General features: G+C 66.5%; 50 protein-coding genes. 36 read left to right on the top strand and 14 right to left on the bottom strand.

All coding sequences use genetic code 11. From position 1 onward, the window contains the following. Positions 1-159 precede the first annotated feature (159 nt). From ABU113_RS13900 to ABU113_RS13860, 9 genes are all read left to right on the top strand, one after another. Positions 160-348 carry a hypothetical protein gene (locus ABU113_RS13900; RefSeq protein ID WP_454560098.1) on the top strand — a complete coding sequence of 63 codons (189 nt, stop codon included), beginning with the start codon at positions 160-162 and terminating at the stop codon, positions 346-348. Continuing rightward, positions 338-1,336, top strand: coding sequence for a PD-(D/E)XK motif protein (locus tag ABU113_RS13895; RefSeq protein ID WP_454560097.1), 999 nt, complete (start codon positions 338-340; stop codon positions 1,334-1,336). The genes ABU113_RS13900 and ABU113_RS13895 overlap by 11 nt, the downstream gene beginning before the upstream one ends. Continuing rightward, positions 1,333-3,411, top strand: a complete 2,079-nt coding sequence (locus ABU113_RS13890; protein ID WP_454560096.1) for an AIPR family protein — start codon at positions 1,333-1,335, stop codon at positions 3,409-3,411. The genes ABU113_RS13895 and ABU113_RS13890 overlap by 4 nt, the downstream gene beginning before the upstream one ends. 379 nt (positions 3,412-3,790) lie before the next feature. Beyond that, complete coding sequence (locus ABU113_RS13885) at positions 3,791-4,099, top strand: hypothetical protein (protein WP_147160965.1); 309 nt, start codon at positions 3,791-3,793, stop codon at positions 4,097-4,099. Beyond that, complete coding sequence (locus ABU113_RS13880; protein WP_454560095.1) at positions 4,096-4,377, top strand: helix-turn-helix domain-containing protein; 282 nt, start codon at positions 4,096-4,098, stop codon at positions 4,375-4,377. The genes ABU113_RS13885 and ABU113_RS13880 overlap by 4 nt, the downstream gene beginning before the upstream one ends. A 330-nt stretch (positions 4,378-4,707) precedes the next feature. Beyond that, positions 4,708-5,244 carry a sigma-70 family RNA polymerase sigma factor gene (locus tag ABU113_RS13875; RefSeq protein WP_454560094.1) on the top strand — a complete coding sequence of 179 codons (537 nt, stop codon included), beginning with the start codon at positions 4,708-4,710 and terminating at the stop codon, positions 5,242-5,244. Between the two features lie 10 nt (positions 5,245-5,254). Further along, positions 5,255-6,007, top strand: a complete 753-nt coding sequence (locus tag ABU113_RS13870; protein ID WP_454560093.1) for an anti-sigma factor family protein — start codon at positions 5,255-5,257, stop codon at positions 6,005-6,007. 19 nt (positions 6,008-6,026) lie between these two features. Further along, the gene (locus tag ABU113_RS13865; RefSeq protein ID WP_454560092.1) at positions 6,027-7,703 is read left to right on the top strand and encodes an FAD-dependent oxidoreductase; all 1,677 of its coding nucleotides are present in this window, start codon (positions 6,027-6,029) and stop codon (positions 7,701-7,703) included. Positions 7,704-7,728: 25 nt separating this feature from the next. Next, complete coding sequence (locus ABU113_RS13860; RefSeq protein ID WP_454560091.1) at positions 7,729-8,439, top strand: exopolysaccharide biosynthesis protein; 711 nt, start codon at positions 7,729-7,731, stop codon at positions 8,437-8,439. 16 nt (positions 8,440-8,455) lie between these two features. On the opposite strand, the gene ABU113_RS13855 is transcribed toward ABU113_RS13860, so the two are convergent. After that, positions 8,456-9,154, bottom strand: coding sequence for a pirin family protein (locus ABU113_RS13855; RefSeq protein WP_454560090.1), 699 nt, complete (start codon positions 9,152-9,154; stop codon positions 8,456-8,458). 271 nt (positions 9,155-9,425) lie between these two features. On the opposite strand from ABU113_RS13855, the gene groES reads away from it, so the two are divergent. From groES to ABU113_RS13830, 5 genes are all read left to right on the top strand, one after another. Next, a complete protein-coding gene (gene groES / locus ABU113_RS13850; protein WP_454560089.1) occupies positions 9,426-9,743 on the top strand; it encodes a co-chaperone GroES in 318 nt (105 codons plus the stop codon). A 43-nt stretch (positions 9,744-9,786) separates the two neighbouring features. Then, positions 9,787-11,424 (top strand): chaperonin GroEL, encoded by a 1,638-nt coding sequence (gene groL / locus ABU113_RS13845; RefSeq protein WP_454560088.1) that lies wholly within the window; start codon positions 9,787-9,789, stop codon positions 11,422-11,424. 139 nt (positions 11,425-11,563) lie between these two features. Then, a complete protein-coding gene (locus ABU113_RS13840) occupies positions 11,564-12,994 on the top strand; it encodes a M16 family metallopeptidase (RefSeq protein ID WP_454560087.1) in 1,431 nt (476 codons plus the stop codon). Beyond that, positions 12,991-14,442, top strand: coding sequence for a M16 family metallopeptidase (locus ABU113_RS13835; RefSeq protein WP_454560086.1), 1,452 nt, complete (start codon positions 12,991-12,993; stop codon positions 14,440-14,442). The genes ABU113_RS13840 and ABU113_RS13835 overlap by 4 nt, the downstream gene beginning before the upstream one ends. After that, positions 14,439-14,819, top strand: a complete 381-nt coding sequence (locus ABU113_RS13830) for a DUF4870 family protein (protein ID WP_454560085.1) — start codon at positions 14,439-14,441, stop codon at positions 14,817-14,819. Before ABU113_RS13835 ends, ABU113_RS13830 begins: the two co-directional genes overlap by 4 nt. Here ABU113_RS13830 and ABU113_RS13825 read toward each other — a convergent pair. Then, positions 14,755-16,071 (bottom strand): MFS transporter, encoded by a 1,317-nt coding sequence (locus ABU113_RS13825; protein WP_454560084.1) that lies wholly within the window; start codon positions 16,069-16,071, stop codon positions 14,755-14,757. The two genes, ABU113_RS13830 and ABU113_RS13825, sit on opposite strands and share 65 nt — an antisense overlap. An 80-nt stretch (positions 16,072-16,151) precedes the next feature. Here ABU113_RS13825 and ABU113_RS13820 point away from each other — a divergent pair, with 80 nt between their 5' ends. Then, positions 16,152-16,646: a DinB family protein gene (locus tag ABU113_RS13820; RefSeq protein WP_454560083.1), complete on the top strand. Its 495-nt coding sequence runs from the start codon at positions 16,152-16,154 to the stop codon at positions 16,644-16,646. Positions 16,647-16,759: 113 nt separating this feature from the next. Here ABU113_RS13820 and aceB read toward each other — a convergent pair whose 3' ends face one another. Beyond that, positions 16,760-18,343 carry a malate synthase A gene (gene aceB / locus ABU113_RS13815; RefSeq protein WP_454560082.1) on the bottom strand — a complete coding sequence of 528 codons (1,584 nt, stop codon included), beginning with the start codon at positions 18,341-18,343 and terminating at the stop codon, positions 16,760-16,762. 35 nt (positions 18,344-18,378) lie between these two features. Next, complete coding sequence (locus ABU113_RS13810; protein WP_454560081.1) at positions 18,379-19,824, bottom strand: helix-turn-helix domain-containing protein; 1,446 nt, start codon at positions 19,822-19,824, stop codon at positions 18,379-18,381. Between the two features lie 238 nt (positions 19,825-20,062). On the opposite strand from ABU113_RS13810, the gene aceA reads away from it, so the two are divergent. From aceA to ABU113_RS13790, 4 genes are all read left to right on the top strand, one after another. Continuing rightward, positions 20,063-21,352 carry an isocitrate lyase gene (gene aceA, locus ABU113_RS13805; RefSeq protein ID WP_454560080.1) on the top strand — a complete coding sequence of 430 codons (1,290 nt, stop codon included), beginning with the start codon at positions 20,063-20,065 and terminating at the stop codon, positions 21,350-21,352. 109 nt (positions 21,353-21,461) lie between these two features. Next, entirely contained in the window at positions 21,462-21,947 is a 486-nt protein-coding gene (gene rraA / locus ABU113_RS13800) for a ribonuclease E activity regulator RraA (RefSeq protein WP_454560079.1), read from the top strand. Between the two features lie 80 nt (positions 21,948-22,027). Continuing rightward, a complete protein-coding gene (locus tag ABU113_RS13795; protein ID WP_454560078.1) occupies positions 22,028-23,026 on the top strand; it encodes a proline iminopeptidase-family hydrolase in 999 nt (332 codons plus the stop codon). A gap of 128 nt (positions 23,027-23,154) precedes the next feature. Continuing rightward, complete coding sequence (locus tag ABU113_RS13790; RefSeq protein ID WP_454560077.1) at positions 23,155-23,532, top strand: Rieske (2Fe-2S) protein; 378 nt, start codon at positions 23,155-23,157, stop codon at positions 23,530-23,532. Here the strand turns inward: ABU113_RS13790 and ABU113_RS13785 are convergent. Further along, positions 23,480-24,370 carry a DMT family transporter gene (locus tag ABU113_RS13785; protein WP_454560076.1) on the bottom strand — a complete coding sequence of 297 codons (891 nt, stop codon included), beginning with the start codon at positions 24,368-24,370 and terminating at the stop codon, positions 23,480-23,482. The two genes, ABU113_RS13790 and ABU113_RS13785, sit on opposite strands and share 53 nt — an antisense overlap. Before the next feature lie 260 nt (positions 24,371-24,630). Between ABU113_RS13785 and acs the strand changes: the two genes are divergently transcribed. After that, positions 24,631-26,568 (top strand): acetate--CoA ligase, encoded by a 1,938-nt coding sequence (gene acs, locus ABU113_RS13780; RefSeq protein WP_454560075.1) that lies wholly within the window; start codon positions 24,631-24,633, stop codon positions 26,566-26,568. A gap of 290 nt (positions 26,569-26,858) precedes the next feature. After that, positions 26,859-28,055, top strand: coding sequence for a trypsin-like serine protease (locus ABU113_RS13775; RefSeq protein WP_454560074.1), 1,197 nt, complete (start codon positions 26,859-26,861; stop codon positions 28,053-28,055). Positions 28,056-28,181: 126 nt separating this feature from the next. Here the strand turns inward: ABU113_RS13775 and ABU113_RS13770 are convergent, their stop codons facing one another. Further along, positions 28,182-28,376, bottom strand: a complete 195-nt coding sequence (locus ABU113_RS13770) for a DUF1674 domain-containing protein (RefSeq protein WP_454560073.1) — start codon at positions 28,374-28,376, stop codon at positions 28,182-28,184. A 67-nt stretch (positions 28,377-28,443) separates the two neighbouring features. Between ABU113_RS13770 and ABU113_RS13765 the strand changes: the two genes are divergently transcribed. Then, the gene (locus ABU113_RS13765) at positions 28,444-29,265 is read left to right on the top strand and encodes an SDR family NAD(P)-dependent oxidoreductase (protein ID WP_454560072.1); all 822 of its coding nucleotides are present in this window, start codon (positions 28,444-28,446) and stop codon (positions 29,263-29,265) included. Positions 29,266-29,331: 66 nt separating this feature from the next. On the opposite strand, the gene nadB is transcribed toward ABU113_RS13765, so the two are convergent. Both nadB and ABU113_RS13755 read right to left on the bottom strand, forming a co-directional pair. Next, complete coding sequence (gene nadB, locus ABU113_RS13760) at positions 29,332-30,936, bottom strand: L-aspartate oxidase (RefSeq protein WP_454560071.1); 1,605 nt, start codon at positions 30,934-30,936, stop codon at positions 29,332-29,334. After that, a complete protein-coding gene (locus ABU113_RS13755) occupies positions 30,923-31,900 on the bottom strand; it encodes an ABC transporter ATP-binding protein (protein WP_454560070.1) in 978 nt (325 codons plus the stop codon). The genes nadB and ABU113_RS13755 overlap by 14 nt, the downstream gene beginning before the upstream one ends. A 143-nt stretch (positions 31,901-32,043) precedes the next feature. Here ABU113_RS13755 and ABU113_RS13750 point away from each other — a divergent pair, with 143 nt between their 5' ends. From ABU113_RS13750 to ABU113_RS13720, 7 genes are all read left to right on the top strand, one after another. Beyond that, complete coding sequence (locus ABU113_RS13750) at positions 32,044-32,445, top strand: VOC family protein (protein WP_454560069.1); 402 nt, start codon at positions 32,044-32,046, stop codon at positions 32,443-32,445. 35 nt (positions 32,446-32,480) lie between these two features. Further along, positions 32,481-32,693 carry a zinc-finger domain-containing protein gene (locus tag ABU113_RS13745; RefSeq protein WP_454560068.1) on the top strand — a complete coding sequence of 71 codons (213 nt, stop codon included), beginning with the start codon at positions 32,481-32,483 and terminating at the stop codon, positions 32,691-32,693. A 1-nt stretch (position 32,694) separates the two neighbouring features. Further along, a complete protein-coding gene (gene tldD / locus ABU113_RS13740; RefSeq protein WP_454560067.1) occupies positions 32,695-34,131 on the top strand; it encodes a metalloprotease TldD in 1,437 nt (478 codons plus the stop codon). 89 nt (positions 34,132-34,220) lie between these two features. Beyond that, a complete protein-coding gene (locus tag ABU113_RS13735) occupies positions 34,221-34,655 on the top strand; it encodes a GNAT family N-acetyltransferase (RefSeq protein WP_454560066.1) in 435 nt (144 codons plus the stop codon). Between the two features lie 7 nt (positions 34,656-34,662). After that, positions 34,663-35,514 carry a patatin-like phospholipase family protein gene (locus ABU113_RS13730; protein WP_454560065.1) on the top strand — a complete coding sequence of 284 codons (852 nt, stop codon included), beginning with the start codon at positions 34,663-34,665 and terminating at the stop codon, positions 35,512-35,514. A 181-nt stretch (positions 35,515-35,695) separates the two neighbouring features. Beyond that, complete coding sequence (locus ABU113_RS13725; RefSeq protein WP_454560064.1) at positions 35,696-36,034, top strand: P-II family nitrogen regulator; 339 nt, start codon at positions 35,696-35,698, stop codon at positions 36,032-36,034. 14 nt (positions 36,035-36,048) lie between these two features. Further along, a complete protein-coding gene (locus ABU113_RS13720; RefSeq protein WP_454560063.1) occupies positions 36,049-37,371 on the top strand; it encodes an ammonium transporter in 1,323 nt (440 codons plus the stop codon). 95 nt (positions 37,372-37,466) lie between these two features. Here the strand turns inward: ABU113_RS13720 and ABU113_RS13715 are convergent, their stop codons facing one another. Both ABU113_RS13715 and ABU113_RS13710 read right to left on the bottom strand, forming a co-directional pair. Further along, on the bottom strand, positions 37,467-42,266 hold the full coding sequence (locus ABU113_RS13715; protein WP_454560062.1) for an NAD-glutamate dehydrogenase: 4,800 nt from the start codon (positions 42,264-42,266) through the stop codon (positions 37,467-37,469). Positions 42,267-42,354: 88 nt separating this feature from the next. Then, positions 42,355-43,905: a hypothetical protein gene (locus ABU113_RS13710; protein ID WP_454560061.1), complete on the bottom strand. Its 1,551-nt coding sequence runs from the start codon at positions 43,903-43,905 to the stop codon at positions 42,355-42,357. Between the two features lie 335 nt (positions 43,906-44,240). Between ABU113_RS13710 and ABU113_RS13705 the strand changes: the two genes are divergently transcribed. Beyond that, on the top strand, positions 44,241-44,681 hold the full coding sequence (locus ABU113_RS13705; protein WP_454560060.1) for a MarR family winged helix-turn-helix transcriptional regulator: 441 nt from the start codon (positions 44,241-44,243) through the stop codon (positions 44,679-44,681). Between the two features lie 91 nt (positions 44,682-44,772). Further along, a complete protein-coding gene (locus ABU113_RS13700) occupies positions 44,773-45,141 on the top strand; it encodes a response regulator (RefSeq protein WP_454560059.1) in 369 nt (122 codons plus the stop codon). Positions 45,142-45,174: 33 nt separating this feature from the next. Here the strand turns inward: ABU113_RS13700 and ABU113_RS13695 are convergent, their stop codons facing one another. From ABU113_RS13695 to ABU113_RS13685, 3 genes are read right to left on the bottom strand one after another with little or no spacing between them, the layout of a single operon-like run. Beyond that, a complete protein-coding gene (locus tag ABU113_RS13695) occupies positions 45,175-46,665 on the bottom strand; it encodes a Do family serine endopeptidase (RefSeq protein ID WP_454560058.1) in 1,491 nt (496 codons plus the stop codon). Between the two features lie 17 nt (positions 46,666-46,682). Next, complete coding sequence (gmk, locus tag ABU113_RS13690) at positions 46,683-47,324, bottom strand: guanylate kinase (RefSeq protein ID WP_454560057.1); 642 nt, start codon at positions 47,322-47,324, stop codon at positions 46,683-46,685. 3 nt (positions 47,325-47,327) lie between these two features. After that, positions 47,328-48,239, bottom strand: coding sequence for a YicC/YloC family endoribonuclease (locus ABU113_RS13685; RefSeq protein ID WP_454560056.1), 912 nt, complete (start codon positions 48,237-48,239; stop codon positions 47,328-47,330). Between the two features lie 279 nt (positions 48,240-48,518). Between ABU113_RS13685 and ABU113_RS13680 the strand changes: the two genes are divergently transcribed. The 5 genes from ABU113_RS13680 (at position 48,519) to ABU113_RS13660 (ending at position 52,675) form a co-directional block, all read left to right on the top strand. Further along, positions 48,519-49,913, top strand: a complete 1,395-nt coding sequence (locus tag ABU113_RS13680; protein ID WP_454560055.1) for a hypothetical protein — start codon at positions 48,519-48,521, stop codon at positions 49,911-49,913. A gap of 208 nt (positions 49,914-50,121) precedes the next feature. Continuing rightward, positions 50,122-51,417 carry a tyrosine-type recombinase/integrase gene (locus ABU113_RS13675; RefSeq protein ID WP_287902865.1) on the top strand — a complete coding sequence of 432 codons (1,296 nt, stop codon included), beginning with the start codon at positions 50,122-50,124 and terminating at the stop codon, positions 51,415-51,417. 537 nt (positions 51,418-51,954) lie between these two features. Continuing rightward, a complete protein-coding gene (locus tag ABU113_RS13670) occupies positions 51,955-52,170 on the top strand; it encodes a hypothetical protein (RefSeq protein WP_287902862.1) in 216 nt (71 codons plus the stop codon). Next, positions 52,167-52,352 (top strand): hypothetical protein, encoded by a 186-nt coding sequence (locus ABU113_RS13665; protein ID WP_015458418.1) that lies wholly within the window; start codon positions 52,167-52,169, stop codon positions 52,350-52,352. The genes ABU113_RS13670 and ABU113_RS13665 overlap by 4 nt, the downstream gene beginning before the upstream one ends. Then, on the top strand, positions 52,349-52,675 hold the full coding sequence (locus ABU113_RS13660; RefSeq protein WP_287902857.1) for a hypothetical protein: 327 nt from the start codon (positions 52,349-52,351) through the stop codon (positions 52,673-52,675). The genes ABU113_RS13665 and ABU113_RS13660 overlap by 4 nt, the downstream gene beginning before the upstream one ends. Before the next feature lie 12 nt (positions 52,676-52,687). On the opposite strand, the gene ABU113_RS13655 is transcribed toward ABU113_RS13660, so the two are convergent. Then, on the bottom strand, positions 52,688-55,360 hold the full coding sequence (locus tag ABU113_RS13655; protein ID WP_454560054.1) for a TrlF family AAA-like ATPase: 2,673 nt from the start codon (positions 55,358-55,360) through the stop codon (positions 52,688-52,690). Positions 55,361-55,388: the final 28 nt, after the last annotated feature.

Raw genomic sequence — 55,388 nt, 5'->3', positions numbered from 1 at the left:
TGCAAACTCCACCATAACGATGAACCCGGTGGCCACCAGCGACGCCGCATTCCGGGGTGGGGCATGCCCCACCCCGGAATACACCATCGCCTACACCGGAAATTACACCACGAGCGCGGACGCTAACCGAAGCGCGAACGGCCCCTTCTTATTGTCCACATGCTCGCCATCGGCAAAGAGGACGATGATCTGCGGCAGGCAGAACCGGTTGTCGCATGGAGCATCAGCTTCCCCGCTACGGCGCTGGAAGAAAAGAAGGTTACCTATGTCGTGAACACGACCTGGGTCCGGGAGAACTTCAGCGAGGACCTCGAGGAGGAGGAAATGGGAGGCGACGATGATCGCTGACGATCCCTGGACCGGCCTCGAACCGCCCGCATCGGCCGAAATCATCAATGCGAAACGTGTCGACGGGAAGCATCCGTGGAACTTTTTCTGGGCACGCAGCGTCGACAGGAAATGCCTGCTCATCCTGCAGTGCAGTGCTGCTTCCGCACCGAAAGGAAAGCTGCCGAAGCTAAAGGGCATAGAAGTCGCGCTTTCGGAGCCCGAGACCGGCGGCAGCGTGATGGTCTCGCTCAAACTGACCGACAACCAGCATCGGGACATTTTCCACCGCCTCTGCCTCGACATTGTGCAGGCTGCCTCGGCAGCACGTTCGGAGAACGAGGCAGGGGAGACCTTCCTTGCACGCACCTGGCGGTGGCATCACCTGCTCCGGGGCGGCAGTGACAGCCGTCTGTCCGCTGAGGAGCAGAAGGGTCTGATCGGCGAGCTTCTGGTGCTCGAGCGTTACCTCATTCCTCTTTTCGGTCCGGCGGATGCAACAGGCGCGTGGGTGGGGCCGACAGGATCGCCCAAGGACTTCGAATGCGGCCGGACAGCGATCGAAGCGAAGGCAAGGCGAGGCGCGGCTCGCCCCTACGTAGCGATCTCGTCCGAACATCAGCTGGATGCCAGTGGCTGCGATGTCCTGTTCCTGTACGTCGTCGAACTGGACGCGGCTCCGGAGGACGCAGCTTCCGCATTCACCCTTACGGATGTGGCATGCCGGATCGCGGACAGGATTGCAGCGGAAGCACCGGCGGTTCTGGAACGCTTCGAAGGCCAGCTCGTGGCCGCAGGTTTTTCCCGGGACGACGACTATTCTTCATTCCGCTGGATATCCGGCCCGCACCGGTTCCTGCACGTAGTGGAAGATTTTCCCCGCATCACGCCCGCGATGTTCAATTCCGGCGTCGAACGCGTCCGCTATGATCTCTCACTGGTGGAGTGCGAGCAATTCAGGGTCGATGACGACTTCGTTCGCGACATATTGAAGGGTGGCGGGCAATGACGATTAGCCTCGAGGAATTTCACCATGACTTCTTTCAGGAGGTCATGTCATCCGCGGACGTCGACGGCCTGTATGCAGAAGACGCATTCTTCGAGCTATTCTGCGATTACCTGGCCGAGGCAGGCGAGTTCGACGCGGCTGACCGGGCATCCTATTGTCCGCCGACGGGGGGAATCCGGGTTGACGGCTACGCTGGTGATCCAGCGCAGAGCGGCGGAACCCTGAGCCTCATCATTCTGGATTTCAATCAGGCTCCGGATTTAGCGCGGCTGACCCAGACGGATATGAATGCAATATTCAAGCGCCTGGAGAACTTCCTGACCAAGTCGCTGGATTCCAGGTTCAGGAACGGCCTCGAAGAGAGCAGCGCGGCATTCGGCCTTGCAGACCTGATTGCAGCGCGATGGCCTTCGACCTCGAAGATCCGCCTTTTCCTTGTCAGTAATCGACAGCTTAGCGCCAAGGTTGACGGTCGCGAAGCAGGCGACGTGGATGGACGCCATGTGTCCTATTCGGTTTGGGACATAGAGCGCCTTCACCGCTTTGCTGCAGCCGGGTTCGGACGGGAGGAGATCGTCATCGACCTCGAAGCCGACTACGGCGGCCCAATCCCGCTTTTGCCGGCCCACATGGGAGAGGCAGATTACAAAGCCTATCTGGCAGTCGTTCCCGGAACCCAGCTTGCTGCGATCTACGACCGCTGGGGTTCACGTCTGCTCGAACAGAACGTGCGCGTGTTTCTCCAGGCCAGGGGGGGCGTGAACAAGGGGATCCGCAATACTATCGACAACGATCCGGACATGTTCTTTGCCTACAACAACGGCATCACGGCTACGGCCGAAGGCATAACGACGCGCGTGTCCGAAGGCGGCCTGCTGCTGACTGGTTTGCGAAATCTCCAGATCGTGAACGGTGGCCAGACTACGGCATCGATCCACGCGGCGAAGCGGCGGAACGCCGATCTTTCGAAGGTCTTCGTCCAGATGAAGCTCTCGATCGTGCCGCCGGAGAAGGCGATAGATATCGTTCCGAAGATCTCGGAATTTGCCAACAGTCAGAACCGCGTGAATGCCGCAGATTTCTTTGCAAACCATCCCTTCCATGTGCGGCTCGAAGAATTCTCCCGAAGAATATTCGCGCCATCGCCGGACGGCACGTTCCGCGAGTCAAAATGGTACTACGAACGGGCGAGAGGACAGTATCAGGATGCCCGCGGGCTCCTGACGCCCGCCCAGCGCAAGAAGTTCGATCTGGAGTATCCCAAATCGCAGCTGATATCGAAAACCGACCTTGCCAAGTACCTCAACGTCTGGCGCGGTCATCCCGATATTGTCAGCAAAGGTGCCCAGAAAAACTTCGCGCATTTCGCCGGGACAATCGGCATTGAATGGAAGAAGCAGCCTGACGCATTCAATGAAGATTTCTATCGTCAGGCTGTCGCGAAGGCGCTGATCTTCCGGGCAACCGAAGAGATTGTCACCGAGCAGTCGTGGTATCAGGGAGGCTATCGGGCAAATGTCGTCGCCTATGCCATCGCGAAGATGAGCCATGACTGCGAGCAACGCGAGGAATTCGTCGACTTCGACGTCATCTGGCGAGCGCAGGGGATTTCGGAGGAAATGGGAGCGGCGCTCGCACTGGTGGCGGAAGCCGTGCACGAAGTGCTTGTGTCCCCGCCGACTGGCATCAGCAACGTGACGGAATGGGCGAAGCAGCAAGCCTGCTGGGCGAGGGTCAAGGCCTTGGAGATTGACTGGCCGGAGGCGTGGCTAGGCGAACTGATCGGGAAGGACAGAATCAAGGAAGGAAAGCGGGCGGGCATCAAGGACCAAAAGCTGCTCAACGGAATTGAAGCTCAGTCAGTAGTGGTTTCAGCTGGTGGGCAATTGTGGGAGCAGCTGAGTGCATGGGGACAATCCCGAAAGCTCCTCTCCCCGACCGAGCTCGGCATATTGCGGGTGGCGGCATCGGTACCGATGAAGATTCCGACCGAAAAGCAATGCCTGAAGGTCATCGAGTCGCTGCGGAAGCTCCGAGCGGAAGGTTGCCCGATTGGCTCCGAGATCGCGCTTTGATTGCCTATGCCATGCCCTCATGCGCCGGGAGCTTGCAAGTCTACGCTGCACCCTCACATGGTTCGCAGTAAGATCCGGAAACTAAGCCGGTTTCCGATCCCAAAGCTGGGTACAGTGTAGAGCACACCGTACGCGACAAATCGCAGGTGAAACCCGGATAAAAACGTCAATATATCAATGCTATGATCAGATTCTGAGAAATTGGCAGCTTCTCCGTCAAATCTGACTTGCCATCAGTCTCCGGCATTCCCGCAAATCACATCATGCCGAAAGGCGAGGAAATGCGCCAGTTCCAGCGGGCTTGACTGCGGAAAAGAACACAAGTAGAACATACTTGCCTTTCGCAGTGTGTTCCAGGCTCCACCAACATGGAGTCAGCATGACACGCAATGTTTCCATCCAGACCTACCTGCCCAAGCACGTCGCCGCGTGGGTGCAGGATGAAGCCACCCGCGCTAAGCAGAGCCGCAGCCAGTGGATCGGGGCCATCGTCACAGACCTGTTCCAGGGGCAAGAGCTGCGCGAAGAGGCAAGGCAGAACGCAGAGTTCATCAAGCGTCGGCTGATCTTCATCATGTGCGCTCTCGATGGCCTGCTACTGGCCCATCCCGATGCGACCCTCCGGGCGAAAGTGCATGAAGCGCATAAGCGGCAGCTCGACAAGCTTGCGCAGGAGCAAGGAGAATGAAGCGCCGGGAAGCCAAGTCGCCTGCCAGCGACGAACAGCTCGCTCTCCCGTTCGATCGTCGCCCCAAGGCAACCAGGAGCAACGGCGCAGAGCCGCTCGCCGTCCGGATTCCGGATGCCGTGCGGATGACCGGAATAGGCCGGTCGAAGCTCTACGAGTTAATCGCCTCGGGCGATCTGGAAACGATCAAGATCGGCAGGTGCACCTTGGTGACGGTCGATGCGCTCAAAGCCCTTCTCGCCAAGGCACGGTCCGACAGCTATAAGGGTGGTCGCTGAGCATCGAAACACTGCGGACAGCGATTTGAGTCCTCATCGAGGACCAAGGCGAAGCGCGAAACGGTATTTTTGACGGTATCGAATCAGTGAATCAGGGCAACAAAACATTGTGATTTAAAGCCTTGTCCGCACGTCACGGTCCCTCTTCTGGCACCACTTTGGGCCAATGGCCTCATTTCATTGATAAATCGAGCCTGCTCGCGCTCATCGGCACGGAGTCCTGCCGCGCCCCGCCGCGTTGTGCCATGATGCGCCACCGGCGCGGGTGGCGGCGGCGCGCGAGCGGTGGTTTTGTCGGGAATAAACCGTCGCGTCATTCGTACACGTCACATGAGCAAGCAGAATCCCTTCGATGTGGAGCGCCTGCTGCCCGCCGTGCAGCGCTACGCCCGTGTGCTCACCCGCAGCGGTGTCGAGGCCGACGACCTGGCGCAGGAAGCGCTGCTGCGCGCCTATGAAAAGCGGCGCAGCTTCGACGGCAGCCGGTCGCTGCTGTCCTGGCTGCTGTCGATTGTCCACAACCTGTTCATCGACCGCGCACGCCGGCGGTCGGTGGAGGCGCGCGTGCACGACACGCTGAGCGCCATGGCCGCGTTGTTGCCGCCGGCGATGGAGGCGGACACCCGGCTGCGGCTGCAAGCGCTGCTGGCCGGCTTCGAGGCGCTGCCGGACGAGCAGCGCGCGGCCCTGCATCTCGTGGTCATCGAGGGGCTGAGCTACCAGGAAGCCGCGACCACCCTCGATATTCCCGTCGGCACGCTGATGTCGCGCCTGGCGCGCGCACGCGGTGCCTTGCGCGCCCTCGACAGCGCCGATCCGCTGCCGACGCGTCCTGTCCTCAAACTGGTCAGAGGTGAGCATGACTAATCCCGCCCCCGTGACGGACGTTGATCTCCATGCCTATGTCGACGACCAGCTTGATGCGGCGCGCCGGCTGGAGGTGGAGGACTATCTCGCCGGGCACCCGGAGGCGGCGGCCTCGGTGATGTCGATGCTGCGGATGCGCGACGCGCTGCGCCTGTGCGTGCAGGCACCGCTGACGGCACCCGGGCCGCTGCGCGGCAGCGCCCAGCGGCTGGAGCAGGCGCTGCGCCGGCAGCTGGCGTGGCGGGCGCTGACACGGGCGGGCGGCCTTGCCGCCGCGGTGCTGGCGCTGGTGTCGGCATTCGCCGCCGCCACCATGGGGCTGTTGCCGCCATCGCGGTCCGCCAACGCGGCGGAGGCCGACTTTGTCGATGACGCGCTCGATGCCCAGCGCGCGCTGCTGGCGCGCCAGCGCATGGCCTCGCAGCTCGAAACGCCGCGCCTGGACATCGGCGAGATCGAGGCCGTCGCCGGTCTGACCCTGCCACCCCTGCCGGCGAACTGGCGGCTGCGCGATGTCCAGCTCTATCCCTGGGACGAGGGGTACAGCCTCGGCCTGACGGCCGAGGTCGAGGGTGTCGGTCCGGTCGCCTTGTTCGTGGCGCCGGTGCAGTGGCTGGGCAAGGGCGCGCTGCGCACCAGCCGGCAGGCCGGCGAACATGTGGTCTACTGGCGCACCGGCACGCTGGGCTTCGCGCTTTCCGGCCAGGCGACCTCCCCCGAGCTGCTGGCGCTGGCGCGCGAGGTCGCCGGTGTCCGCCACTGAATGACGAGACTGCGGTTCCATGCTTGCCGATCTTGACACGCTCTCCACGGACATCGCGATCACCGCGGATGTCGCCATCGTCGGCGGCGGTGCCGCCGGGCTGACCATCGCCCGGCGTCTGATCGCGCGCGGTCTCTCCGTCGCGCTGCTGGAAAGCGGCGGCCTTGATCACGAGGAGGCGGTACACGCGCTCAGCGATGGCCCCTCCACCGGCGCGCCCTATTATCCGCTGCAGGAATCGCGGCTGCGGCTGCTGGGGGGCACGACCGCGATCTGGGGTGGCCGGCTCGCCGAGTTCGACGCCGAGGATTTCCAGACCCGCTCCTGGGTGCCGCACAGCGGCTGGCCCATCGGCAAGGATGACCTGCGGTCGGTCTATGACGAGGCCTGGCGCACCTTCGATGTCGCGCCGGCGCCGGTGGCGCTTGATGACATCAGGGCACGCGCCGCGCGGATTGCCTGTCTCGACGAGGCGGGGCTGACGATCGGTGCCTGGAAGTTCGACACCCGCTTCAGTCGCTTCACCCATCGCAACATCCGGGACCTCATCGATCATCCGCGCTGCCAGATCTGGCTGCATGCCACCATCGCCCACCTTCAGGCGGACGCCGGCGGGCAGCGGATCCGGCACCTGCGGGCCACCAGTCTGGGCGGACGCCAGGCGCAGGTGCGGGCGACGCATTATGTGCTGGCGGCGGGCGGTATCGAGAATGCCCGCCTGCTGCTGGCCGCCGACGACGTGATGACCGGCGGCCTCGGCAACGCATATGGTCAAGTCGGTCGCTATTTCATGGAACATCCGCATGCGCGCGGCGGGCGCGTCGACAGTCACAGGGCATGGGCGTTGCTGGCGCTGTTCGGGCGTTCCTACCGGCGCGACGGGGTGCGCTACGCCGCCCTGCTGCGTCCCGACGCCACGTTGCAGCGCCGGGAGGGCATCCTCAACACCGCCTTCACGCTGGGGGCGCGTCAGCCGGAGACGGCGCGGATGTTCATGCCGGTGCAGCTCTACAATCACCTCAAGCACCGGCTGCCGCCCACCGAGGCCGGGCGCAAACTGTGGATGACCACCAAGCAGGCGGCGGTCTGGCTGCATGAGCATATCGACCCGCTGCGGCCATGGCTGCTGCTGAAAGGCCGCCGCGAGCTGGCACTGATCATGCGGGCCGAACAGGCGCCCAACCCGGACAGCCGGGTGGTGCTGGCGCCGGCGCGCGACGCGCTGGGGATGCGCAAGGCCGAACTGCAATGGCGCTACAGCGACATCGACAAGCGCACCGTCGATGTACTGGCGGCGCGTTTCGACCAGGCGCTTCGACAGGCCGGCAGCGGGGCGGTGGCGGCGGCGCCGTGGTTGCGGTCGGCGCTGGACTGGCAGAACGATCCGCTCATCAGCGCCCACCCCATCGGCGGCTATCACCACATGGGCACGACCCGGATGTCGGCCAGCCCGCGTACCGGCGTCGTCGACGCGCAGTGCCGGGTGCACGGCCTTGGCAACCTGCACGTCGCCGGCAGCTCGGTGTTCCCCACCTCCGGCTGGGCCAACCCGACCCTCACCATCGTGGCGCTGGCCATCCGGCTGGCGGATCACCTGGCCGATGCGCTGCAACGGGGCGTGCGGGTGGCGCTGGCCGAACCGGAGGTCGCGGGCCTGTCGCGTGTCACATCATCGTCGGCCGAAGGTGGTGCTTGACCCGGACGCCGGTTCCGGCGATCGCATGACCGACATGCCAGACACCGCCCCCCCCGCCGACACAGTCGCTGACGATGCCCGGTCGTCGCCGCCGCCCGAGGACCGAAGTCCGCCGCGCCGTCACCTTCGCCTGTCGGAACTGCTGCGTCAGTTCGCCGATGGCGATCAAGGAGGCGATGTGGCGCTGGGGGACATTGTCGCCGGCGTCGGCGAGCGCGGCTTCGGCATCCTGCTGATCCTGTTTTCGCTGCCGGTCGCCATCCCGTCGCCGATTCCCGGCATCTCGGCGATCTTCGGGGCGCCTCTGCTGCTGATCGCCGGGCAACTGCTGCTGGGCTTCCCGCAACCATGGTTGCCGGCCGTGCTCGCCCGGCGGTCCATCGCGCGCGCCGATCTTGCCCGCCTGCTGTCCGTCATCGAGCCATGGATGCAGCGCCTGGAACGCTTTGCCCGCCCCCGCCTCAACCTGCTGCCCGAGGCGGCGGTCGCCCGTCTGGTCGGTCTGTTCTGCCTGCTTCTGGCCCTGGTGGTGTTCCTGCCGGTGCCGCTGGGCAATGTGCTGCCAAGCATCGCCATCCTGCTGTTCGGGTTCAGCCTGCTGGAGCGCGACGGCCTGCTGCTGCTGCTGGCGACGCTGACCGGCGTGGCCAGTCTCGTCATCGTGGCCGGCGTCGTCTATGCGCTGGCGCGACTGATCGCCTATTTCATCATGAAGCTGTTCGGGCTGGCGGCCTGAGGCCGCCAGCGCCGGTTCAGGCGACGTCGACCAGCACCACCTCGCTGTCCTCGATCGCGGTGACGGTGAGGCCGTCCTCGTCGCGGATGGCGGCGCCATCGCCAGTGTTGACCCGCACGGCGCCGATCAGCACCGTACCGGCGGCCGGCACCAGATAGGCCCTGCGGTCCGCGTGGAGCGGATAACGGGCGCTGTCGCCCGCCTTGAGCGTCGCCGCCACCACCCGCGCGTCGGCGCGGATCGGCAGGGCGTCGATGTCGCCGGCGATGCCGGAGGCCAGGGTGACGAAGCGGCCGGCGCGGGCGCCACGCGGGAACGGCCGGGTGCCCCACGAGGGCTGCTCGCCGGTGCGGGTGGGCAGAATCCAGATCTGGAACAGCCGGGTCGGTGCGTCCTCCCGGTTGTACTCGGCATGGCGGATGCCGGTGCCCGCCGACATCACCTGCACATCACCCGCCGCGGTGCGGCCCCGGTTGCCCAGGCTGTCCTCATGGGTGATGGCGCCCTCGCGGACATAGGTGATGATCTCCATGTCGCGGTGCGGGTGCGGCGGGAAGCCGCTGCGGGGCGCGATGGTGTCGTCGTTCCACACCCGCAGCGCGCCCCACCGCATCCGGGCGGGGTCGTGGTAGTCGGCGAACGAGAAGTGGTGCCGGGCATCCAGCCAGCCATGGTTGGCGCTGCCGAGGCTGTCGAAGGGGCGCAGGTCGATCATGGGTCGTCTCCGGAACCGAGGGGGCGGCGGCGCGCCGCGTCATGGCGCCCAATCTAGGCGCCGCGGGCACTCGCGATCAGGGGCCGAACCCCGGTTTCTCTGTTCGCGGTCGGGCGACAGCGCCGTGTCGCCGGGGCTCTGGCGATCCTGCATGGTCGGTGCCCGGCACCCTCTTGAATCCGCCGCGAGCATTCCCTATCTCGGCCGCCGCTGGCACTCCGGCAACGAGAGTGCCAGCGCATATTCTGGGCATCGTATTGTGGAGGAACCCATGCAATTCAGACCCTTGCACGATCGTGTCGTGGTTCGTCGCGTCGAGGAGGATGAGCGGACCGCTGGCGGCATCATCATTCCCGACACCGCCAAGGAAAAGCCCCAGCAGGGCGAAGTGGTGGCCGTCGGTCCCGGCGCCCGTGACGAGCGTGGCGAGCTGGTGCCACTGGCGGTGGCGGTCGGCGATCGCGTGCTGTTCGCCAAGTGGGGCGGCACCGAGGTCAAGATCAACGGCGAGGAGCTGCTGATCATGAAGGAGTCCGACATCCTGGGCATCGTCGAGGACAGCGCGGCCGCCCGCCGCAAGGCCGCCTGAGCGGCCCGGTCCTGAACGCCACTCACAGACGGAGACTAGATACATGGCTGCGAAAGACGTGAAATTCTCGGCCGACGCGCGGCAGAAGATGCTGCGCGGCGTCGACATTCTGGCCGATGCGGTGAAGGTGACGCTCGGCCCCAAGGGCCGCAACGTGGTGATCGAGAAGTCGTTCGGCGCCCCGCGGGTGACCAAGGACGGCGTGTCGGTGGCCAAGGAGATCGAGCTGGCCGACAAGTTCGAGAACATGGGCGCGCAGATGCTGCGCGAGGTTGCCTCCAAGACCAACGATGTCGCCGGTGACGGCACCACCACCGCGACCGTGCTCGCCCAGGCGATCGTGCGCGAGGGCGCCAAGTCGGTGGCCGCCGGCCTCAACCCGATGGACCTCAAGCGCGGTATCGATCTGGCGGTGGAGAAGGTGGTCGAGGTGCTCAAGGAGCGCTCGCGCCCGGTGAAGAACTCGGCCGAGATCGCCCAGGTCGGCACTATCTCCGCCAATGGCGAGGCCGAGATCGGCAAGATGATCGCCCAGGCGATGGACAAGGTCGGCAAGGAAGGCGTCATCACCGTCGAGGAGGCCAAGAGCCTGGAATCGACCCTCGATGTCGTCGAGGGCATGCAGTTCGACCGCGGCTACCTGTCGCCCTACTTCATCACCGACGCCGAGAAGATGAAGGTCGAGCTGGAAGACCCCTATATCCTGATCCACGAGAAGAAGCTCGCCTCCATCCAGGCGCTGGTGCCGGTGCTGGAGAAGGTGGTGCAGTCGGGCCGTCCGCTGCTGATCATCGCCGAGGACGTCGAGGGCGAGGCGCTGGCGACCCTGGTGGTCAACCGTCTGCGCGGCGGCCTGAAGGTGGCGGCCGTGAAAGCGCCGGGCTTCGGTGATCGCCGCAAGGCGATGCTGGAGGATATCGCTATCCTGACCAACGGCCAGGTCATCTCCGAGGATCTCGGCATCAAGCTGGAGAATGTCAGCATCGACATGCTGGGCCGCGCCAAGCGGGTCGCCATCGACAAGGACAACACCACCATCGTCGGCGGCGCCGGCAAGCGCGCCGATGTCGAGGCCCGCTGCGGCCAGATCCGCGCCCAGATCGAGACCACGACGTCGGACTATGACCGCGAGAAGCTGCAGGAACGGCTGGCGAAGCTCGCCGGCGGTGTCGCGGTGATCAAGGTCGGCGGCGCCACCGAGGTCGAGGTGAAGGAGCGCAAGGACCGCGTCGACGACGCCCTGTGCGCCACCCGTGCCGCGGTCGAGGAAGGCATTGTCGCTGGTGGCGGTACCGCGCTGCTCTATGCCTCGAAGGCGCTGGACAAGCTGCGGGGCGCCGCCAACGACGACCAGAAGGTCGGCATCGACATCATCCGCCGCGCGCTGCAGGCGCCGGTGCGCCAGATCGCCGAGAACGCCGGCTTCGACGGCGCGGTGATCGCCGGCAAGCTGCTGGAGCAGACCGATGCCGAGTTCGGCTTCGATGCCCAGGAAGGCAGCTACAAGAACCTGGTGAAGGCGGGCGTCATCGACCCCACCAAGGTGGTGCGCTCGGCGTTGCAGGACGCGGCCTCGGTCGCCAGCCTGCTGATCACCACCGAGGCGATGATCGCCGAGGCGCCGAAGAAGGACGCCGCGCCGGCGATGCCGGGTGCCGGCATGGGCGGCATGGACTTCTAAGCCCGCCGCTGCCGTTCTGGCGGCCACGGCCGCCGTTGCGCACGAGAGCCGGTCCGACAGGCGTCGGGCCGGCTTTTGCGTCCCGGGTTGTCGTGTCGGCGCTGGACGGCACACCACCGTCCCTATAGGCTCTGCCACCATGTTGTTGTCGATCCGCACCACGGGGCGCCTCGCCCTGGTGCTCGCGTCGCTGGCTGTCGCCGGCTGCGCGAGCCAGTCCGTCGCTCCTGTCGCCGCTGTCGCGCCGCCCGTCGTCGAGGCGCCGGCCAGGCCGCTGGTCAACATCGTCGCTCGTACGCTGGGCAATGGCCTGAAGGTGGTGCTGGCGCCCGACCCGTCGGTGCCGACGGCGACGGTGGGCGTCTATTACAACGTCGGTTCGCGCGTCGAGGCGGAGGGCCGGTCGGGCTATGCCCACCTGTTCGAGCATCTGATGTTCCAGGCCTCCGCCAACCTGCCCAAGGGCGCGTTCAACGCACTGATCGAGTCCAGCGGCGGCGTGCTCAATGGCTCCACCCACAAGGACTTCACCAACTACTATCAGGTGGTGCCGAGCAACCTGCTGGAAACCGTGCTGTGGGCGGAAGCCGACCGCATGAAGGGGCTGGCGATCACCGCCGAGAACCTGAAGAACCAGCAGGACGTGGTGATCAACGAGCTGAAGGTGCGCATCCTCAACCGCCCCTATGGCGAGTTCATGTGGATCGACGTGCCGCGGGCGGCGTTCAGGAACTACGCCAATGCCCACAGCCCCGGCGGATCGGTGGAGGATGTCGCGGCCGCCACGCTGCCGGAAGCGGTGCGTTTCCACGAGGCCTTCTATCCGCCCAACAACGCCGCGCTGGTGATTGCCGGCGACATCGACGTCGACCAGGCCTGGGCGTGGGTACAAAAATATTTCGGGCCGATCCCGCCCCGTCCGGTTGGCGCGCGGCCCGATCTCGCCGAGCCGCCGCAGACCGCCGAGATCGTCGTCCGCCGGGTCGACAAGCTGGCGCCGCGTCCGGCGCTGGCGCTGGCCTATCACGCGCCGGCCCGCGGCACGCCGGCGGCGTTCGCGCTCGACATGATCCAGGAGCTGCTGGCCGGGGGCGACGATTCCCGGCTGGTACAGAAACTGGTGCGGGAGAAGGGTTATACCAGCGGTGTGCGCGCCGACTTCGACCAGTTCTCGACCGCCGGTCCGGAACTGCTGACCTTCGGCCTGATCCATGACCCCGCCGTGGCGCCGGCTACCATCATCGCCGACGTCGACGCCGAGATCGCCGCGCTGGCCGCCACGCCGGTCGCGGACGAGGAGCTGGCGCGCATCCGTACCCGCATCCGCTCAGCACTGTACGACATGGTGGGGTCGAGCACCCGCTTTGGCCTCGTCGACCTGCTGGGCACGGCGGCGATTTTCGACAATGATCCGGCGGCCATCAACCGCATCGAGGCAGCCTACGCGGCGGTGACGCCGGCGCTGATCCAGCAGACGGTGGCCCGCTACCTGGTGCCCGCCCAGCGTACGGTGATGATCGTCGAGGCTGGCGCCGCGCCACCTGCGGCAAGGCAGGGAGGTGGCCAATGATCCGTTCGCTGCTCTGTAGCGTCACCATGGCGCTGACGTTCGCGGCCGGCCCGGCGCCGGCGGCCACCATCGATCATGGCGCCGCCGTGGTGCTGGAAACGCCGCCGCCGCCGGGGCCGGCGCGCGAGCTGGCGCTGCCGGCGGTGGAGACCTATGCGCTTGCCAACGGCATGATGGTGACCCTGGTGCCGTTCGGCACGGTGCCCAAGGTCACCCTGTCGCTGCGGGTGCGCGCCGGCTGGCTCGACGAGGACAAGCCGGGCGTCGCCGACCTGATGACCGACCTGATGAACGAAGGCGCGGCGGGTCTGTCGCCCGCCGATCTCGCCCGGCGCGCCGGCGGCATGGGCGGCGGCATCGGTGTTTCCGGTGGCAGGGAATCGGTGAGCGCCGGCATCGACGTGCTGTCTGAACATGCCGCCGACGCGGTGGCGCTGCTGGCCGACGTGATCCGCCGGCCCGATCTGCCGGCGAGTGAGCTGCCACGCCTCAGGCAGGACATGTTGCGCGGTCTCGCCATTGCCAGGACGTCGCCCTCGTCGATGGCCGGCGACGCCTTCGCCAAGGCCTTCCTGCCGGGGCATCCGTTCGGGCGCGGCAATCTCGAACCTGCTCAGGTGGAGGCGGTCACCATCGACGACATCCGCCGCTTCCATGCCGAAAAGCTGGGTGCCGCGCGCGCCCATCTTTACGTCGCCGGCCAGTTCGACGCCGCCGCCGTGCGGCGGGCGATCGAGGCCGCGTTCGGCGACTGGCAGGGCGGCCCGCCGCCGCGCCTGCGGCCGCCGCTACCCAACGACAAACTCAAGCTGGTGCTGGTCGACCGGCCCGGCGCGGTGCAGTCGACGCTGATCGTGGCGGCGCCACTGCCGGCGGCCGATTATCCCGACCGGGTGACGATGACGGTCGCCGACGAACTGCTGGGCGGTGCCTTCACCTCGCGCATCACCCTCAATCTGCGGGAGGACAAGGGCTACACCTACTCGCCCGGCTCCAGCGTCTCCTACGGCCTGCGCTATGGCGCCTGGACGCTCAGCGCCGACGTGACCGCCGCCCACACCGGGGATTCGCTCACCGAGATCTTCAAGGAGATCGACCGGCTGGCGCACGAGGCGCCTCCGGCGGCGGAATTGAACGGCAAGCAGAACAGCATCGCTGGCAGCTGGGTGCTGCGCACGGCCACGCGCAGCGGCATCGTTGGCGGGCTGTCGTTCTACGACATCCAGGGTCTGCCGCGCGACGAACTGGGCGCCTATCTCGGCAAGGTGCGCGGCGTGACGCCGGCGGATGTGTCGCGGGTGATCGGTGCCTATCTCCGCCCGGAGCGCATGACCGTGGTGGTGGTGGGCGACCTGAAATCGGTGACGCCGCAGCTGGCCCGGGTGTCTCGACTGAAAAACGCCTTGCCCGGGCGTCAGGTTGAACGCAAGCGAGGGGAACCGCAATGAACGATCAGTTGCCGGACAATCCGGTGTCGCCACCGCCGTCGGGGCAGTTCAAGTTCAACAGTCCGACCATCGTCAGCCTGCTGTACCTGGCGGGTTTCGTGCTGGGCGGCCTGCCGTCCATCCTCGGCGTCATTCTCAGCTATGTCTGGAAAGGGGAACCGCATCCCGGCTGGCAGGACAGCCATTTCCAGCTGCACATCCGCACCTTCTGGTTCGGCCTGGCGCAGGCGGTGGTGGGCTTCCTGCTGATCTGGATCGGCATCGGCGTACTGGTGTTCCTGTGGCTGCTGGTGTGGACCGGCGTGCGCACCATCAAGGCGCTGCTGGCGGCCCAGAAGGAGCAGCCCCTGCCGAACCCCGAGACGCTGCTCTGGTAAGCGCGGCGGCGACCAGACTGAGGCCGGCGAGCACCGCGAACAGGGTGGGCAGCGTGCCGCCGGCCAGCAGCACCAGCGAGGTCAGCAGCGTGGCGCCGACCATGAACACGGCGTTCATGACGTTGTTGGCGGCGATCATCCGGGCGCGCGTCTCCGGTGCGCCGCTGGTCTGCAGCACGGCATAGAGCGGCACCGAGTAGATGCCGCCGGCCAGCGCCAGCACGGCGAGGTCGGCGAGCACCCGCCAGGCCGCCGGGCGGGCGAGGAAGGCCGCGACGTCGAGCAGCGGCGCGGTCGGGTCGTCGAGCGGCGGCGCGAAGGCCCGCACGGCGAACACCAGGTCGATGAGCGCCAGCGCCAGCACCACCAGCGCCGGCGCGGCGTAGCGCACGCTGATCCGCCCGCGCAGCAGCCGCGCCACCACCACCGAGCCCACCGCGATGCCGACGGAGAAGGTGGTCAGGCACAGTGTCGCCACCGCCGGCGCGGCGCCCAGGTAGCTCTTGCTCAGCGGGCCGATCTGCGCCGTCATCACCGCGCCCAGCGCCCAGAACCACGAAATGCCCATCAGGGCGGCGAACGCCGGACGGTTGGCGTGGGCGGCGCGCATCAGCGCCCAGGTCTCGCCGGCAAGGTTCCAGCCCAGCCGGCCGCTCGTCACCAGCGGCGGTGCTGGCGGAATGGCGCGGCTGGTCGCCCAGCCCAGCACCGCGACGCCGAGCGCGGCCCAGGCGGCGGTCTCGGCCGGCAGCAGGCCACCGACGATCTGGCCGAACAGGATGGCGAGGAAGGTGCCGGCCTCCACCAGCCCGGTGCCGGCCAGCAGTTCATGGCCGTGCAGATGCTGCGGCAGGATGGCGTATTTCATCGGCCCGAAGAAGGCGGAGTGGACGCCCAGCAGGAACACCACGGCCAGCAGCAGCGCGACGGAGTCGCCGTGCAACGCCAGCACGCCCGCGGCCATGATGACGATCTCGGCGATCTTCACCCAGCGCGCCACCGCCGCCTTGTCGTGCACGTCGGCGATCTGGCCGGCGAGGCTGGAGAACAGGAAATAGGGCAGGATGAACAGCCCGGCGGCCAGCGTCGCCACCAGCCCGGCGCCGGCGGCATCGTGGGTCAGCAGGCGATAGACCACCAGGAAGGTCATCGCGGTGCGGAACAGGTTGTCGTTGAAGGCACCGAGAAACTGGGTGGCGAACAGCGGCGCGAACCGCCGGGAGGCCAGCAGCGTTGCCGTCGATGACGTCATGGCCTCCGGCATTCCCCCATCCTGTTCCCGAGCCCGTGACTCAGGCTATAACCGGCCCGACCCCGTTGGGAAAGCACGCCATGACCCCGCAACTCGCCCGCCAGCTCGCCCGTTACAATGCGTGGATGAACGACAAGCTCTATACCCACGCCGAGGCGCTGGGGGAGGAAGGCCGCCGGCTGGAGCGCGGCGCCTTTTTCGGCTCGATCCACGCCACGCTGGCGCACCTGCTGAAGGCGGATCGCGCCTGGCTCAACCGGTTCACCGATGCCGGCCACCAGCTCACCCCGCCCGACGACTTCCCGGCCCTGCGCGCGGCCCGGCAGGCGCTGGACGCCGACATCCTGGCCTTCGCGGCGTCGCTGACGCCCGACTGGCTGGGCGAGGAGATGGACTGGACCAGCGTGTTCACCGGCATCAGCCGCCGCCAGCCGCGCTGGCTGCTGGTCGCCCACATGTTCAACCACCAGACCCACCATCGCGGCCAGGTGACGGCGCTGCTGATGCAGGCGGGCATCGACCCCGGCGTCAACGACTTGCAGGCGTTGCCGGCCGACGCCTTCGCGGAGCGTTGAGGCGCTTCGGGTGAGGCCGTTGGCGGTCGTGCCCAACGGCAACGCCCCACCCCGGATGTCCGGGGCGGGGCGTGCGCGGCGGCGGGGTGTCGCTCCCCGTACGGGAAAGCCGCTCAGGCCGCGAAATACCTGTCGTAGGCCGGCAGCGTCAGGAACTCCGGGCACTCGTCGGCCAGCGTCATCTCGCGGAACAGCTCGGCGGCTTCCTTGAACTTGCCGGCGGCGAAGAAGTTGTCGCCGACATCCGCCTGCCACACCGCCATCTGCTCGCCGATGGCCTTGTCGATCAGCGCCGCATCCACCAGTTCGCCGGAATCGAGCCGGGTGCCGGTCTTGCGCCACTGCCACAGCTGGGTGCGGCTGATCTCGGCGGTGGCGGCGTCCTCCATCAGGTTGTGCAGCGGTGCCGCGCCCTGGCCGCGCAGCCACGAGGCCAGGTAGCCGATGCCGACGTTGACGTTCATCGACAGGCCCTGGAAGGTCTTGGGGCCATCGACGGCGGTCAGCAGGTCGGCCGCCTTGACGTGGATGTCGGGGATTTTGTCGATCTGGTTGGCGCCCGGCATGATGCGGTCGAACACCTCCATCGCCACCGGCACCAGGCCCGGGTGGGCGACCCAGGTGCCGTCGTGGCCGTCGGTGGCCTCGCGCTCCTTGTCGCGGCGGACCTGGTCGAACGCCGCCTGGTTCTTCGCCTCGTCGTTCTTCACCGGAATGAACGCCGACATGCCGCCCATGGCGTGGGCGCCGTGCAGGTGGCAGGTGCGGATGACGTGCAGCGAGTAGTTGCGCATGAACGGCACGGTCATGGTCACCGCCGCCCGGTCCGGCAGCACGGCGGCCGGGTTGGTGCGCTGGCGCTTGATGTAGCTGAAGATATAGTCCCAGCGGCCGCAGTTGAGCGCGACGATGTGCTCACGCAGCTCCCACAGGATTTCCTCGGTCTGGAAGGCGGCCGGGATGGTCTCGATCAGCACCGTCGCCTTGATGGTGCCCACCGGCAGCCCGAGCACCGACTGGGCGTGGATGAACACGTCGTTCCACAGCCGGGCTTCGAGATAATGCTCCATTTTCGGCAGGTAGAAGTAGGGGCCGGTGCCCCTGGCCAGCAGCGCCCTGGCGTTGTGGAAGAAATAGAGGCCGAAATCGAACAGCGCGCCGGCCACCGGCTCGCCGTCCACCAGCATGTGCTTTTCCATCAGGTGCCAGCCGCGCGGCCGGGCGATCAGCGTCGCGGTCCGGGCGTTGAGCTGGTAGGTCTTGCCCTTGTCCTCCAGGCTGATGGTGCCGGCGGCGGCGTCGCGCAGGTTGACCTGGCCGTCGACCATGATCTCCCACGCCGGCGTCGAGGCGTCCTCGAAGCAGGCCATGTAGCACTTGGCGCCGGAGTTCAGCGCGTTGATGACCATCTTGCGGTCCACCGGGCCGGTGATCTCGACGCGACGGTCCTGCAGGTCGGCCGGCACCACGCCGATCTTCCAGCCGGCGCCGCGGATTGCCGCGGTCTCGGGCAGGAAGTCGAGCGACTGGCCGGCGTCCAGCTTCTCCTGCAGCGCGGCGCGAGCGGCCAGGCGTTCGCGGCGGGTGGTCTCGAAGCGGCGGTGCAGGCCGGCGACGAAGGCCAGCGCCTCGTCGGTGAGGATGGTGTCGAAGCCGGGCTTCATCGCGCCGGTGATCTGGATGCCGGGAACGGCCATGGCGTGTCTCCTTGGATGGTCCTGATGTGTGAAAATCAATCGGGTTCGGCGAAACGGAACGGCGTCGAGCCGCGCGAGCGCTCATCGACGATGAGCTGGCGGGTCACCGGCGGCTGGCTGCGCTGGCGGCAGGTTTCGCGCTCGCACAGCGCACAGTTGATGCCGATCGGCGTCGCATTGGGGTTATCGAGGTCGAGGCCGCGGCTGTAGACCAGATGGCGGGCGTATTTCAGCTCGCAGCCCAGCGCGATGGCGAACTGCGGTTCCGCCTCGCCCCAGCCGGCGACATGGGTGCGCACGGTGCGGGCGACCGAGAAGTAGCGGGTGCCGTCGGGCATCTCCACCACCTGGGTCTGGATCTGGCCCGGTGTGCGGAAGGTGCCGTGCAGCGACCACAGCGGACAGGTGCCGCCGAACTTGGAGAAATGGAAGCGGCCGGCGGAATAGCGCTTCGACACGTTGCCGGCCTGATCGACCCGGATGAGGAAGAACGGCACGCCGCGTGCGCCGGGGCGCTGCAGCGTCGTCAGCCGGTGGCACACCTGCTCGAAGCTGGCGCCGAAGCGGGCGGCCAGCAGGGTGAGGTCGTAGCCCAGCTGCTCGGCGGCCGTCAGCAGCCGGCCGTAGGGCATCATCACGGCGGCGGCGAAGTAGTTGGCGAGGTTGATGCGCAACAGCTGCTGGGCGGTCTGGTCGTCGAGCCCGGCGGCTTCCACCAGCCGGTCGATGTCGGCGCGCACCTCGGCATAGGCCAGCTGGTAGGCGGCCTGGAACACCCGGCCCGACGGGTCGAGCAGTTCGGACAGCTGGAGCTGGCGGCGGTGATAGTCGTAGCGGCGCAGCGACTCGGGCAGCACGTCCACCGGCAGCACCCGTACCGAAATGCCGTGCTTGGCGCGCAGCCGCTCCTTCAGCGCCGCGAACAGATCGTCGCCACCCAGCCGCAACTCCTCGGCGATGTTCTCGGCCTTGTCGTCCAGCTCGGGGAAGTGGTTGCGCCGGTCCTGGATGATGTCGCGCACCCGCTCCAGCGGGCCGCCGGCGTCCGCCCCGCCCCGGCTGTCGGCGGCCGCCGCCGACGATTCCAGCGCCGAGGCGCTGGCGCGCTCGCGGTAGGCGCCGTAGAGGCGGGTGATCGCCTGGGCCAACGCCGGGAAGGTCTGCACGAAGTCGCCGATTTCCGAGCGGCCGACTTCCAGGTTGCGGAACAGGCCGTCGGCCAGCACCTCGCCGACGTCGGCGAGCGTGCGGTCATCGGCGTCGCCGGTCAGCTGGCGCAGATCGAGGTTGAACACCTCGGCCAGCCGCAGCAGGAACTGCGCGGTCAGCGGCCGCTGGTTGCGCTCGATGAGGTTGAGATAGCTCACCGACACGCCGAGTTCCTCGGCCATCCGGCTTTGCGTCAGGCCGAGCTGGGCGCGCAGCCGCCGCAGCCGGGGGCCGGCGAACAGTTTGCGATCGGTCAGGGCTGCCAGGCTCATTTTTACAATTCTTTACAATTCGACTTGTTTGACATGTATCTTTATACACTCGCACACACTTTTTGGCGGCGCACAAACTTGCACTTTCCTAGCGACTCACGCAAACCGACGCAAGCCTTAGCTGATCGAGGATTTCACAGCCCGGGCGCGCTATCGTGCAGTGCGATAGTTTCTGTAAATGGACTCTGTGAAATCCGTCGATTTGTAAAAATTGGTTAAACGGAAAGGAACCTCCCCCATGACCGCACCGAGCTTCGAGACGTTGATCCCCAACGCGCCGAAGGGCCGCTTCGATGGCATCAAGCGCCCCTACACCGCCGCCGACGTCGACCGGCTGCGCGGCTCGGTGAAGATCGAGTACACGCTGGCCGAGCGTACCGCGAACAAGCTGTGGGAGCTGCTGAAGACCGAGCCGTACATCAACGCGCTGGGCGCGCTGTCGGGCAACCAGGCCATGCAGATGGTCCGCGCCGGCCTGAAGGCGATCTATCTGTCGGGCTGGCAGGTCGCCGCCGACAACAACACCGCCGGCCAGATGTACCCCGACCAGTCGCTGTATCCGGCCAACGCCGGCCCCGAGCTGGCCCGCAAGATCAACCGCACCCTGCAGCGCGCCGACCAGATCGAGCATTCCGAGGGTGGCGTGAAGCGTGACTGGTTCGCGCCGATCGTCGCGGACGCCGAGGCCGGCTTCGGCGGCCCGCTGAACTGCTTCGAGATCATGAAGGCCTACATCGAGGCCGGCGCCGCCGGCGTCCACTTCGAGGACCAGCTGGCCTCGGAAAAGAAGTGCGGCCACCTCGGCGGCAAGGTGCTGATCCCGACCCAGGCGCATGTCCGCAACCTGAACGCCGCCCGTCTGGCCGCCGACATCTGCGGCGTGCCGACCGTCATCGTCGCCCGCACCGACGCCGAGTCGGCCAAGCTGCTGACCTCGGACATCGACGAGCGCGATCGTGAATTCATCACCGGCGAGCGTACCCCGGAAGGCTTCTTCCGCCTGAAGGACGGCACGGGCGTCGATCACTGCATCAAGCGTGGCCTGGCCTATGCCGAGGCGGCCGACCTGATCTGGTGGGAAACCAGCCACCCGGACCTGGCCGACGCCAAGAAGTTCGCCGAAGCCATCCAGAAGGCCCACCCGGGCAAGATGATGGCCTACAACTGCTCGCCGTCGTTCAACTGGGAAGCCAATCTGGACAAGGACACCATCGCCAAGTTCCAGCGTGAAATCGGCGCCATGGGCTACAAGTTCCAGTTCGTCACCCTGGCGGGCTTCCATCAGCTCAACTACGGCATGTTCGAACTGGCGCGCGGCTACAAGGATCGCGGCATGGCGGCCTACTCCGAGCTGCAGCAGGCCGAGTTCGCGGCCGAGGTCAACGGCTACACCGCGACCCGCCACCAGCGCGAGGTCGGCACCGGCTACTTCGACGCGGTTGCCGTCGCGGTGTCGGGTGGCGAATCCTCGACCACCGCGCTGAAGGAATCGACCGAAGCGGCCCAGTTCAAGCCGGCCGCCGAGTAAGCAGACGTTCGGGGAGGAGAGGAGCCGGCCGCGCGGGCAACCGCGCGGCCGGTTTTCCATGTCCGGCGCCCGCAGGCCGCCGTGGCGACCCGATGAGAAGGAAAAGGATATGAGCGACACCCAGGCCTTCGTGCCGACCGCCGACCTGTGCGACGCGCGCGGCACCCAGGTGCATGTGCTGGACGCCGCCTGGATCGACTATGGCGCCCGCCGTCGCGTCGCCGGCCCGGCGATGACGCTGACGACCGACGATGACAACACCCAGGTGCGCGCGCTGCTGGAGCAGCCCGGCGAGGGCCGGGTGCTGGTGGTGGACAATGGCGCCTCGCGCCGCTGCGCCATGGTCGGCGGCAATCTCGGTCTGCTCGCCGAGCGCAACGGCTGGGCCGGCATCGTCGTCAACGGCATGGTGCGCGACAGCGCCGAGCTCGCCGCCCATCAGGTGGTCATCAAGGCGTTGGGCACCTGCCCGCGCAAGTCGGAGAAGCGCGGCGTCGGCACGCCCGGCGCGACCCTGTTCGTCGCCGGCGTCACCATCCGCCCCGGCGACACCATCGTCGCCGACGAGGACGGCGTCGTCGTGGTGCCGGCCTGACGTCGGGCCACCCGTCGGCGCGACTTCAACATTTCCCGCCAGCGGTCTAGGCTGCCGCCCAAGCAACGGGGGAGGGGCGGATGGCCGACTGGACACGACGCGCGGTAACGGGGCGCCTGCTGGCCGGGGGGCTGACCGCGCTGGCGGCGGCCACGCTGCCGTGGGCGCGCGCCCGGGCGCTGGTCGACCCCGAAGTCGCCGGCTATGTGGCGGTGCCTGGCGGGCGCATCTGGTATCGCGCCAATGGCCTGCGCCATCTGGCGCGCGGCGCGGTGCCGCTGCTGGTGCTGCATGGCGGTCCGGGCGGGCAGCATCGCTCCCGGCTGCCGCTGGTGGCGCTGGCCGATGAGCGACCGGTGATCCTCTATGATCAGCTCGACAGCGGCCATGCGGACCGCCCCAACGACCCGGCCAACTGGCGGCTGGAGCGTTTCGTCGCCGAGATCGTCGCGCTGCGCCAGGCGCTGGGTCTGTCGCAGCTGGCGATCCTCGGGCACAGCTGGGGTGGCACGATCGCCGCCCGCTACGCGATTGGCCGGCCGGCGGGGCTGCGGGCGCTGATTCTCTCCAGTCCGCTGATCTCCACCCCGCGCTGGGTCGCCGACAATGCCGCCTATGTGGCGGCGCTGCCGGCGGACGCGCGCGACGCCATTGCCCGCCACGAGGCGGCCGGCACCATCGACAGCCCGGCCTATCAGGCGGCGGTCGAGGTCTATAACCGCCGCCACCTGTGCCGGGCCGACCCGTGCCCGACCGGCGACACCGGCAACGACGCGCCGCCGTTCAACACCGCCCTCTACCGGGGCATGTGGGGGCCGTCGGAATTCTCCGCCACCGGCACGCTGAAGGATCTCGACCTGACGCCCGAGCTGGGGCGCATCGCCGCGCCGACGCTGTTCGTCGCCGGCACCTACGACGAGGCGACGCCGGCGGCCTGCCGCGACTTCGCCGCGCGGGTGCCGGGCGGGCGGTTCGTCGAGATCGCCGGGGCCGGCCACTCGACGATGTTCGAGCAGCGCGAGGCCTATCTTGCCGCGGTGCGCGGCTTCCTCGCCCGTACCGCGCCGGCCGCCAGCTAAGCGCCATCGGTCATCCGGCATCAGCGCAAGCGTCAGCAGCAGGAAGGGCGGCGGGCGCATGGCTCAGGGGTGGTGATTGCGGGGGTGGCCGGATTGTGGGGGCGGCCGGCGCACGCTACACCAGCGTCATGGAGAAACCCAGCCTGGGCCAAGCGATGGACGGCGCGGCCGCCGAAGATGCCGCCCGGCCGCTGGCGGCGCTTGAGGCGCTGCCGGCGCGCCGTGCCTTGCCGTGCCTTGTCGATGGCCGGCCGGTGCTGCTCTACCGCCAGGGAACGGGCGTGCGCGCGGTGGTCAACCGGTGTCCGCATGTGGGAACGCCACTCGACCTCAGTCCTGGCAACGTGTTCACCCTTGATGGCCGGCATCTCATCTGCGCCACCCACGGCGCGTTGTTCGAGCCCGATTCCGGTCTTTGCGTCTCCGGCCCGTGCAAGGGCCGGGCGCTGGAGATCATTCCGCTTCTGGTGCGGGACGGGCAGGTCTGGCCGGCAGGGCGCGCGTGATCAGCGCCAGCAGCAGCAGGCCGGCGCCGATCATTTCCGGCACCGACAGGACTTCATCATACACCGCCCAGCCCAGCGCCACGCCGATCACCGGCTGCAGCAGCAGCCCGATGCCGCTGGCGGTGGGGGTGAGATGGGCGACCGCATAGACGATCAGGCCCTGGCCGATCACCTGACTGCCCAGACCCAGCATCAGCAGCGGCAACCAGCCGGCGGCCGTGCCTGGCAGCAGCGGTTCCGGGGCCAGCACCACCACCGGCAGCAGGACGAGCATCCCGGCGATGGTCGCGCCCGTCAGCACCGTCAGCACCGGCTGGCGGGCGCGGACATCCGCGACGGTGACGAGGTAGCCGGTGTAGAAGAAGGCCGCCAGCAGGCACATCAGATCGCCGGTCAGATGCGCCATGGACACCTGGGCGCTGGCACCGAACAGCAGGATCACGCCTGGTGCGGCCAGGAGGAGCGGAAACGCCACCCTGCGGGTCAGCCGTTCCCCCAGCACCAGCAGGCCGTAGCCGGCCATGATGAAGCCGGTCAGGTTGGCGAACAGCGAGGCGTTGGCGAGCGTGGTGCGCATGATGCCCATGTGCCAGGCGATCAGATCGGCGGCGAAGAAGGCGCCGGCGACCGCGAAGGCGCCCACGGCCTTCCAGCCCAGCGGCCGGCGTGGCCGTTGGGCGGGCAGCAGCAGGGTGAGCAGCAGCAGCGGCAGCACCCCCAGCGTCAGGCGCCAGAACGCCGATTGCAGCGGCCCGACCTCGGCGACCCGCACCATCAGCGGTCCGACGCTGAGCGAGGCACTGCCCAGCAGCAGTGCGGGAAAGGCAAGGCGGGCCATGGCGGTCCTGTCGTAAAGGTGCTGTCCTGTTGGATGGGCCGGCCTGTTGCGCGCAGGCGGCCCTGTCGTACCGGCAGGTGTCGACCGACTCGCCGTTGCGACGATACTGCGTTGGCGAGTCGACCGGGTGCGACTTTTGGAGGGCGTGACGTTTGGGTGCAAGACTTGGAATCTAGCCGTTGAACGATTTGCCCGGGCAACTACACAGTCAGCCCGGGATGAACATTGACCGCATAACGGGTCGACCTGGGGAGAAGATGATGAGCGATGGACAGCTGATTTCCGTTCCGGACTGGGTGGCGGCGAACACGCGCTGCACCAACGACCAGTATCTGGACCTCTATCGCCAGTCGATAGACGATCCCGACCGCTTCTGGGCCGGGCAGGCCCAGCGCATCACCTGGACCAAGCCGTTCACCAAGGTGAAGAACACCCGCTACGCGCCGGATGTGTCGATCAAGTGGTTCGAGGACGGCGAGCTCAACGCCAGCGTCAACTGCATCGACCGGCATCTGCCGCGCAAGGCCAACGATGTCGCCATCATTTGGGAGAGCGACAGCCCCGGCTTCGACAAGAAGATCACCTACCAGCAGCTCCACGACGAAGTCTGCCGGATGGCCAATGTGCTGAAGGCGCTGGGCGTCAAGAAGGGCGACCGCGTCACCATCTACCTGCCGATGATCCCCGAGATCGCCTATGCGATGCTGGCCTGCGCGCGCATCGGTGCGGTGCATTCCGTGGTGTTTGGCGGCTTCTCGCCGGACGCCATCGCCGGGCGCATCCAGGACTGCAACTCGACCGTGGTGATCACCGCCGACGAGGGAATCCGCGGCGGCAAGAGCATCCCGCTGAAGGCCAATGTCGACAAGGCGCTGGAGTCCTGCCCGCAGGTCGCCCAGGTGCTGGTGGTCCGCCATACCGGCCGTGCCGTCGGCTGGGACAGCTCGCGCGATCACTGGTGGCACGACATGGCGCTGCTGGCGCCGACCAGCTGTGAGCCGGTGGCGGTGAACGCCGAAGACCCGATGTTCATCCTCTACACCTCCGGTTCCACCGGCAAACCCAAGGGTGTGCTGCACACCACGGGCGGCTACATGGTGTGGGCCGCGATCACCCATGAGTATGTGTTCGACTATCGCGAGGGCGAAATCTACTGGTGCACCGCCGACGTCGGCTGGGTGACCGGCCACAGCTACGTGGTCTACGGCCCGCTCGCCAACGGCGCGACGACGCTGATGTTCGAGGGCGTGCCGAACTACCCGGACGTCGATCGCTTCTGGGCGGTGGTCGACAAGCACAAGGTCAACATCTTCTATACCGCCCCCACCGCCATCCGTGCGCTGATGCGCGAGGGCGAGGCGCCGGTCACCAGGCACAAGCGCACCTCGCTGCGGCTGCTGGGCTCGGTGGGCGAGCCGATCAATCCGGAAGCCTGGCTGTGGTACCATCGCGTGGTTGGCGACAGCCGGCTGCCGATCGTCGACACCTGGTGGCAGACCGAGACCGGCGGTATCATGATCACGCCGCTGCCCGGCGCCACCGCGCTCAAGCCCGGCTCGGCGACGCGGCCGTTCTTCGGGGTGCGGCCGGCGCTGGTCGACGCCGAGGGCAAGATCATCGAAGGCGCGACCGACGGCAACCTGGTCATCCTCGACTCCTGGCCGGGCCAGGCGCGCAGCCTCTATGGCGACCACGAGCGCTTCGTGCAGACCTATTTCTCCACCTACAAGGGGATGTATTTCACCGGCGACGGCTGCCGGCGCGATGCCGACGGCTATTACTGGATCACCGGCCGTGTCGATGACGTCATCAACGTGTCGGGCCACCGGCTGGGCACGGCCGAGATCGAGTCGGCGCTGGTCGCCCACCCGCGGGTGGCGGAGGCTGCCGTGGTCGGCTATCCGCACGACATCAAGGGCCAGGGCATCTATGCCTATGTGACGCTGAAGGCCGGCCTGGAGCCGTCGGAGGCGCTGCTGAAGGAGTTGCGTCAGTATGTTCGCGACGAAATCGGCCCGATCGCCACGCCGGACCTGCTGCACTTCACGCCGGGCCTGCCCAAGACCCGGTCGGGCAAGATCATGCGGCGCATCCTGCGCAAGATCGCGGAAAACGAGTTCAGCGCGCTGGGGGATGTATCGACGCTGGCCGACCCCTCGGTGGTCGACCATCTGATCGAGGGCCGGCTGAATCGTTGACGCCAGTCCTGAGGGCGGCGCCAGCCGCCGTTCCTGAACGAATATTGCAAGACGGCCGGTCGGATGTGCGACCGGCCGTTGCCATTTCTACCTGGGCGATAAAAAAACACCGAAAGTGTCGGGATATTTTACGACATTGCGGCGGCTCCTGAAATTTTATTATAGTTACCAGTATGTTACAAACTGGCGCGTTTCTTGAATAATTCTGCGTAGCGCCGAGCCGCACTCAGCGACCGGTGACGACCCGCCACAACAGGGTGGGCCAATGGGCAATGAACGAGGGGAATAACATGAAGTACCTGCTTAGGTCGCTGGCGGCCGGTGCATCCTTGTGCGCCGTGGCCGTCCTTCAACTGCCGGTGACCGCCAGTGCCGGCGTACTGACCGCCGACATGGTCTCGGCCCGCACCTACCTCAAGACGACGCTCGACTATCAGGATCCGATGTATCTGCCGTCGGAGGCCCAGAAGAACGGCACGGTGATGCTGCGCACGCCGATCGTCGACGGCCCCTACGCCGGCTACAACAGCTACTGTTCGGGCACCGTGGTGGGCTACCGCACCATCGTCACCGCCGCGCACTGCGTCTCCGGTCTCGACCCGCGCGATGACGAGTATGGCGATTACGGCACGCCGCAGGTCCGCTTCGGCGGCTACAACGGCACGCAGGTCAGCGTGGCCTCGATCGACATCCACCCGCTCTACTATGATGCCACCTACGGCAAGTTCGCCCAGGGCGCCTTCGCGGCCGGTGACATCGCGGTGCTGCATCTGTCGGAGACCATTCCGGCGGGCACCAAGATCTACAAGCTGTTCAATGGTGACGCCAGCGGCGAGGTCGCCACGCACATCAGCTACGGCACCACCGGCAACGGCGACGGTTCCAACGGCGACATCTTCAGCCTCGATAACCTGGCCAACGGCCGCATCGGCAAGAACCTGTATGAAGGCAGCCTCGCCGACCTGTTCGGCCCGGACTATCTGACCGGCGCCCAGCTGGTCTACGACTTCGACACCGGTGATGCCGCCAACAACGCGCTGCCGTGGTGGGCAAGCCCCTATGGCTACCTGCTGCCGGACGGCTCGATCTATATCGATCCGCTGACCGACATCTACCAGGATCTCGGGCTGGGCGACGAGGAAGTGCTGATCGACGGCGGCGACTCCGGCGGCGGCGCGTTCGTCAACGGCAAGCTCGCCGGCGTCCACTCGTTCGGCTTCACGCTGGGGGGTGAATATTGCGACGGCGTCCTCAATCCGAACCCGAACGATCCGTTCGACACCTCTGGTGCCTTCAATCCCGAGATCATCAATAACCCGGATATCGATTGCGCGCTGAACTCCACCTTCGGTGAAGTGGCGGGCGATACGGCGGTCGCCTTTTACTATGACTGGCTGATGGCCCGTATTCCGGAGCCGGCGACCTACGGCCTGATGGGCCTGGGTGCGCTGATGGCGGCATTTGGCCTGCGTCGCCGCCGCGCCTGACGCGGACGTCACGACAGGACAATGGGGGGACGGCGGCCCGGCAGGGCTGCCGTTTTCCTTTTGGGACCCCGCGCCGGTGTCGCGGCGTTCATGATGCCCCGACCTGTGCCGGCCGGTGCCGACGGTTCAGAAGTCCGAGCAGATACCGCCTTTTTCCCAGTCGCCGTAGCGGGTGGGTTCCGGCCCCTTGCGGCCACCTACTTCGCGTGGACTGGCCGCGGTGGCATCGGCGCCGCCGGGCGGGACGGCCGTGGCCTCTTGAGGCGGGAGCGACGCCGGCACGGCGGCTTCATCTGAGGCGGGCTCAATTTTTTTCGTCATGGCACTTCCTCTTCGCGTGGCGCCGGTTACCATGGCCGCCAACAACTGACAATGAACGGGGGGAGTGATGAGTCGTTTCGCGAACAAGGTGATCGCCGTCACCGGGGCGGGTTCGGGCATCGGCCGGGCGCTGGCGCTTGAACTGGCGCGGCGTGGCGCGCGGGTGGCGATGAGCGACGTCAATGCCGACGGGCTGGCGGAGACCGCGCGCCTGCTGGGCAACGCGCACCACATGACGCGGACCTTCGATGTGACGGCACCGGGCGCGCTGGGCGGTTTCGCCGACGCGGTGGAGGCCGAGTTCGGTCGCGTCGACGGCATCATCAACAATGCCGGGCTAAGCGTGGTTGCGCCGTTCGCGCTGATGCCGCGCGAGGATTTCGACCGGGTGATGGCGGTCAACTTCGATGCCGTGGTCGAGGGCACGCGGGTGTTCCTGCCCAAGCTGAAGGCCCATGGCACGGGCTGGATCACCAACATCTCCTCGGTGTTCGGCATGATGGCCTACCCGACCCAGTCGGCCTACAACGCGTCGAAGTTCGCGGTCAAAGGCTTTACCGAGTGCGTGCGGCTGGAGCTGGAACAGACCGATCCGGGCATTGAAGTGGTGTGCGTCCACCCCGGCGGCATCAAGACCAACGTGGCGCGCAACGCCAAGTTCATCGCCGGACTGGACGGCAGCGGCACCGGCCTGATGGCGGCGGACAATTTCGACAAGGCGGCGCGCACGACGCCGGAGCAGGCGGCGCTGACGATCCTCGACGGCATGGAGCGGGGCGCCAGGCGGGTGCTGATCGGCCCGGACGCGCGCATCATCGACATCATCGTCCGGCTGTTCCCGGTGCGCTATTTCCGCATCATCGGCAACTTCCTCGGCATCGCTTCCTGAGCCGGCGTTGCGGGCCCTCCGTGGGCGAGAACAGCGGCCGGACGCCGCGTCAGGATCCAGCCCGGTTCAGCCGCGTGCCCAGGGTTCCAGGATGGTGTCGCGCGGGGTATCCGTCTGGCGCGGATAGTCGAGGATATAGTGCAGGCCCCGGCTCTCCCGCCGGGCGAGTGCCGAGCGGACGATGAGGTCGGCCACGGTTACCAGGTTGCGCAGTTCCAGCAGGTCGCGGTTGACGCGGAAGTGGCCGTAATACTCCTGGATTTCCTTGCGCAGCAGCTTGACGCGGTGCTTGGCGCGCTCCAGCCGCTTGGTGGTGCGCACGATGCCCACATAATCCCACATGAACTGACGCAGCTCCGCCCAGTTGTGGGCCACCACCACTTCCTCGTCGGAGTCGGTGACGCGGCTTTCGTCCCATGGCGCGGGCGTCGGCACCGGCGCGCCGTCGTCGCTGGCGCGAATGTCGGCGGCGGCGGCATGGCCGAACACCAGGCATTCGAGGATCGAGTTGGACGCCATGCGGTTGGCGCCGTGCAGCCCGGTGTGGGCGGCCTCGCCAATAGCGTAGAGGCCGGCGAGATCGGTTCGGCCGGCGAGATCGGTGAGCACACCGCCGCAGGTGTAATGGGCGGCCGGCACCACCGGGATCGCTTCCCGCGTGATGTCGATGCCCAGTTCCAGCAGGCGGGCGTGGATGGTCGGGAAGTGGCCGGTGACGAAGTCGGCCGGCTTGTGGCTGATGTCCAGCAGCACATGCGGCAGGCCCAGCCGCTTCATTTCATGGTCGATGGCGCGGGCGACGACATCGCGCGGCGCCAGCTCGGCGGCCGGGTCGAACGATGGCATGAAGCGGGTGCCGTCGGGCAGCTTGAGCAGGCCGCCCTCGCCGCGCATCGCCTCGGTGACGAGAAAGTTCCGCACCTGCGGATGATAGAGGCAGGTGGGGTGGAACTGGTTGAACTCCATGTTGCCGACCCGGCAGCCGGCACGCCAGGCCATGGCGATGCCGTCGCCGGTGGAGCCGTCCGGGTTGGTGGAATAGAGGTAGACGCGGCTGGCGCCGCCGGTCGCCAGCACGGTCGCTCGCGCCGCGAAGCGCTCCACCCGCCGGCGCTTGCGGTCGTAGATGTAGGCGCCATAGCACCGCCGCGGGCCGCCGGTGCCGACATGGCGTTCGGTGATCAGATCGACCGCCACCTTGTTGGAGAACAGGGTGATGTTGGGCTCCGCCGCCGCCCGCTGTTCCAGGGTACGCTGCACCGCGCCGCCGGTGGCGTCATCGACATGAACGATCCGGCGATGGCTGTGGCCGCCCTCGCGGGTGAGGTGGAAGGGGTGGGCCGCGTCCTCGCCGACATTGAAGGGCACGCCCAGCTTGACCAGCTTCTCCACCGCCGCCGGCGCCCGTTCGACGACGAACTCCACCGCGGCACGGTTGTTGAGACCGGCGCCGGCCCGGATGGTGTCATCGATATGGGCCTCGAAGGTGTCGCCCTCTTCCAGCACCGCGGCGATGCCGCCTTGCGCCCAGGCGGTGGAGCCGGCCGAGACGTCGCCCTTTGACAGTACCGCGACCTTGTAGCGGTCGGCCAGATCCAGGGCCAGGGTCAACCCGGCCGCGCCCGAGCCGAGCACGAGCACATCGAACTGGTGCAGGTCATTGGTTGCCATGCGGACTCTCCGGTGCGGCAGCGAGGGCGCCTGGCGCCTGATGCTGGGTCAGGCGCAGGAACACGTCTTCGAGGTCGGCCTCCTCGGTGGTCACTTCCTCGATGCCGATGCCCGCCTCGGCAAGAGCGCCCAGCACCCGCCCGGCACTCATCCTACGGGTATCGTAGGTGACGGCCAGATGCCAGGGGTCGCGCAGGCGGGCGTCGAAGCCGGCGAGGCAGGCCGGCGGGCTGCTGATCTCGCGATCCAGCCGCACCACCACCACCTTGTCGTGGGCCTGCGCCATCAGGCTGGCCTTGGTTTCGTTGGCGACCACCTGGCCATGGTTGATGATGGCGATGCGGTCGCACAGCTCCTGGGCTTCTTCCAGATAATGGGTGGTGAGCACGACCGTGGTGCCGGCGGCGTGCAGCTGGCGCACATAAGCCCACAGCTGCTGGCGCAGCTCGATGTCGACACCGGCGGTCGGCTCGTCGAGTACCAGGATCGGCGGGTTGTGGATCAGTGCCTTGGCGATCAGCAGCCGTCGCTTCATGCCGCCCGACAGCGTGCGGGAATAGACGTGCGCCTTGTCGGCGAGTTTCATCGCTTCCAGGATCTCCATGGTCCGCCGCCGCGACCTGGGCACGCCATAGAGGCCCGCTTGCAGTTCCAGCACCTCGTAGGGGGTGAAGAACGCGTCGAACATCAGTTCCTGCGGCACGATGCCGATGGAGGCCTTGGCGTTGCGCGGGTCGCGGTCGATATCGAAGCCCCAGATTTCCACCCCGCCGGCGGTCTTGTTCACCAGGCCGGCCATGATGTTGATCATGGTCGACTTGCCGGCGCCGTTGGGGCCAAGCAGGCCGAACATCGAGCCTTGCGGGATGTCCAGCGAAACACCCCGGAGGGCCTGCTTGCCGCCGGCATAGGTTTTGACCAGGTCGCGGATGCGGATGGCGGGCGTCGGGGCGGGACTTGTCATGGCCCGGACACATAGCGCGCGCCGGCGCGCTTGTCGAAGGGGGTGTCGGCATCGGTATGGAAACACAGCGTCCTGACGCCGGCATTTTGCCGGGCGCCCGGTGCGCCTATGCTGGCGGCGAGGCCGGACAGGGAGGGCGGACGATGCTGCGGGTGCGAGAGATCGATCATGTGGTGCTGCGGGTGACCGACGTGGACGCGATGCTGCACTTCTACACCCGGGTGCTGGGCTGTCCGGTGGAGAGGCGTCAGGAGGCGATCGGGCTGATCCAGCTGCGCGCCGGCCGCTCGCTGATCGATCTGCTGGTGGTGGCCGACGCGCCGGCGACGCCAGGCAACGTCGATCACATCTGCCTGCGCGTCGATCCCTTCGACGCCGAGGCGATCCGCGACCACCTCGCCCGCCATGGCATCGAGGCCGGCACGGTCGCCAGCCGCTATGGCGCCGAGGGCGACGGTCCGTCGCTCTACATCAGCGATCCGCAGGGAAACATCGTCGAGTTGAAGGGGCCGCCCTTCAATCCGTCGGCCGGCGGTGCTATCTGAGGCGCATCCGTATGACCAATCAGGATTGACACACCATGAGCACCGCCGCGCCGGAAACCCTTTACGTCCAGACCCAGCAGGTCGCCTGCGACGGCGACGGCGGCGCCCTGGGCCACCCGCGCGTGTTCCTGAAGATGGACGAGCGTGGCTATGTCGAATGCGGCTACTGCGATCGCCGCTACGTGCTGGCCGGCGGCCCGGCCGATCCCCGGCCGGCCGGCAGCGCCGACGCCTCCAGGGCCGCCTGAGATGACCGGCACGCCCGCCGCCGTCGCCCGCGACCTGTTCTATAACCGCACCGGCATGGATGAAGGCCGTGTCGAGGCGGTGGTCGCCGAGGCGTTGGGCGGGCTGGAGGACGGCGAGCTTTACCTGCAATACGCGCTCTCGGAGAGCTTCGGCTTCGACGACGGCCGGCTGAAGTCGGCGACCTTCGACACCGCCCAGGGCTTCGGTCTGCGCGGCGTCACCGGCGAGACCGCGGCGTTTGCCCACGCCAACGAATTGTCGGAGGCCGCCATCCGGCGCGCCGGGGCGACCATCGCCGCCATCCGCGCCGGCCACGGCGGCCAGTGGGCCGAGCCGCCGGCCAAGACCGACCGCGCGCTCTACCCCGCCGACAGCCCGTTCGAGGGCTTCTCGTTCGAGGCCAAGACCCGGCTGCTGGCGGACATCGACGCCTATGCCCGGGCCAGGGATTCGCGGGTGGCCCAGGTGTCGGCCTCGCTGATCGGCTCCTGGTCGGTGGTCGAGATCGTCCGCCCCGATGGCTACCGCGCGCGCGACATCCGCCCGCTGGTGCGGCTCAACGTCCAGATCATGACCCAGGACGGCGACCGCCGCGAGACCGGCTCGGAAGGGCTGGGCGGCCGCCACGACTATGCCCGCCTGTTCGACCCCGCCGTCTGGCGGCAGGCCACCGACGAGGCGCTGCGCCAGGCGCTGACCAACCTGGAGGCGGTGCCGGCGCCGGCGGGCGAGATGACCGTGGTGCTGGGGCCGGGCTGGCCCGGCGTGCTGCTGCACGAGGCGGTGGGCCATGGCCTGGAGGGCGACTTCAACCGCAAGGGCACCTCGGCCTTCTCCGGGCGCATCGGCGAGCGGGTGGCGGCCCCCGGTGTCACCGTGGTCGACGACGGCACCATCCTCGGCCGGCGCGGCTCGCTGTCGATCGACGACGAGGGCACGCCGACCGAGCGCACCGTGCTGATCGAGGACGGCATCCTCAAGGGCTACATGCAGGACCGCATGAATGCCCGGCTGACCGGCGTTGCCCCCACCGGCAACGGCCGGCGCGAGTCCTTCGCGCACGCGCCGATGCCGCGGATGACCAACACCTTCATGCTGGCCGGCGCGGAAGACCCGCGCGAGATTTTGCGCGGCGTCAAGTCGGGCATCTACGCCAGGACCTTCGGCGGCGGCCAGGTGGACATCACCTCGGGCAAGTTCGTGTTCTCCTGCACCGAGGCCTACGAGATCAACGACGGCACGCTTGGCCGGCCGCTGAAGGGCGCGACGCTGATCGGCAACGGCCCCGACGTGCTGACCCGGGTCAAGGCGATCGGCAACGATCTCGAACTCGATCCCGGCATCGGTACCTGCGGCAAGGGCGGTCAATCGGTGCCGGCTGGCGTCGGCCAGCCGACCCTGCTGATCGAGGGCCTGACCGTCGGCGGCACCGGCTGAGTGCAGGCGGGCCGATCGAGGCCCTTGCGTCATCGTGCCACTGCGCTACCCTTCCCGCGATGAGCCGGAAACCCGGCCGGGAGGTACGCATGGGTCTGAAAGTCATACCGGTCGGCCAGGCCGAATATGACGCGCTCGCCGGCGTGTTGGCGGACAACGATCTGCTGGCCGGCGATCTGGGCGGCGACAATCAGCGGTTTTTCGCCTTCGAGGATGACAGCGGCTGGCGGGTTGGCGTCGGCGGCCTGGAGCTCTACGGCGATGCCGCCATCCTGCGTTCCTTCCTCACCATGAGTTGTCACCGCGGCCAGGGGCTGGGCGGCAAGATGCTGGAGGAGCTGGTGGCGCGCGCGCGCGAGGCGGGCGTGAAGACGCTCTACCTGTTCACCGAGGATGCCGCCGGCTTCTTCACCAAATACGGCTTCATGCCCGCCGAGCGCGACCGGGCGCCGGCGGCGGTGCGCCAGTCGGCGCAGTTCGCCACCCATTGCGCGTCGGCCGACTTTCTGATGCGCCACCTGTAGCGAGGCCATGGCCATGCCGTCATCGCCGTTGGACGTCGCGGCATCGGGGGTGGCGCTGGCACTGGGGGGCGGGGCGGCCCTGGGCTGGGCGCATATCGGCGTGGTGCGCACGCTGATGGAACGCGGCGTGCGGATCGAGGCGGTCGCCGGCACCTCCATCGGCGCGCTGGTGGCGGTGTGCGTCGCCGCCGGCAAGCTCGACGTGCTGGAGGAGTTGGCCCGGTCGGCCAACGCGATGACGATGCTGCGCTACCTTGATCTCGGCTTTCGCGGCGGCGTGCTGGGCGGGCGCGCCATCGAGCGCGAACTGAAGCGCCATTTCGCGCACACGCATCTGGAGGATCTGGCGCTGCCGTGCGCCACGGTCGCCGCCGATCTGCTCGGTGGTACCGAGGTTGTGCTGTCCACCGGCCCGGTGGTGGAGGCGGTGCGGGCCTCGATCGCCATTCCCGGCATCTTCCGTCCCGTGCGCCGCGACGGCCAGCTGCTGGCCGATGGCGGCCTGGTCAATCCGGTGCCGGTGTCCGCAGTGCGGCGACTGAGCCGGGCGCCGGTGGTGGCGGTCAATCTGCAGGGGGATTATCTGCGTCGCGCCGCCGCCATCGGGCTTGCGGGTGCCGGCCACCGGGCCTCGGCGCTGCGGGTGACCCGGGCATCGCTGGGGCTGCTGCTGACCGCGCTGTCGACGCACGTGCTGACGGCGCACCCGGCGGAGGTGGTGGTCACGCCGCCGGTCGGCCATGTCGATGTCGGCGATTTCACCAAGGCCGAGGCGTTGATCCTCGCCGGCAGGACCGCGGCCGAGGCGGCGCTGCCTGAAATTGCGGCGACGCTGCGGTTGCACGCTTCAAATGCCTAACATTTAGGCAATCTGCAATATCAGTTTAAAATTTGGGCATGGGCGCCGGCCGCGTCTTTGCTGCACTGCCGCAAATCATGCCGAGTCCCCGCGATTCCCGCGGCTGACTCAGTTTGGCACGGACTCTGCAACGCAGGTTTGGTCCAACAACAGGGTTCAGGGACAAAAAAGGGAGACGGGCATGAAACTGATCATGGCGATCATCAAGCCCTTCAAGCTGGAGGAGGTGCGCGACGCGCTCACCACCATCGGCGTGCAAGGCTTGACCGTCAGCGAAGTCAAAGGTTTTGGCCGGCAGAAGGGCCAGACCGAGATTTATCGCGGTGCGGAGTACACGACCAACATGGTCCCGAAAATCAAACTCGAAGTCGTCGTTGCCTCGGATCTCGCCACCCGCGTGGTCGAGACCATTCAGCAGGCGGCGAGCACCGGCAGCATCGGCGATGGCAAGATCTTCGTCCTTGATGTCGGTCAGGCCGTGCGGATCCGCACGGGCGAACAAAACGACTTGGCTCTGTAACGGGGGCGCTACAAATGACAAAACTCACCAAGTTCCTGCCTGCCCTGTCGGCGGGCCTCGTCACGGCCCTGGCCGCTGGCGTCGCGTTCGCCGAGGAGGCGGCGCCGGTGCCCGACAAGGGCGATACCACCTGGATGATGGTCTCCACCATCATCGTGTTCCTGATGACCCTGCCGGGTCTGGCGCTCTTCTACGGCGGCCTCGTCCGCACCAAGAACATGCTGTCGGTCCTGATGCAGGTGTTCGCCATCGTCTGCACGGTGATGATCCTGTGGGTGTTCTACGGCTACAGCCTCGCCTTCACCGACGGCAACGCCATCATTGGCGACTTCTCCAAGGCCTTCCTGAAGGGCGTCACGCCTGACTCCACCGCCGCCACCTTCTCCGATGGCGTGGTCATCCCGGAGTATGTGTTCATCTGCTTCCAGATGACGTTCGCCTGCATCACGCCGGCGCTCATCGTCGGCTCCTTCGCCGAGCGCATGAAGTTCTCGGCGGTGCTGCTGTTCACCGTGCTGTGGGTGACCTTCTGCTACTTCCCGCTCGCACACATGGTGTGGGCCGGCACCGGCTACCTGTTCAACATGGGCGCGCTGGACTTCGCGGGCGGCACCGTGGTGCACATCAACGCCGGTATCGCCGGCCTGGTGGGCGCGCTGATGCTCGGCAAGCGTACCGGCTACGGCAAGGAGCCGATGCCGCCGCACTCGCTGACCATGGCGATGATCGGTGCCTCGCTGCTGTGGGTCGGCTGGTTCGGCTTCAACGCCGGTTCCAACCTGGAAGCCAATGGCGGCACCACGCTGGCGATGATCAACACCTTCGTCGCCACCGGCGCGGCCGGCCTGGGCTGGATGTTCGCGGAGTGGCTGACCAAGGGCAAGCCGTCGCTGCTCGGCATCATCACCGGCGCCGTCGGCGGCCTGGTGGCGGTCACCCCGGCGGCTGGTCTCATCGGTCCGATGGGCGCCATCGTCCTGGGTGCGGTTGCCTCGGTGATCTGCTTCATCGCCTCGACCTCGGTCAAGAACGCGCTGGGCTATGACGACTCGCTGGACGTGTTCGGCGTCCACTGCGTCGGCGGCATTGTCGGCTCGATCGCCACCGGCGTCCTCGTCAGCCCGGCGCTGGGCGGCGTTGGCCTCGACGGCTACAGCATGGGCAGCCAGGTGGTCACCCAGACCATCGCGGTCGTGATCGCCCTGGCCTGGTCGGGCATCGGTTCGGCGATCATCTACTTCATCGTCGACAAGATCGTCGGCCTGCGCGTCGGCCAGGAAAAGGAGTTCGAGGGTCTCGACCTCTCCGAGCACGGCGAGCGCGCCTACCACTACTGATCCGGCGACGGATCAACCGAAAGGAAGGGCCGGGAGCATCGCTCCCGGCCTTTTCCTTTTGCGCGGGGAATGGTGGCGGCCCCCCGGTGCTACGGTCAGTGTGCCAGCAGTTGCCGGACCTGCGCCGCCAGGTGCGTCAGCTTGGCGGTGGTCATCGGTGGCGCCGTGCGCACACTGGCCACCAGCGCGTTGACGCGTGCCACCCGCGATTCCTGTTCGGCAAGCCATGCCTCGACCAAGGCCAGCGCCGGCGTGGCCGGCGCGCCCTGCGCCAGCCGGCGGATCAGGTCGACGCGGATGCGCTCGTAGTCGTGGCTGGTGCCGGCGATCAGCAGGCGCTCCCACGGGTCCACGGGCTCCAGACTGTCAGCGGCGGCGCCGGCCCAGTCCAGTCCTAGCCGTTCGCCGAGCCGGGTATAGGCCTGGGCGACATCGACCTCGTCGCGGCCGATGTCGCCGGCCAGCAGCGACACGCCGACCACGCCGTTGAGCGCGTTCAGCCGCAGCAGCGCCTCCGCGGCCTTGTCGGGGGCGCCATGCTCGGCGAGTTCGGCGCGGTACTGGTCGATGAAGGCGCGCGGCTCGGGGCGCAACAGGTCGAACACCCGCCCCGACAGCCGGTCCACCGCCGGCCTGAGGCGGGTGATGATGGCGCCGGGCATGAAACCGTCACCGCCAAAGCGCAGGATGTCCTCCATCTGCCGCCGCAACGCCTGGGCGGCATCGGCGTGCAGCCGGGTCTGGGCGGCGGCCGGGATGTGGTAGTCGTAGGAATCGATCATCCGCCACAGGCCGCGCACGTCGAACACCTCGCGGGCGACCACGAACGCCGCGGCGACCTGATCAAGACCACAGCCGGTTTCCTCTGCGAGCTCGAAGGCGACGGTGATGCCGCCCCGATTGACCACGGCGTTGGCGAGCTTGGTGGCGATGAGTTCGCGCCGCAGCCGGTGCTGACCGATCTCCCGCCCGTGGCGTTCGCGCAGTATGGCCGGGAATGCCGCTTCAAGATCAGGCACCAGCACGGCGTCGTCGACCACCGGCGAGGCCAGCAGGGCGTCGTAGAGCGCCATCTTGGCATAGGCCAGCAGCACCGCCAGCTCCGGACGCACCAGCCCCTCGCCGGCCTGGACCCGCTTGGCGATCTCGTCATCGGTGGGCAGGCCCTCGATCCGGCGGTTGAGGCGGCCACCGGCCTCCAGGGTCTGCATCAGCCGGGCATAGGCCGGCGCTGCCGCCGCGCCCCCGGTCTCCGCCACCGAGATCGCCTGGGTCTGCAGATAATTGTCGCGCAGCACGATGGCGCCCACATCGTCGGTCATCGCCGCCAGCAGGGAGTCGCGCTCGGCGGGTGCCAGCGTGCCGGCCGTCACCATCGGATTGAGCAGGATCTTGATGTTGACCTCGTTGTCCGAGCAGTCGACGCCGGCCGAGTTGTCGATGAAGTCGGTGTTGATGCGCCCGCCCGCGCGGGCAAACGCGATGCGGGCAGCCTGGGTGAAGCCCAGGTTGGCGCCTTCGCCCACCACCTTCACCCGCAACTCTTCGGCATCGACGCGCACCGGATCGTTGGCCTTGTCGCCGGCCGCGGTGTGCGGCTCGTGCGCGGCCTTCACATAGGTGCCGATGCCGCCCAGCCACAACAGGTCGGCATTCATGCGCAGGATCGCCTGGATCAGCTCGACGGGCGTCATCGCCGTCGCCGAGGTCTCCAGCATGGCGCGTACTTCCACCGACAGAGGGATCGACTTGGCGCTGCGCGCGAACACGCCGCCGCCGGCCGAGATCAGCGCGGCGTCATAGTCGGCCCACGACGAGCGCGGCAGGTCGAACAGCCGCTGGCGTTCGGCGAAGCCGCGCGCGGCATCGGGCGCGGGGTCGAGGAAGATGTGGCGATGGTCGAACGCCGCCACCAGCTTCACCGCCTGGCTGCGCAACAGCCCGTTGCCGAACACGTCGCCCGACATGTCGCCGACGCCGATCACCCGCACCGGATCAGTGGCGACATTGATGCCCATTTCCCGGAAGTGCCGTTCGACGGAAATCCACGCGCCCTTGGCGGTGATGCCCATTTTCTTGTGGTCATAGCCCTGGCTGCCGCCGGAAGCGAAGGCATCCCCCAGCCAGTGGCCGCGCTCGATGGAAATGGCGTTGGCGATGTCGGAGAAGGTCGCCGTGCCCTTGTCGGCGGCGACCACCAGATAGGGGTCGTCGTCATCGTGGCGCACCACGTTGGCCGGTGGCACCACGGTGTCGCCCGCCAGGTTGTCGGTGATCGAGAGCAACGAGCGGATATAGATCTGGTAGGCGGCGACGCCTTCGGCCAGCCAGGCCTCGCGATCGGCCGGGCTGGGCAGCTGCTTGGGATAGAAACCGCCCTTGGCGCCCACCGGCACGATGACGGCGTTCTTCACCTGCTGTGCCTTCATCAGGCTGAGCACTTCGGTGCGGAAGTCGTCGCGGCGATCCGACCAGCGCAGGCCGCCACGCGCCACCTTGCCACCCCGCAGGTGGATGCCTTCCACCCGCGGCGAATAGACGAAGATCTCGCGAAACGGCACCGGCAGCGGCAGGCCCGGCACCTGGCCGGAATCGAGCTTGAAGGCGAGCGCCGGCCGGTCCGGCTGGTAGGCGTTGGTGCGCACCGTCGCCTCGATCACCGAGCGGTAGAGCCGCAGGATGCGATCGTCGTCGAGCGCCACCACCTGGGCCAGTCCGTCGTCGAGGCGGTGGGCGGCAGCCGTCGCTCGTCTGGCGTCCGCCTGGGCGGGGTCGAAGCGGGCACTGAACAGATCGATGAGATCCTGCGTCACCTGCGGGTAGCGGACCAGTGCGGCCTGGACGGTATCCTGGCCAAACGGCAACCCGATCTGGCGCATGTAGCGGAAATAGGCCCGCAACAGCCCCGCCTGCTCGACGCTGAGCCCGGTCTTGATGACCAGCGCGTTGAAGCCGTCATCCTCCTGTTCGCCCAGCAGCACCGCGCGCAGTGCCGGCTCCACGGCTGGCTTCAGCCAGTCGACGTCGATACTGGCGCCGGCCGGGTCTTCAAGCAGGAAATCGTGAATCCAGCCCAGTCGGCCGTCGGCGAGGTCGAAAGGATATTCTTCCACCACCTTGAGGCCGAGATGCTCCAGCACCGGCACGCACTCTGACAGCGGAATCACCTGTCCCAGCCGGTAGATTTTCAGGCGCAGCCGGTGGTGCGGGTCGTCCTCGCGGCGATAGAGCTGCACGGCCCGGTCCTGCTCGTTGGCGAGGCCCGCAAGGTGGACGATGTCGCGCGCCGCGTCCGCCGGCGAGAACTGGGCGCGATAGGAGGCGGAGAGCACCTTGCCATGACTCAGGCGCAGCCGGACCGCGCGCTGGACTCCCACTTCCGCCTCAAGCGCTGCCTCCAGTTGCTCGTCCCAGCCCTGCACCAGCGCCCGCAGGTGATGGTTGAGCTCATCCTCGCCGACGGCCGGAACGTCACCGGGGATGGTTCCCAGAATATAGTGGACGCGGGCGATGCCGTCGTCACCGAGCTTCACCGAGAACAAGGACAGGCGGGCGTTGAGGGTGCGCGACAGCATGCGGCCGATGGTCTCGCGGATGTCGCTGCGGTAGCTGTCGCGCGGGATGTAGACCAGCACCGAGATGAAACGCTCGAACGGATCACGCCGCACGAACAGGCGGGGCCGTGGCCGGTCGAGCAGCGACAGCAGGCCGAGCGCCACGCTGGCCAGCTGGCCGGTGTCGATCTGGATCAGCTCGTCACGGGGGAAATTTTCCAGCACATGCACCAGGGCCTTGCCGGCGTGGCCGCGCGCATCGAAACCGCAGGTCTCGATCACCTGCGAGACCTTGCGCCGGAGTATGGGAATCTGCCGCGGGCTGGCGGCATAGGCGGCGGAGGTGAACAGGCCGATGAAACGGTGTTCGCCGATCACCCGCCCCTGGGCATCGAACGCCTTCACGCCGAGATAATCCATGTGCACCCGCCGGTGGACCGGCGACACCGCGTTGGCCTTGGTGATGATCAAGGGTTCGGCGGTCATCAGGAAGCGGCGCAACTGCGGCGACAACGCCGCGTATCCCTCCGGCCCGCGCCATACCGGGTAGTCCGGATCACGCAGCAGGCCAAGACCATCCTCGCTGGCGGGAACCAGGCCGGGATCGGCAAGATCGCCATCGAAGCGGTAGAAGCGGTGACCAAGCAGGGTGAAGTTGTCGTCGGCCAGCCAGTCGAGGAAGGCCATGGCCTCGCTGGCCTCATGGGGCGGCACCGGAGGCGGATTGTCCTGCAAGGCGCGGATGGCGCTCTTCAGGGCGCCAAGCATGGCCTGCCAGTCCTGCACCGCGATGCGGACGTCGGCGAGCACGGCGGCCAGGCTCTGGCGCAAATCCTGGCGGTCGCGCGCACCGACCCGCTCGATTTCCAGATAGATGACGGACTCGCGGCTGATGCCGGCCGCCGGGGGTGTCGCCGTGCGCCCGCCGACGGTTTCCAGCCGGGTACCATCATCGGTGCGACGGACATCGAGCACCGGATGGATCATGCGATCGACGGCCAGGCCGCGCGCCGCCAGTTCGGCGCCCACGGAGTCGACGAGGAACGGCATGTCGTCGTTGACGATGCACAGCGCCATGCGTCGGCGGCCGGGCGCGTCCGGGGCGGGCTTGAGTGTTTCCAGCCGCAGCACCGGCTGGCCGGCCGGGCGATGCGCCGCGGTCTGCCAGGCGAAATCGGCAATCGCCGCCATGGTGGCGGCGTCAAGCCCCGATGTCTCGTCGGGCAGCGCGTTGCTGTAGAAGGCCTCGGTGAACGTCCGCAGGTCGGCGTCGGCATGGCCTTGCGTGAGATGGCGTACGACGTCAGTCACCCGATCACGGGCAAGCCCCAGTATTGACATGATCCAGTCCCCAGTTTCCGGCCGCGGCCCGAGGCCGCGAGGCGTCGCCAATACATGTAATTTTATTTCTCGATAATGAAATTATCGTTTAATCGGCTGGTCGCATCCGTGTGACGGTCCGGCGCACCGCGGCCTCGATCTGGGAGTCCGTCGCCTCGACCGGCGCCAGGATGTCGACGCCGCCATTGTCCGGCGCGCGCCGTGCCAGCAGCAGCACGAACTCGCCCGGCGGTGTGTCCGCCAGGGCCAGGCGCGCCACCGCCGGCATGACGCGGGCGGCCGCCATCGCGGACTCGCGGGCATCGGCCTGGGTGTTGCCGCGCGCGGCCATGCGGGCCTCGCGTTCGGCCCGCACCATGCCCTTGAGACCTCCCTCGACGCGCTCGATGTAGGCGCGGAATCCATGTGCCGGCAGATTCTCGCGTGCGGCGTGGCTCAGCGCGGCGGCAAACTCGGTCAGCCGCGTCTTGTCATAGTCGGGACCGAACACCAGCTTGACGATCGGCGTGAAGGGCGCGCGTGCCTGCGCCTTCAGGCCAGTCTCGGCCAGCAGGGTCGCATAGGCTTCCGCCGAGGCGCTGGCGGCGAGATGGAAATCATAAGCCTGCGACAGCGCGGCATAGAGCGCGGCACGAGAGCGGTTGTCGGCGCCGATAACCTGCGCCGCCTCGGCGCGGGCAGTTGCCAGCAACGACTGCAGCAGGCCGCGCGGGTCGGTGGTGGTGTCGGGGGCGACGGCGCGATGGTCGTCCAGCATGTCGCCGGCCTCGCCAAGGTCGAGCGGGGGGTCGTCGGTCGCGATGTCGTCGCCGTCGCGTTCGCCCGTCAGCTCGACGGCCGACTCGGCGTCGGCGGGCGCGATATCCTCGGGCAGGAAATCGTCGGCCTCGACCGGCGACGGGGCGACATCGGCGACCGGGGCCGGTTCCAGCGTCTCGGTGAGATCAAGCGGCTCGATGTCCGTGCCGGTCAGTTCCAGCACGGTTTCAGATACCGTGGCCTCGATACGGGTCAACTCCAGCACGGTGTCGTCGTCATCGACGGCGGCCGGCGCCGGAGCTGCGATCGCCGGTGCCGGCAGGGCCAGGGCGAGATCATCGGCCAGGGCCGCGTGAGTCGCGTCGTCGGCGGCAAGCTTCCAGTTGATCACCCCGTAGATGAAGTTGATGGTCTCGCCATCGTCGGACAGCGGCAGCAGGATGCCGCGATACAGCGTAAGCTGGCCCGCCGCCGACAGGAATTCCGCCTCGAAGCCAATCGGCGCCCGGTTGGCGAGAATCTCCAGATAATGATCGGTCAGGCGGGAGATCAGCGAGCGGCCGGGGACATCCTCCGGCCGGGCCTCCGCCAGGCTGATGCCGCATTCCTCGCGCAGGTCACGGCCGATGTAACGCAGCATCGGGCGTTCAGGATCGCGGGAGAAATCAAGCAGCAGGCTCTTGTCGCGGAATTCCTCGATTCGTCCCGGTTCAAGGTCGAGCACCGAGGGGAAGGTGCGGCCGCGCAGGATCGACGTCCAGTAATTATAGGCGCGCACGTTCATGCGCCGCTCGTCCGCCTGGGGCAGTACGGGCGGCGGCTCGAACAGCGGGTCGTCCAGTTCCAGGACTCCCAGCGCGGATTGTGGCGAGTCAGCCATGACGATCCCTCAGCGCCTCGGCACGAAACCTAGCGGTCCAGCCCTTGCGGGATAGTTAACGGCGTATCCCGACGCAAGATCAAGGCATTAATTGACTAACGTGACTGGCGTTGGCGATCGCGCGGCGATAAGAGCGCAAACGACTTGATTGTACGGCCGTTCGGCAATTGCTATTAGCATGATGTTGGGGCCGCTGATAACACTTCGGGTCGCGCCGGACGTGCAGAAAACGGCACCTTCGGTATCGCGCGGGGGAAAAGGGGAGTTGCGCGGTGAGGGCAAGTGTTTCGCTGGCGGAGGTTGGCGCCGGCGTCTTGATTGAGCGTCGTGGGCATATGGCTTTGGCCATTCTGCTGGAGCAGGCCGTCAGGCTGATTTATCCGGAACGCTCGCCCCAGGCCATGCATCCGGGGCAGTGGGCGGCGTTGCGCTATCTGGCCCGCACCAACCGGGAAGCGGCCACTGTCGCGGGCCTCGCCCGTTATCTCGGCGTGACGCTGGCGCCGGCCTCGCGCGCCGCCGCCGCGCTGGTGCGCAAAGGCTATGTGCGTGGCGAGCCGGACGAGCGGGATCGCCGGGTGGTGCGCCTCACGCTGACCGCGGACGGGCTGGCTCTGCTGGATGGCGATCCGATCGGCCGCCTCGCCGATGCCGTCAGCCAGCTGCCGGATGACCGGCAGCGTGAACTGGCGGCGATACTCGAACATCTGTTTGCCCGGCTCAGCCCGGGCAGTGATGAAGGCCACGATGGTTCGTCGTTCACGCTGGACGACTGACATTCATCAGGCGAACGTGCCGCACATGACCCATTGACGACTCTGGTCGGCGTATCATCTTGTTGTATAAGCAGATCGATTGGGGGGGGTCATGGCGCGCATCTTGTTGGCGGAAGATATCGAACCGGCACGAGCGGCCATGACGCTGGTGCTGGAAAGCGCCGGCCATGACGTGGTTTGCTGCGCGGACGGCGAACAGGCCATCCAGCTGAGCACGGCCGAACATTTCGATCTGGCGGTGGTGGACATCTGGATGCCACGCCGCAGCGGCCTGGATGTGCTCAAGGCGTTGCGCAGCCGCGACGACAAGATTCCCGTCATTCTGGCGTCGGGTGGCGGGCCGGGCGCCAGCCTGGAGCAGGCGACCGCGCTGGCCGACCTCTACGGCGCGGCGGCGGTGCTCTACAAGCCGGTCGAGGACGAGGAGCTGCTGGCGGCGGTGCGTAACGCGCTGGCCTGAGCAAGCCCCCGCCCTTTCCGGCGTCTTCGGTCCCTATTGCCGGCAGGAGATGTAGGCCGGCGGCCGGATCGCGCATTCGGCCAGGCGCCCGTCGCGGACGATGCGGTAGCTCATGGCACCGGCAACACCATTGAGTGCGGCGCGCAGATCGCTCACCGACGTCACCCGTTTGCCGTTGATGCCATCCAGCAAATCACCCGGTCGCAGCAGCCCGAGCCGTGCGGCTGGTGACGAGGGCTGCAACTCCACCACCACCACGCCCTTGTCCGGCAGGCCGCCGCCCAGTTCCTGGGCATAGGCCGGTGACAGGTTGCCCACACGCACGCCGGCAAAGGCGTGCTGGCCATCAAGCCAGGTCAGGCCGCGCGGCGGATTCTCCGGTGGCGCGACGAGCGCGATCGGCAGGTTGAACGACTTGCCGTCGCGGATCACCGTCAACGCCGCTCGGGTGCCCACCGCCTTGGTGGCGATACGGAACTGCAGCGTCTCGGTGTCGTCGACCGGCTGGCCGTCGATCGCGGCGATGACGTCGCCCGGTTTCACGCCGGCGGTGGCGGCCGGCGAGCCGGCGTTGAGCCGGTTGACCAGCACGCCGCGCGGCCGGTCGAGGTTCAGCGTCGCCGCCAGGTCGGCGTCGATCGCCTGGCCTTCGAGGCCGAGCCAGGGCCGCACCACCTTGCCGGTGGTGGCCGCCGGCAGGATCGCCCGCACCAGGTTGACCGGCACCGCGAATCCCACCCCCACCGAGCCGCCGGTGGGCGAGGCGATGAAGGTGTTGATGCCGATCAGCTCGCCGCTCATGCCAACCAGCGCGCCACCGGAGTTGCCGGGGTTAATCGCCGCGTCGGTCTGGATGTAATACTGGTAGTCGGTGGGGCCGCCGCCGGAGCGCACGGCGGAGACGATGCCCTGGGTGACGGTCTGGCCGACGCCGAACGGGTTGCCGATCGCCAGCGCGATGTCGCCCACCTGCAGCCGGTCGGAGTCGCCCAGCCGGATCACCGGCAACGCCGCGCCCCGGGGCTCGATGCGGACCAGCGCCAGGTCCGAGCGGGGGTCCTGGAACACCACCTTGCCCTCGAACTCGCGCCGGTCGGCCAGCACCACCTGGATTTCGTCGGCGTCACCGACCACGTGGCGGTTGCTGACGATCAGGCCGTCGGCGCGCACGATGACGCCGGAGCCCAGCGCGCTCTGCACCCGCTCGCGGCCGGCGCCGGCACCGGCGCGGTCGCCGAAGAAGAAGCGGAAGAACGGGTCGCTCATCATCGGCGACTGGCGGACGATCTTGCGGGTGTAGATGTTGACCACCGCCGGTGCCGCCTTCTGCACCACCGGGGCGTAGGACAGCTGCACCTGGGCCTGACTGGCGGGGGCGACCCGCGCCGGCGGCGGGGTCTCGGCGATGGCGGTGGCGCCGCCCTCGGTCAGCTGGTCGGTCGAGGAAACGCCCCACGCCAGCGCCATGCCGGCGGCCAGGCCGGTGCCCAGCCAGAAAATCGTCCGCATGCGATCGAACCTCATGATGTTCTCCGTCCGCCCTATTTAGGAGCGAGCAGATCTTTCACAAAGCCTGCCAACCCCACCTGGCGGTGTCGCTTCAACCGTTCAGCGGCCAGAATGCTCCGCACCTGCGACAAGCAGCGCTCGACGTCGTCGTTGACCAGCACATAATCGTATTCCGCCCAGTGACTGATCTCGGCCGCCGCCTTGTCCATGCGCCCGGCGATGATGCTGTCGCTGTCCTGCGCGCGGCCGCGCAGGCGGCGTTCCAGCTCGGCCATCGACGGCGGCAGGATGAACACCCGCACCAGATCGTCGCTCTGCTGCGCCAGCTGCTGGGTACCCTGCCAGTCGATGTCGAACAGCACGTCGCGGCCGGCCGCCAGCGCCGCGTTCACCGCTGTGCGCGGGGTGCCGTAGCGGTTGCCGAACACCTGCGCCCATTCCAGGAAGGCGTTGTCGGCCACCATCTGGTCGAAGCGGGCGTTGTCGACGAAGAAATAGTCGCGGCCGTCCACCTCGTTGGGGCGCGGCGCGCGGGTGGTGGCGGAGACCGACATGGTGATGTCGGGATCATCGGCCAGCAGCGCGCGCGACACGGTGGTCTTGCCCGCGCCCGACGGCGAGGACAGCACGAACATCAGGCCACGGCGGGCGCCGGCGGGGACGACGGACGGCATCGGCTACTCCAGGTTCTGAATCTGCTCGCGCAGCTGGTCGATCAGGGCTTTCAGGGTCAGGCCGGCGCGGTTGAGCGGCACGGTGGCGGCCTTGTTGCACAAGGTGGTGGCCTCGCGGTTGAGTTCCTGGGCGAGGAAGTCGAACTTGCGGCCGATGGCGCCGCCGCCGGCCAGCAGGCCACGGGCCTGCTCGACATGGGCCGCCAGCCGGTCGAGTTCCTCGCGCACATCGGCCTTGACCGCGATCAGCGCCACTTCCTGGGCGATGCGGTCGGCGTCCACCCGCTTGTCGCCGTTGAGCAGCGTCTCCAGCTGGGCCTCCAGCCGCGTGGCGATCGCCGCAGGTTGTGCCGCCCCGGCGGCCTCGGCCTCGTCACGCGCCGTGGCGATCTCGTCCACCAGCCGGGCGAGCAGGGCGGTTAGCCGGGCGCCTTCCTCGGCCCGGTGGGCCTTCAGCGCCGCGATCGCCTGCGCCAGCCCGGCCAGCACCGCCGCGTGCAGCGCCTCGCGCGCCGCCTCGTCCATCGCCGTCTCACCCTCGATGACGCCGCGCAGTGTCATCAGCTCGGCCGGCGAGGGTCGCGGCAGATCGAGCCTGGCCGCCAGCCGCACCGCCACCTCGGCGTAGCGTTCCAGCAGCACCTCGTCGACGGTGGCGGTGGCGCCGCCGCTGGCGGGCTCCAGCGTCAGCCCGACATTCACCGAGCCGCGCGCCAGCGCCGCCGAGAGCTGGCCGCGTGTCGGCGCGTCCAGCGCGTCGAAGCCGGCCGGCAGCCGCAGCCGGATGTCGAGGCCCTTGCCGTTGACCGACTTCAGCTCCCACGTCCAGCGCCAGCCGGCGGCCTCCCCGGCCAGCCGGGCAAAGCCGGTCATGCTGTGCAGGGTCGGGGTCGGGCTGGTCGGGGTGCGGGTCACGGACGGCGTCTCCTGTCGGGGTTTCCCGATAGGCCGGGGCGCACCGCGAGGCAAGCGCAGGTGTGGCAGGCCGGATGCCCTCACCGGGCGACCGGCGCCCCTCCCCGCAGGTTGACGAAGCAGCCGCTGTCGGCGGCGGGCGCGGCCCGTGCGACACACTCCCCCCGGCATGGATAAACGGTGGGGGGTTGGAGGGGCCGGATCGCTCCTGAAGACATGACGCGGGCAGCGCCCGGAAATCACTTGCCAAATCGGGTGTGACCATCCATGCGCAGAAATATGCCCAAGGTTGTAAACAAGTCTGTCAAACAAAACCGCCGACACGGCCTTGCCTTGGCCCTGGCGGCGCTGCTGGCCGCCATCGCTCCTGATGCGCTTGCCGCGGCGCAGTCGGCGGGGGCCTATACCATACCCGGCGCCGAACAACTGGCGCTCAGCAATATGGCCAAGGGTGAAACCCGGCTCATCAGCGTAGGCCACGCCGGGACTAGCTTCCCCGGTGTGTATTGCATTTTTTATCCCCGGAAATATTGGAAGCTTGACGACGTTCTGAAGCCATCGATGGTGCCGCAGCCACGGCCGAAATATTATCATGATTACCGGAAGGCCGAGGAGGCCTTTGTCGTCCGCTACAACGTTGCCGTGGTGAGCCACCCGGAATTTGCACACACGGACGTCTGTGCCGCCAGTGCGGATGGCGCGGCAGTGCAGCCTTTGACCTTGTCTGCCACGCCGAGGCGGGATGACGGCTCGGTAGTCAGTGCCATTCGCTTCGGCCGGGTCGACTGGCTGATGGAGCGGCTTGCTGCGGAACCCCGTTCGGCCAGGCTAATCGACAGTGAATTTGGTCACCCGCCGATCGAATGGGCTATCGCCAAAGGGCGTACAGACATCATTCAGGCCTTGTTTGACAACGGCGTCGATATTTCCCTTCAGTCTGATGCGGAAACGGTACTGCAGTCCGCTATGCGTTGGAAGAACCGGCCGTTAGCCGAACAGGCGGTTGCGCACTTCAGTGAATGGAAGCGGTATTGGACCCTGGATTTTGCCCTGTGGGAAATGCCTGAATTCCTGGGGCAGGAATTCGTCCGGAAACTCTATGATCGCCATATGGCCGGCGGTGCTGAGGCTCTGGACGGGCTTCCTCTGCTACGACGGCCCCAGGAGGGCATTCTGCCGCCGCGTCAGCAAGCGGAATACCAGCGTTTCTATCGTTACATGCTCGCCCATCCCGGCTGGAAGTCCCTATGTCAGGACGCTGCGGGTCGGCGAATTTGCGACGCCGCATTCAATAGAGTCAGCATACAAGCGCCGCCATCGGACATAACGTTCTTCACCACGCGCAGTTATGTCCCGTCGGCCGCGCTGGTGTCGATGGCTATTGCGGAAGCCGCGCGCCGACGGGATGTCGCTCGGCTTAAGGCGCTGGCGGCGCTGCCGTTCGACCGGGATGTCCTGCTTCGTGAATCCTTGTCGAACCGGCCTGTGCAGTACATCACCGTGCAGTCGCAGCCATGGGGGGAACCCGAACCCATCGCGCCGGCCGAGCAAGCCAAACGCGATCGGAAAGCCAAGGAGTTCAACGAGTGGAAGGCGGCAAGGCTGGCGGCGACGCGCAAGGTTCTCAAGGAGTTGGGCGTGCCCCATGAGCTGCTGCCCAACGAGGGCGAGTAGGGGCGGGCCGGCTCTAGCGCTCAGGCTGAATCTTGTCCAAGGAAGGCATCAGGCGGCGCGGCTGGAGCGGGTGAAGGGATTATAACAAGCCACTACAAATAAACAACATTTTTTGCTACAATGACCCACACAGAACCTACACAGGTACGGCAGATCAATCACTTACGCCGCCAATCTGCACAGTTTCTGCACAGTGGGAAGCGGAGAAATGAGTTTCATCCTCGATAAAGAGCAGATCAAGCCCGGCCTTATCATCTTCCGACGCGGCGACGTCGGGCACGACCAGTATTACTGCCGGATCAGAATCCAGAACGAAGACCGCTACAAGACAATCTCGCTGCGGACGGCAGACCGACAGACCGCGCGCGACCGCGCGATGGACGAGGATGCCGATATCCGCTTTCGGGTGAAGCACGATGTTCCCGTATTCAACCGCCCCTTCTCGCAGGTGGCGGAGGAATATGCCGACGCCCAACAGCGCCGCGCCAACGCGGGCGAGGTCAGCCAAGCCCGCTGCAAAAATATCAGAAGCAAAATCGATGGGCCTCTCAAGGCTTATGTCGGCAGCACACAGATTCATCTGATTACGCAAGACCGCTGGTCAGAATATCCGCTATGGCGACGGGAAAACGGCCAAGGCCGTCGCAAGAGCGTCATCAGCGATTCCACGATCCGTATCGAGATGACCATTTTCGCAGCCATCATGAACTTTGCGATCAGCAAGCGATATGTGCCCGCGCATCATCGCTTCGAGGGCATGCCGAAGCTCAAATCGAACCGCCGCGACGAGTTCACGCTTGAGGAATACCGCAAGCTGCACACCAAAGGCCGCAAGTGGATGAAGGAGGCGACCACGCCGCAGGGCGTCTGGTATCGCCAAATCTGCTACAATTTCATTCTGATCATGTGCAACACGGGGATGCGCCCCCCGGAAGCGAAGAACCTGCGCTGGCGGGACATCACCACCGCAAAAGACAAAGACGGACAGGAAATCCTTGTCCTCTACGTTCAGGGCAAGGGCAAAACCCGCAAGCTGATTGCCCCGATCAGTGTCGCAAAATACCTCGACCGCATCCGTGAGCTTTCCAAGGCAACCAAGCCTGACGATCACGTCTTTACGATTATCAACGGCAAACCGGCAAAATGGCTCTATCGAGACACCGTCGAAGAGTTATTGAAATACACCGACCTTCGCGAGGGACCGAGCGGCATTCCTCGCACGACCTATTGCTTCCGCCATACCTACGCCACGCTCCGGCTCTCCGCCGGTGTCGATGTCTATATCCTCGCCCAGCAAATGGGCACCTCCGTCAAAATGATCGAGCAGCACTATGGGCATGTGAACACCATTAAACATGCCGACCGCGTGCTTATGGGCATCGGCGGATGGGATGCGATGCATGCTGAAATGAACGCCGAAATCGACGAGCTGGAAGCCAAGGCCAAAGAGGTGCAGTCCATCAAAGCCAAGCAGACGGACAAACCGAACCGCCCCAAACGCTAGCGCGCATCGTACCAGCCATCGAGTTCGATGGCCGATGCAACAGAGCTATGCGTTTCTGCCGGAGGTCACGACGCGCCGCTGGCGCTTCCCGGTCGTGGAGTCCGGCCAAGCGGGCACGGGAAAAAGGCGCGCCGAGCTTCAAGCGCCCCCGTGATCGCGCCTTTCCGCGAAGCCGTTGCCTCAGCCGCTGGCGAACCAGAGGCAATGGATTGCGGGGCCTGCCTTCATGCAGGCCACCCTTACCCCAAAGTCGCTATATCTCAGGATATGCTGCTGACCTTTGAACCGCCACCGACCCTTTGCAGGTGTGGGCTTTGTTCTCGGCTCCGTCCTGAATTCCCCTTGTTTTGTTTGCACTCCCATCGGGCGGCGTCATGCCCCCTGCCATGCGCGGGCGCTCATGGCGTCAACAGGAAGCCTCGGCTCCCCCGTCCGCAGGCGTCCGGTCCCCCCAATTTTCCTGTGTGACGCCGCGCCATCGCGCCTGGCTCTCCGTGGGCACGCCCGAAAGGGAAATGCAAACCAAGGAGAAAAGACATGACGAAAAAATCCGAAACCAAAGTGCCTGCGCTGATCGCGTGGCACGTCAGAGAAGCCAAAGGCGGCAAATCCTACTGGACGCGCATCGGGGCGGCTTGGCCGCACCAGAACGGCGACGGCCATACTCTGCAACTCGACCTCTATCCGCTGGACGATCGCATTGTTCTGCTCCCCCCGAAAGCCGACGAAGCGGCGGAAGGCGGTGCAGCATGACCCGCAGCCAGCGCCTCTCCAGTGGGCTTAACAGCATCTTTGACCACGTCAGCTTTATGCTCGACAACTACGATAGCATCACCGGCGACGCACGCCGCGACCTTCAAGAGGTGCTCTACATCGTCGGTGCGGCTCAGGACGAAGCCGCCCAACTTCCCATCGCAGAGGGAGGTGCAGCATGAGCCGCCTCTGCAAACGCTATACGGAGCATCACGAAACCGTCTGGAACGGCGTGACTATATCCATCAGCTACGAACCGCGCTGGCTCAGCCTTGCCGACGACTACGGCCTCGACACGGCCCACCTCGAAATCGAGGCCATTGCGCCAGAGCGCGCGCCGCTTCCCATCACGGAAACCGGCTACCGCTCACACTTCACGACGGCAAATGCCGTCGCCGCCATGGGCGGGCCGGTGGCGCTTGTACGCACATGGTTGGACGAAGAAGCCGCGAATCCTGCGTGGCGTCGGCAAGCCGACGCCGCCCGCCAGCTCACCCTCTTTTGAGGGTGAGCTGCTTCAGTTTAGGTTACGCAATCTGAGTCTCCGTGCGCGGTCCCTGAAGGCAGCTTCGCCGCCTTCCAGAATCTCGCAAACACTACGACGTATTTCCGGATTCTCCAGACTGCCTGAAACATAGGTGATTTCAGGCAGCGCTTCCGGACGATGCGGGCTGCACGACGCCACAATCACTTGATCGGCATCCGTGTTCACCACAAGGTTGGCATTGTGTGTGACGACAATGATTTGTCGCCGCTGTTTTGCTTCAAGGAAGCGCTCTACCAGCTCGTCGAAAATGGATTTTGGATCAAGATTCTCTTCCGGTTGATCAATGATAAGGGGACGGAGGTCCTCACGATCCACTGATAGATAGAGCAAAAGCAAGACAATCCCCCGCGTTCCGGGGGAAAGTTGTTCAATATCAACACCGTCATAGTTTATGCCGTATGCAATCCTGATATGCTTCGTATCATAAAGCCATTCAGAGACTTGCCCGACCCAAGCGCGATATGCATCCGCGTCTGCTCGATCAACCGGACTGTGATCCGTGAGTCCCGGCTGATTCTGTTCGAGAAAGGAACCCATAGCAGAGGCGACGGCATCACTGTCACCTTCTTCCCACGCCTTTTGTAGCATCTTGCGCGCAATAGCATGCAAAGAACCTTGGCCGCGAAATGGTCCGCCCTTTCGGAGATCGAGCAATCTTTCTCCGGCATCCGCCCATGCTTTCACATCCGCGATCCGGCGGACGGAAAAAGTCAGCCTCGACAGCGCACCGGTCTCGCTGCCGAGCCGCTCTTTCAGCGGTTCATAAAGGGCGGCAACCTCCATTTCTTCCGCGCGTATGGCGTCAAATATGAGCTTGTAGCATTCCCTCCGTCGAGCACGGATATCGGCGATCTTGACCCCGGACGCTTCCGCTTGTGTGATCTGCGCCTCGATCTTCTGAAGCCCTGCCTGTTCCCTCGAAATTGCTGAGGTCAGTTCCTGTAGCCGTCGCACCTTCGTCTGATCGACGCCTATTAGGTCCTGAAGGCGCTTCTGCTCTGCTTGCAGAGCGTGAATCGTCTGTTGATCGAGACCCTTGCCCGCAGCGAGGTACGAACCCGCGTTCACATCAGCCAATGGTACAGGCGCTACCCCCCTTAACGACTGAATCTCACTTTCGGCTGCGGCAAGGTGTTTAGACAGAATTGAGTCAACGTCGCCACTGAATACCGGTTCGAATGCCTGCCATTCCGCGCCCGAAAGCGCGGCGTCGGCATTTTTGTCTTGAAGGCTTGCAAGATACTTTTTCGCAGCGCTGTCGCGGAAATGGATAGCGGCATCTTGGAGCCGCGTGACGGCCTGTTTCTTCTGATTTAATTTGTCCGCTTTCGTGGACAATCCATCGAGCGCTTTTGTAACGCGATCAAGTTCGTTTGCCCGCTCTTCATTACCTTGGACAGAGATTAATTTCCTGTCTTTGTCAGCCCTCTCTATGGCGTCGAGGGCAGCCTGCTTTTTCTTTCTCAAAGTAGGTAGACTTGCCTCACGTTCCCGCTCCGCCGAAAGCGATGTGGATAGCTCGGCCAGTTCTTCTTCAAGCGTGGCGCGTTGCGTCCTGAACCGAGCGGCCCTGCTGTCCAACAATTCCCCGAAATCCGTTGCTCCGTAGCGATCATCCGTCGGATGGGCCTGAAAGATAACGCGCTCGATCTCGCCGAGAAGATCGTTCGTGAGACCGTCGGCCGCGCACAACTGCTCCACGAACTGTTGCGATAGATATTGCGCACGCGTCTCGTTCCAAAAATCGTTGTCCTCAAAATCCGAAAGATTGGCTTCGGTCGTGCTGTTATCGCCCCATGACAATTGGGATACGGATTCGGAAAGAAAATTGGCCGCTCGATGTAGGAAGGACCGCTTGTTTACGCGCGTGGACGAGGTAGCTGCCGCTCCCGCCGCGATCAAATCGGCGAGCGCAGTCTTTCCAGAGCCGCGTGCGCCGATAATGCAGACCAAACCCGGATTCAGAGAAACTGGGCCGCTGGCAATCCAAGTGGCGTTGGTAACGTCGACACGTCGGATTGTTTGCGATGGAACAGTTTCCTCCGGCGCTTGGTTTCCGACGAAAGCTCTGGTCGGCTCTATGCAGGCTTGCTTCAGTCCCTCGAAAGTCGGATCACCCTTGATCCAGCAATAGCGATCTTGGGCCGGGTTTCCCGCACGGTCTCCCGCGTGCGCGTCGCTCCCGTGAATGCAGGGTTTTCGGCCACCGTAAATTGCGTCCAGCTGCGCGCGCGACACGTTATCCGCTTCCCCCAACCAGAACGTGCGCTGTTTGGGATGCGAAGAGAAAATGACCTGGGCAGCCTTTTCGATTTCTGAACGCTGCGTCGCTTGGGAGGCATCATGCGCCAACCCTGACGTGCCGTCATTGCTTCCGGCGGCAACCGCAATCAGCGCATTATCCCTGATCCAAGCAGACCGTTTCCAAGCGTCGTTCAGTTCGTTGAAATCGACCTTGAACTGATTGCAGCCCATGGCAAGCGCTGTGCGGTCGTCCGGCACAGCCTCGCCTCTGGCGCGCGCATGCGCGCGACCAAGGCTCTTGTTAGCGTCCGCGCTCGTGGTGTAATTTCCGGTGTAGGCGATGGTGTATTCCGGGGTGGGGCATGCCCCACCCCGGAATGCGGCGTCGCTGGTGGCCACCGGGTTCATCGTTATGGTGGAGTTTGCA

Origin of the sequence: Parapedomonas caeni (assembly GCF_041060555.1) — a bacterium.
In the GTDB taxonomy this organism is placed as follows: domain Bacteria; phylum Pseudomonadota; class Alphaproteobacteria; order Sphingomonadales; family Sphingomonadaceae; genus CAUJIW01.
This window is presented reverse-complemented; position numbering and strand designations above follow the sequence as displayed.

Coding starts and splice junctions, on each gene's coding strand:
- ABU113_RS13900 (WP_454560098.1), top strand. CDS start 160: ATGCTCGCCATCGGCAAAGAGGACGATGATCTGCGGCAGGCAGAACCG.
- ABU113_RS13895 (WP_454560097.1), top strand. CDS start 338: ATGATCGCTGACGATCCCTGGACCGGCCTCGAACCGCCCGCATCGGCC.
- ABU113_RS13890 (WP_454560096.1), top strand. CDS start 1,333: ATGACGATTAGCCTCGAGGAATTTCACCATGACTTCTTTCAGGAGGTC.
- ABU113_RS13885 (WP_147160965.1), top strand. CDS start 3,791: ATGACACGCAATGTTTCCATCCAGACCTACCTGCCCAAGCACGTCGCC.
- ABU113_RS13880 (WP_454560095.1), top strand. CDS start 4,096: ATGAAGCGCCGGGAAGCCAAGTCGCCTGCCAGCGACGAACAGCTCGCT.
- ABU113_RS13875 (WP_454560094.1), top strand. CDS start 4,708: ATGAGCAAGCAGAATCCCTTCGATGTGGAGCGCCTGCTGCCCGCCGTG.
- ABU113_RS13865 (WP_454560092.1), top strand. CDS start 6,027: ATGCTTGCCGATCTTGACACGCTCTCCACGGACATCGCGATCACCGCG.
- ABU113_RS13860 (WP_454560091.1), top strand. CDS start 7,729: ATGACCGACATGCCAGACACCGCCCCCCCCGCCGACACAGTCGCTGAC.
- ABU113_RS13855 (WP_454560090.1), bottom strand. CDS start 9,154: ATGATCGACCTGCGCCCCTTCGACAGCCTCGGCAGCGCCAACCATGGC.
- groES (WP_454560089.1), top strand. CDS start 9,426: ATGCAATTCAGACCCTTGCACGATCGTGTCGTGGTTCGTCGCGTCGAG.
- groL (WP_454560088.1), top strand. CDS start 9,787: ATGGCTGCGAAAGACGTGAAATTCTCGGCCGACGCGCGGCAGAAGATG.
- ABU113_RS13840 (WP_454560087.1), top strand. CDS start 11,564: ATGTTGTTGTCGATCCGCACCACGGGGCGCCTCGCCCTGGTGCTCGCG.
- ABU113_RS13835 (WP_454560086.1), top strand. CDS start 12,991: ATGATCCGTTCGCTGCTCTGTAGCGTCACCATGGCGCTGACGTTCGCG.
- ABU113_RS13830 (WP_454560085.1), top strand. CDS start 14,439: ATGAACGATCAGTTGCCGGACAATCCGGTGTCGCCACCGCCGTCGGGG.
- ABU113_RS13825 (WP_454560084.1), bottom strand. CDS start 16,071: ATGACGTCATCGACGGCAACGCTGCTGGCCTCCCGGCGGTTCGCGCCG.
- ABU113_RS13820 (WP_454560083.1), top strand. CDS start 16,152: ATGACCCCGCAACTCGCCCGCCAGCTCGCCCGTTACAATGCGTGGATG.
- aceB (WP_454560082.1), bottom strand. CDS start 18,343: ATGGCCGTTCCCGGCATCCAGATCACCGGCGCGATGAAGCCCGGCTTC.
- ABU113_RS13810 (WP_454560081.1), bottom strand. CDS start 19,824: ATGAGCCTGGCAGCCCTGACCGATCGCAAACTGTTCGCCGGCCCCCGG.
- aceA (WP_454560080.1), top strand. CDS start 20,063: ATGACCGCACCGAGCTTCGAGACGTTGATCCCCAACGCGCCGAAGGGC.
- rraA (WP_454560079.1), top strand. CDS start 21,462: ATGAGCGACACCCAGGCCTTCGTGCCGACCGCCGACCTGTGCGACGCG.
- ABU113_RS13795 (WP_454560078.1), top strand. CDS start 22,028: ATGGCCGACTGGACACGACGCGCGGTAACGGGGCGCCTGCTGGCCGGG.
- ABU113_RS13790 (WP_454560077.1), top strand. CDS start 23,155: ATGGAGAAACCCAGCCTGGGCCAAGCGATGGACGGCGCGGCCGCCGAA.
- ABU113_RS13785 (WP_454560076.1), bottom strand. CDS start 24,370: ATGGCCCGCCTTGCCTTTCCCGCACTGCTGCTGGGCAGTGCCTCGCTC.
- acs (WP_454560075.1), top strand. CDS start 24,631: ATGAGCGATGGACAGCTGATTTCCGTTCCGGACTGGGTGGCGGCGAAC.
- ABU113_RS13775 (WP_454560074.1), top strand. CDS start 26,859: ATGAAGTACCTGCTTAGGTCGCTGGCGGCCGGTGCATCCTTGTGCGCC.
- ABU113_RS13770 (WP_454560073.1), bottom strand. CDS start 28,376: ATGACGAAAAAAATTGAGCCCGCCTCAGATGAAGCCGCCGTGCCGGCG.
- ABU113_RS13765 (WP_454560072.1), top strand. CDS start 28,444: ATGAGTCGTTTCGCGAACAAGGTGATCGCCGTCACCGGGGCGGGTTCG.
- nadB (WP_454560071.1), bottom strand. CDS start 30,936: ATGGCAACCAATGACCTGCACCAGTTCGATGTGCTCGTGCTCGGCTCG.
- ABU113_RS13755 (WP_454560070.1), bottom strand. CDS start 31,900: ATGACAAGTCCCGCCCCGACGCCCGCCATCCGCATCCGCGACCTGGTC.
- ABU113_RS13750 (WP_454560069.1), top strand. CDS start 32,044: ATGCTGCGGGTGCGAGAGATCGATCATGTGGTGCTGCGGGTGACCGAC.
- ABU113_RS13745 (WP_454560068.1), top strand. CDS start 32,481: ATGAGCACCGCCGCGCCGGAAACCCTTTACGTCCAGACCCAGCAGGTC.
- tldD (WP_454560067.1), top strand. CDS start 32,695: ATGACCGGCACGCCCGCCGCCGTCGCCCGCGACCTGTTCTATAACCGC.
- ABU113_RS13735 (WP_454560066.1), top strand. CDS start 34,221: ATGGGTCTGAAAGTCATACCGGTCGGCCAGGCCGAATATGACGCGCTC.
- ABU113_RS13730 (WP_454560065.1), top strand. CDS start 34,663: ATGGCCATGCCGTCATCGCCGTTGGACGTCGCGGCATCGGGGGTGGCG.
- ABU113_RS13725 (WP_454560064.1), top strand. CDS start 35,696: ATGAAACTGATCATGGCGATCATCAAGCCCTTCAAGCTGGAGGAGGTG.
- ABU113_RS13720 (WP_454560063.1), top strand. CDS start 36,049: ATGACAAAACTCACCAAGTTCCTGCCTGCCCTGTCGGCGGGCCTCGTC.
- ABU113_RS13715 (WP_454560062.1), bottom strand. CDS start 42,266: ATGTCAATACTGGGGCTTGCCCGTGATCGGGTGACTGACGTCGTACGC.
- ABU113_RS13710 (WP_454560061.1), bottom strand. CDS start 43,905: ATGGCTGACTCGCCACAATCCGCGCTGGGAGTCCTGGAACTGGACGAC.
- ABU113_RS13705 (WP_454560060.1), top strand. CDS start 44,241: ATGGCTTTGGCCATTCTGCTGGAGCAGGCCGTCAGGCTGATTTATCCG.
- ABU113_RS13700 (WP_454560059.1), top strand. CDS start 44,773: ATGGCGCGCATCTTGTTGGCGGAAGATATCGAACCGGCACGAGCGGCC.
- ABU113_RS13695 (WP_454560058.1), bottom strand. CDS start 46,665: ATGAGGTTCGATCGCATGCGGACGATTTTCTGGCTGGGCACCGGCCTG.
- gmk (WP_454560057.1), bottom strand. CDS start 47,324: ATGCCGTCCGTCGTCCCCGCCGGCGCCCGCCGTGGCCTGATGTTCGTG.
- ABU113_RS13680 (WP_454560055.1), top strand. CDS start 48,519: ATGCCCAAGGTTGTAAACAAGTCTGTCAAACAAAACCGCCGACACGGC.
- ABU113_RS13675 (WP_287902865.1), top strand. CDS start 50,122: ATGAGTTTCATCCTCGATAAAGAGCAGATCAAGCCCGGCCTTATCATC.
- ABU113_RS13670 (WP_287902862.1), top strand. CDS start 51,955: ATGACGAAAAAATCCGAAACCAAAGTGCCTGCGCTGATCGCGTGGCAC.
- ABU113_RS13665 (WP_015458418.1), top strand. CDS start 52,167: ATGACCCGCAGCCAGCGCCTCTCCAGTGGGCTTAACAGCATCTTTGAC.
- ABU113_RS13660 (WP_287902857.1), top strand. CDS start 52,349: ATGAGCCGCCTCTGCAAACGCTATACGGAGCATCACGAAACCGTCTGG.